This is a genomic window from Mycobacterium bulgaricum, from assembly GCF_041287165.2.
GTDB classification, from domain to species: Bacteria; Actinomycetota; Actinomycetes; order Mycobacteriales; family Mycobacteriaceae; genus Mycobacterium; species Mycobacterium bulgaricum.
On sequence record NZ_JBGGKV020000001.1, the window covers coordinates 226,870 to 281,889 of the forward strand.

Consider the following 55,020-nt stretch of genomic DNA (forward strand, 5'->3'; position numbering starts at 1 on the left):
AGCCACGATTGGGAGTCCGAACTCGCGTACGGGTTCGGGATGGTCGACGCGCAGTCCTCCGGAAGTCTGGCCGCCTGCCTGGTGGAACCGATCCTGTCCTCGGGTGGGATCATCGATCTTCCCGCCGGGTATCTACGACGGCTCAAGGAACTGTGTGTCGAGCGCGGCATGCTGCTGATCGTCGACGAGGCGCAGACCGGCATCGGACGCACCGGTCTGATGTACGCATTCGAGAGGGACGGCGTCGCGCCCGACCTGCTGACGCTGTCCAAGACGCTGGGCGCGGGCCTGCCGGTGGCGGCCGTGGTGACCAGCGAGGAGATCGAAACCACCTGTCACGACAGAGGTTTCCTGTTCTTCACCACCCACGTGTCCGATCCGCTCGGGGCGTCTGTGGCGTGCACGGTGCTCGCGGTCGTCGCAAGGGACGGCCTCGTCGCCAGGGCCGCGGCGCTGGGCGGGCAGTTGCGCGAGCGCCTCACCGACATGAAGGAGCGCTACGAGCAGGTGGGCGACGTGCGCGGCCGAGGCCTGCTTCAGGGACTTGAGCTTGTGTCCGACAAGACCACCAAGATGCCCGCCGATGCCCTCGGGGCGGAGGTGACCGCGACCTGCCTCGACCGCGGACTGCACATGAACATCGTCCAGCTCCCTGGGATGGGCGGCATCTTCCGCATCGCGCCGCCGCTGACGATCACCGAGACCGAACTGCATACCGGCCTCGACATCCTCGACGAGACCCTGAAGTCAGTTCTCGGCCGATGAGCCTCCTGGTCGCCGGCGATACCTGTTGGCGGGTCGAGCAGGCCGACAAGTTCGCTGTCATCGTCGACGGCGCGGATTATTTTCGCCACGTCAAGCAGGCGATGTTGCGCGCCAAGCGCCGAGTCATGCTGATTGGCTGGGATTTCGACATGAGGGTGACCTTCGAACGGGGTGGCAAGACCCTCGCGGGGCCCAATCAGTTGCGGGCATTTCTGTGGTTTCTCTTGCGGATGCGGCCAGACCTCGAGATCTATGTGCTGAAGTCGAACCTCAATCTGGTACCCGCGTTCCAGACCATCTGGAACGGCGTCACTCCCGTCGCCCTGCTGAACTTGCTCAGCAGCGACAGATTGTGGTTCGCCGTCGACGGAGCCCACCCGACAGGCGCCGTGCATCATCAAAAGATCATCGTCATCGACGACGTGTTGGGCTTCTGCGGTGGCATCGATCTGACGATCGACCGCTGGGACACACCGGAGCATTTGGATCGCAACAACATTCGCCGGACCCTGGGCCGCAGCTACGGGCCGCGTCACGAAGTGGCTGTCGTCGTCGACGGCGCCGCCGCACGGACGCTCGGGGAGCAGGCACGCACCCGCTGGCACACCGCGACGACGCAGTCGGTCGCGCCGATCGAGGACGGCGACCGTATCTGGCCCCACGGGCTGGAGCCCCACCTGCGGCAGATCGACGTGGGAATCGCCCGGACGGCACCGGCGCTGAAAGCGGGCAACGAGGTGCGCGAGGTCGAGGCGCTGAACCTGGCCGGAATCGCCGCGGCCAGGCGCACCATCTATCTGGAGAACCAGTACCTCGCATCGCGACGGCTGGCCACCGCGCTGGCCGAACGGCTTCAGGAACCCGACGGGCCGGAGATCGTCATCGTGCTGCCTCGCCGGTCGGAGAGCCGGCTGGAGCGCGAGTCGATGGACAGCGCCCGACACGATCTTCTCCAATTGTTGTGGAGCGCCGACGATCACAAGCGCTTCGGCGTCTACTGGCCGGTGACGGACGGGGGCACACCGGTGTATGTCCACTCGAAGGTCATGGTCATCGACGACTGCCTGCTACGCATCGGGTCATCGAACCTCAACAACCGCTCGATGGGCTTCGACAGCGAGTGTGACGTGGCGATCGAAGGTCACCCCGAGGTGATCACGGCTACCCGTAACGGTCTCGTGGGCGAGCATCTCGGTGTTACCGTCGAGGACTTCGGCGAAGCCGTGGATCGGCACGGCTCGTTCCTCGCCGCGGTGGAGGCCCTGCGCGGTGAGGGTCGAAGCCTCGTGGCGTTCACCGTCGAGGCGCTCGTGGACGAGGCCGGGCCGCTCGCCGAGAACGACCTGATGGACCCCGATCACGTCCCCCGTTCGTTCAGCAACACCGTGCAGCGACTTCTCGGCAGACTCACCGAATAAGAACACCACGGTTTCGCCCTGTGGCTTGACAGCGGCCGACCGGCGAAATCGTTTCTGGGCGTTGACGAATGGGCAAATTTGGTGCTGTGCAGCGACTGTAACAGGGGGCGTGCAAGCGTCGATACACTGGCGACCGCGCAACGTCGCTCAGCGAGCCTGGAATCTCCAGACCCCGAAGGATTGCATCTTGCCGCCCAACTCTCATGTCGGTCGCCGCTCTGCGCTCAAGTTGCCGGTGGTGGTCGCGGCAGGCATGGCGCTGACCAGCGTGCCCCGGGCGTCGGCCGAGCTGGGGCGGTGGTCGCCGGACCGCGCGCACCGCTGGCACCGGGCACAGGGTTGGCTCGTCGGCGCCAACTTCCTGCCCGCGAACGCCATCAATCAGCTGGAGATGTTCCAGCCGGGGACCTTCGATCTGCGCCGCATCGACACCGAACTGCGGATGGCAAAGTTCATCGGGCTCAACACCGTTCGCGTGTTCCTGCATGACCTGCTCTGGGTTCAGGACCGGCCGGGGTTTCAGCGCCGGCTGGCCAAGTTCGTCGATCTCGCGGCACACCACGGCATCAAGCCGCTGTTCGTCCTGTTCGACTCGTGCTGGGATCCGCATCCGCGGCTCGGCAAGCAGCGCGACCCGATCCCCGGCGTCCACAACTCGGGTTGGGTGCAGAGCCCGGGCGCCGATCATCTCGGTGATCCCGGCTACCGCCGCGTCATGAGGGACTACGTCACCGGGGTGCTCAGCCAATTCCGTCACGACAAGCGGGTGCTGGGATGGGATCTGTGGAACGAACCGGACAACCCCGCCGAGGTCTACAAGAACGTCGAGCGCAAGGACAAGATCGAGCGTGTGGGTGAACTGCTACCTCAGGTGTTCCAATGGGCCAGGTCGGTCGATCCGGTCCAGCCGCTGACCAGCGGTGTATGGGACGGGGTGTGGGGAGATCCGGCGCGCCGCAACGACATCAACCGCATGCAGCTGGATCTCTCCGACGTGATCAGTTTCCACAACTATGCCGATCCCAAGGGATTCAACGACCGGCTGGGGGAGCTGTTCCAGTTCGGCCGGCCGATGCTGTGCACCGAGTACATGGCCAGGACTCTGGGGAGCACGGTGGAGGCGATCCTGCCGATCATGAAGCGCCACAACATCGGCGCGTATACGTGGGGTTTCGTCGCGGGGAAGTCGCAGACCTATCTGCCGTGGGACTCCTGGAAGAAGCCGGTGACTGCACCGCAGCTGTGGTTCCACGACCTGCTGAACACCGACGGCAGCCCCTACCGACCGGGGGAGATCAACACGATCAAAGCCCTCACAGGTAAGGACCGGCCGAACTAGACGCGCGCGCCTACGAGTTTCGAGGGCCGGCACAACGCGGTGACGATCAAGCTCAGTGCGGCGGCGACGCCGAAGGCGGCATAGACGTTGACGAGGTCGGCGGTGCCACCGAGCACGGCAGCGGCGATCGGCCGGGAGCCGAGGAAGCCGACGAGCCACAGCGCCATGATGCGGCCCCGCAGTTCCGCAGGGGCACGTTCCTGCACGACTGTGGACAGGCCTGTCATCGCGATGCCGAAACCCAGGCCCGCCAACGCGAAACCGGTGAACGCCACCCACGATTGCATTCCGACGGCCAGCACGACGCTGCCTGATGTCAGTGCCGCCATGCCGATCGATGAGACGAACGCCGAGGCGATCCGTCCCCGCAGCAGCGCGAGCGCCCCCATGCCGACGGCCGCGCCCACACCGAACACCGCGGACAGTGTGCCGACCATGCTGGGGCCGCCGCCGAGTGCGTCGGCCATCGACGGAGCGAGCGTGATGGACGGGTCGGAGACGATGCCGACCGTCGTCACCGCGAGCAGCGCGAGGAGCAGCGGCCGGTCCTGCAGGACGTACCGGACGGCGACGCGCACACGGTAGTCGGTGCCGGGGAGCCGATCCGGCGGCGCGGGAAACCGGACTGCGACGAGGAAGAGCGCGAACACCAGGTGCAGCACGGCGCTGACCGCGAACGCTGTCGCCGGACCGATGTGCGCGGCCAGGTACGCACCCGTGGCGGGTCCGATGATCCGGCCGACCGTCATCGGGATGCTGTTGAGCGCCATCGCGGTGGCGAGCTCGCCGTCGCGGATCAGGTTCGGCACGATCGACTGCATCGCGGGCCCGCCGATGACGAAGCCGAAGCCGACGAGGGCGGTGCCGAGCAGGATGGGAATGGCCAACGACATGCCACCGGTGTCGAGCAGTCCGGGCCGGGCGAACATCCACACCGCGATCGAACCCGAACCGATCACGCAGAACACCCGGCCGAGAAGGATCTGTCTGGCGGGATTGCCCGCGTCGGCCCATTTGCCACTCGCCGGGCTCAGGATGAGCTGCGGCGCGAACTGCACCACACCGACCAGCCCCACCATGAGCGCGGAGCGGGTCGCGTCGTACATCACGATGGCGGCGACGATCCCGTGCGTCCACACCGCCACGACGGCGAACATCTTGCCCCAGAACAACGCACCGAAGACACGGTCGAACATCAACCCGAGCGCGTTGCGCGCCGCGAGTTGGGGGGCGGCGACTTCGGCGGTCATCGGGCCACCGTGCGTTCGAACCGTTCGGTCAGCCGATCCAGGAGCGCGACCAGGGTGTCGACGTCAGACTCCGGCCAGTCCGCCACTGTGTCGGCCACCAGGTCGCGGCGCCGATCGGTGACCGCGGCGAGTTCTTTGCGTCCTACGTCGGTCAGCACCAGGGCACACCGTCGCTGGTCGTCGTGCGCAAAGGACTTCGTCAGTAGACCGGCCGCGACGACTGCGGCGACGATGCGGCTCGCCGTCGAGTGCTCGACGGCCATGAACTCGGCGACGTCGCCGATCGAAGCTCCGCCGGTCTGCTGGCACTGCTCCACGGCGCGCAGCACGCGGAACGTCGACACGTTGGACACGGGACCGTCGGTGCCGAGTACGCGGTGCCGCCACTGGGGCCGCTGCCGCGCGACGTGAATACGGGTCAGCAGCTCATCGAGCTGGTCGTAACGGGACTGCGGCACCAAATATGCATAGCACATACATGTTTGTTGCCGAGAATCTGTCAGTCGCGGTCGTCGTCGGCGCGCGAGGACCCGTTGCCCTGCAACGTCCCACGCAGTCCCACCTCGACGTGGGCCATGGGTAGTCCAATCTCTTCGGTGACGGTTCAGCGGTGGGGGAGACGTGAGCGCGGTGGCGTCAGCGACGGCGACGGCTCCCGATCCTCTACCGGCGTTGCGCCCTTGAACAGTCGCATCGCGAACAGACCCGCCCCGATGAGCACGAGCGCAGGCAGCGCGAACACGGCGACCGTCAGGGCCATCGCGGTGGCCGATCCGCTCAGCGCGCCGGCGACGGCGAACAGCGCCAGCAGCCACGCGATGACGGAAACCGCCACAGTGAGGGTCAGTGCGATCGACAGGGCGCGAGCGACGCCGTAGAACGGGATGCCGGTGACGGCCAGAACGGCGAAGAGGGGAAGTGCGAAGAGCGCGATGCCCTGCACCAAGCCGTCGTCGGCGGAGAGCAGGCGGGCGGCCGGCATCACCAGCGCGACGGCCAGGGCCGCCGCGGCCAGCACGCCGCCCAGGGCGATTGCGCGTGCGTTGCGGTATTGCATGCTCATCGGGTGCCCGGCCCTCAGGACGCAAAACGTCCGCGGTTACATCACGTCGGCCTGGGTGCCGCGCCTCGCCAGCAGGGGCAGCGCAACCCACAGCATCATCCGGGTCTCACCGGAGGTCTCAGGTATGTGCCGGGGTGTTGGCGAACTGGTCGGTGATGGCCTGGCAGAACGCGTCCAGATCCTTCGGCGAGCGGCTGGTGATCAGGTTGCCGTCGATGCAGACCTGCTGGTCCACCACCGTCGCGCCGGCGTTCCGCAGATCGGTGCGCAGGCTCGGGTACGAGGTGAGTGTCCGGTCCCTGACGACGTCCGCCTCGACCAGTGCCCACGGGCCGTGACAGATCGCGGCCACCGGCTTGCCGGATTGCACGAACTGGCGCACGAAAGCCACCGCGCCCTCGTCGAGGCGGAGTTTGTCTCCGTTCACGGTGCCGCCGGGCAGCACGAGTGCGTCGTACTCTTCGACGCGCGCATCGCCGACGAGCCGGTCCACCGGAAACGTCCCGGCCGGCTCCAGATCGTGGTTGCGCGCGTCGATCTCGCCGTCCTTCACAGACAGCAGGTCGACCTGTCCGCCGGCCTCCTGCACCGCTGAGCGCGGCTGTTCGAGTTCGACTTTCTCGACGCCGTCGGCGGCGAGAAAGGCGATCCGTCGTCCGTTGAGTTCGTTGGGCATGTGCTGCTCCTCTCGTGTCGAAGCAGCATTACCCGCTGAAACCACGTCGAATCAGTCGGCCAGTGCCCTGCCGACGATCAGCGGGTCGGCCTTGCCGACCGCATCGTGGTCTTTGTCGTCATAGTCGAATTTGCCCAGCACGTAGCGCATCGCGTTGATCCTTGCCTGCTTCTTGTCGTTGCTCTTCACCACGATCCACGGGGCGATGTCGGTATCGGTGGCTGCGAACATGTCCTCCTTCGCCTGGGTGTAGGCGCACCACCGGTCGGCCGACTCCAGGTCCATCGGCGAGAACTTCCACTCGCGGACCGGGTCCACCAGCCGGATCGCAAAGCGTGTGCGTTGTTCCGCGGGTGACACCGAGCACCACAGCTTGGTGAGGTGAATGCCGTTCTCCACCAGCATCTGCTCGAAAAGCGGTGTGTGTCTCATGAATTCGGCGTACTCCGCGCGAGTGCAGAAGTTCATCACCCGCTCGACGCCCGCCCGGTTGTACCAGGACCGGTCGAACAGCACGATCTCGCCGGATGCGGGGAGGTGCCGCACGTAGCGTTGGAAGTACCACTGTGACTTCTCGCGGTCGGTGGGTTTGTCGAGCGCGACGACGCGGGCTTCGCGCGGGTTGAGGTGTTCCATGAAGCGGGCGATCGTGCCGCCCTTGCCTGCGGCGTCGCGGCCTTCGAACAGGATCAGATGCCGGGCGCCGGTGCGCTTGCTCCATTTCTGCAACTTCAGCAGCTCGATCTGGAGCCGACGTTTCTCCCGCTCGTACTCTGCGCGGCGCATCTTGGTGCCGTAGGGGTAGCCCTCCCGCCAGGTCTCCACGGGGGTGCCGTCTCTGTCGAGCAGCACCGGCTCGTCCTCGTCCCTGTCGTCGATCGTGAAGCCGTGTTCGTCGGTGGCCAGCTCCGCCAAACTGATCTCGCGCATGCCTGAGATTTCCCGCGTCCTCTAACGTCGAACCCATGACAGCTCAGTCCGACAACGACCGACTCGACAACGTTGCGCCCGGCGACCTCATTACGCTGGCTGTCCCCGGCCAAGGGGACGAGCCGCGGGAATATAAGGTGGTGCACACCGATTCCCGGGAGGACGAGACCGGTACGACGATGATCGTGACCCTCGAAGGGGACGGCGGCCAGACGTGCGATGTCGAGCTGCCGGGTGACACCGTGGTCGTTCGGACACTGGAATCCAAGTGGGAGTCGCCTCAGAGCCCGACCCCGCACGACGGTGGCTAGGGGCGATGGCCAGGTATGACGTCAACGAGTCCGCGGTCGAGTTCGTCCGCGGCCTCGTCGACTCGCGCCAGTACGTGCTCGACAGTGACTGGGGCGAGACGCAGCCCGACACGGCTGCGCAGAATGCCTATCTCGAATCGCACACCTGGCCCGAGTACGGACGCTGGTACCTCGGGTTGACCGAAGGGGCCGCCGACGAGACGAAGGGGCGGTACGCGTTCGTGTGCGGCGACTTTCGCCGAGTGCACCGCAGCGGGTTGATCGCCTGCGTGTACCGCGCGTCGCAATGGCGCCACAAGGCCGTCGAGCTGGCTGCGCACGACCTACTCCAGCGCCTGGACACGGCCGCCGGTATCGGCATCTGAACCAGCCGTCACATTTGCCGCCGTTTGACCAGCGAACTGCCGGGTACAGCAGGCCGATGAAGATCAGTCGAATCGTCGGTGCGGCCGGTGCCGCTGTCCTCGGAGCTTTCGCATCGGTCGTGGGCGTTGGCGCCCCGACGGCCTCCGCCCAGCAACCCTGCCCGGATGTCGAGGTCATCTTCGCGCGCGGCACGGGCGAGGCCCCCGGAGTCGGCGGCGTGGGACAGTCCTTCGTCGACGCGGTCCGTGCGCAAGCCGCGCCTCGCTCGGTCGGTGTGTACGCCGTGAACTACCCCGCGGGCAACAACTTCGATGATCGGGTCGTGTTCGCGCAGACGGTCATCGACGGCATCCGCGACGCGGGCAACCGCGTGCAGACGATGTCGGAGCTTTGCCCGAACACCCGCCTCGTCCTCGGCGGCTACTCGCAGGGCGCGGTGGTCTCGGGGTTCGTCACGTCGGACACGGTGCCGAGCTCCGTGCCTGCGGCGATCGCTCCGTCGCCCCTGGCCCCGGATGTGGCCGAACATGTTGCCGCTGTTGTTCTTTTCGGGGCACCTTCCGGGGCGTTCCTGTCGAGGTACGGCGCGCCGGCCATCACTATTGGTCCGCTGTACGCGGACAAGACAGAAGAACTGTGCGCGCCAGGCGACGGTATCTGCGACGGCAGCCCCGGTGGAGCCCCCGGCGTGGCGCACGCCCTCTACCCGGTGAACGGGATGACCAACGAGGGCGCGGCCTTCGCGGTGGGGCGGCTTTAGCCGCTCACCCGCCCGCCGGGACCGGGTAGCGGTCGTTGACGTCGGCGTTGGTGTCTTTGCGTGCACAGTGCGCGCAGCAGAACATGCCCTCGTCAGTCTCAATGCCGTGGCCGAGGATTCGGCATCCGCAGTGCCCGCACTCGGGTGCGAGCTGGACCGCCGCGCACTCGACGCTGTCGAAGGTCGCGGTTTTGCCGTCGTGCCACGTCACGGTGAAGGCTTTGTCGTAGTCGTTGCCACAGGTGTCACAGATGCTCATGCGGGCCGAATTCCCACACGTATCACAGGCAAACGTTTGGGGGGTCCTGAAGTGGGCATCAAGGATCCGTGACGAGCGCATATACCGACTTCGACGCCCCCGACATCGCGGTCGACGTCTATCCCCCGCAAGAGGATTCGCAACTGTTGATCGACGCCATGGTGCAGGCCGGCCTGGCGCCGGGTGCGCGGGTCGCCGACCTCTGTACCGGCAGCGGTGTCGTCGCCCTGGCTGCGGCGATGGCGGGGGCCAAGGAGGTCACCGCCTTCGACATCTGCCCGAAGGCGGTTCAACGAGCGCGGCAAGACGCCCTCGCCGTCGGCGCCCGGGTGGATGTCCATCGCGGGTCATGGGCTCGCGCAGTCGAATTCGGTCCGTTCGATGTGGTACTTGCCAACCCGCCCTATGTTCCCGTCGGTCCCGAAGACGACAGCGACGCCATCGCCGCGGAGGCAGGACCGTCGCAGGCCTGGAATGCCGGGCCTGACGGCCGGCTCGTTCTCGACCCGATGTGCGCGGCGGCGCCCCTTCTGCTGGAGGAAGGCGGCACGATGTTGATCGTGCATTCGGAGTGCTCGAATGTTCAGCACACGTTGAGCGCGCTGAGGGCGCAGGGCATGTCGGCGGAAGTCGTTGCCCAGCAGCTTATTCCATTCGGGCCCGTGATGACTGCGCGGGCGCCGTGGCTTATGCGGGCCGGCCTGCTGTCACCCGGCAGCCGCTGTGAGCGGATTATCGTCATCCGGGCGGACGCTCCGTGACAGACCAACCGCCCAGACTGGTCCGCGTCGTTCCCGGCGGACCGGTCATGGTGGAAGGTCCTGTGCGCGTAGAACTTCCGGATGGCAGCGCGGTCGAATCCGATCGCTTCATGGTCGCGGTCTGCGCCTGTCGGCGCTCGAAGACCTACCCGCTGTGCGACACGAGTCATCGCCGCAAAGAACGGGCCAACTGAGCGTTCTCGCTCAGTCCAGTGCTCGCCGCAGTGAGGGACGGCCGCTGCGCCAGCTCGCCATGAGGTGATCGGCCAGTCGGTTCTCGACCAGGTCGAACGCCCGGATCCCGAACACCACGTCGGCGTTGAGCTCCGGCTCACGGGCGACCAGGTCACCGACCACGTCCGTGCGCACCACCTGCTCGTGCACCGCGTCGGCCTCGACGTGCTCGTCGTAGAACGCCCGGCATTCCTCCGGCGCGCCGAAGCGTTCAAGGGCCTGCACCATTCGGCGTGATCCCGGAGGGGAGGTGACCTCGGTGGCGGCGAAATGGCCCACGGTCGCACCACGGTGGCGGCGGTGCAGCCCGAACAGCGACATCAGGTTGACGACCGCCAGCGATTCGGCCGGCACGTCGTTCAGATAGCCGAGGTAGGTGGTGTCCAGCTGCGCGGCCTCCATCAGGTCGGCGAACAGCTGCTGGTGCACACGGGCGCCTTTGCCCGCGCCGAACTCGTCGTATTCCACGGCGACGAACGAGGCCTTGGCCTGACCGGTGAGCCGCGGAATCGCCCATGCATGCGGGTCGCCCTCCTTGAGGTGGTAGAGCGAGCGGTGAGCGAAATACTCGCGCATCTGCTCCCACGTGCCCTCGTCGCGCAGGTAGTACGACGGGCCGTTGCCGTTGACGGGCTCCACGCACAGCTTTTCGAGCTCTTCGAGCGCGCTGACGTCGGCCTCGATGGGGCCGACAGCGGTCTGGATGTCATTGAGAAACAGCTCTTCGAGCTGCCCGCGCAAGTAGATCAGCCCGGCATTCCACTCCCAGGCGGAATCGACCCCGGCGAACCCGCGGTAGTGGAGTTCGTAGCAGACGTAGAGGGCCAGTTGCAGGTCGATGCCGGCCGGATCGGCGTCGGCGAGCGATGTCTCGACCTTCGCCAGATAGCGCAGCGGTGCGCGCTCGGCGAGCAGTTCGACGACGGACATCGAGATGGGACCACGAGGGTCGGGCAGAGTTGGTTGAACCAGCAACGGCATCACAGGGCCGTACGTACCCGCAGCCGGGTCGACCAAACCGAGTTGCGCTGTATGCGAAAGCTGGCCATTGGTACCCGTTGACGCGCGTCCCCTACACATATTGCCGCGTTTTTCACATCGGGCCGAGACCGCGATCGGGTCTGCCCGCAACGGGTAACCGACATGCAAGCGCGGAACGCGCTGACCGAAGAACGCCAAGTCTCCAACAAGGGGTGAAACGAGAAACATGGCTTCGAACACCACGATCGAAAACGCTGCGGTGACCGCCACGAAGGCGACGCTGATCGCCCAGCTGCGTACCGTACTGGACCTCACGCACACCGAGATCCAGGTCGCCGAGACCAGGGTCGCGCAGGCCCGAACCGAGGCGGTGCAGCGCGAGCTCACGCAGAATGCCGAGAACGCCCGGCTGCGCGCCGAGGCAATCGAGAAGGCCATTCGCGATCTGGGCGGCTTTCCCGACATCATCGGCCCGTTCCTGGGTCGCGCTGCGGCTGCGGTGAAGGCGCTGACCGAGCAGGCCGAACCGTTCGACGAGGCGCTCTTGGGCGACCTTGCCCTCGAAGGCCAGCTGCTGGACCGCTCGCGCTACGTCAAGGCTCTGGCCGTGTCGGCCAAGAAGGCCGAGGTCGAAGCGCTGGCGAGCCGCCTCATCACCGCGCACACCGCGACGGTCGAGTGGCTGACGACGGTCCTGGCCGAGGACGCCCTCGGTGGGCCCGCCGCGCTGAGGCGGACGCCGTTGCAGGCCGCCGCCGGACTGGCCGTCAAGTTCGCGAACCTGCCGTTCACATGGTCGACCCGTGGCGCGGAGCGCATCGCCGAGGCGCTGCGTTCGGTCCGTCCGAACATCGACGAGCTCGTCGAGCGCGGCTCGCGGACCGGTGAAGTGGCCTCCAAGGTGCTCACCGGTGCGCGCGACTCGGCGCTGCAGGCGGCCGAGCGCATCAGCCGCGAGCAGGGCGCCGAAGACGCCGCCGACGCGATCCACAAGGCTCGCGGCACCACCGGTGTCCTGGCGCCCGAGGAGCTGCCGATCGCCGATTACGACGATCTGAACGTCACTGACGCGGCCAACGCCGTCAAGGATCTCGAGGATCCCGCCGACATCCGCGTGATCGTGGCCTACGAGGAAGTGCACAAGAACCGCCAGCGCGTGGTCTCTGCGGCACAGACCCGACTCGCTGCCATTGCGCAGGAAGTCGTGGGCATCAACAACTAAGCAGTCACATCGACCGAGGCCGGCACGGAGAAATCCGTGTCGGCCTCGGCGTTTGCTTTCGGCCTCCGTGGGTACATCGCCGTCCGATGGGGCGGCACCCGCCGCCTGCCGCCGCAGGAGGCCACAATGTCGTCGCTTTTTGTGACACCGCTTTCCGTGAAACCGATTTCCGTGACACCGACGCACCAGTCACCGCTCAACCCGCTCGCGCGCGTAGCCGCCGTCCTGCGGGCGTGGGCCGCGCCGAAGACGCCCACTCCGCAGGAGTACTGGGGAAGTCCCGACACCTCGGTGGGCTGGTGGAAGGCCCTCTGATTCCTCGCTGACCGCCGTCCTACGCTCGAACGGTGACGATCAGCTACGACGACGAACTTCGCGATCGAATCCGCGAACGGCTGGGCGGGCATGACCGTCGTACGGTGACGGACCACACGAAGCGTCACGCCGCGGTTGCCGTGGTGCTCGTCGACTCACTTGTCGGGGAGGACCGCGTCGACCCGGCGCCGGTCGACGACTGGATCGCAGGCCGTCCCATGCCCGAGGACCTCGACGGGCGGATGGTGGATGTCTCCGGGGGAGCCGCATTCCTTCTGTGCCGCAGGGCATCTCGGTTGTCATCGCACGCGGCGCAGTGGGCGCTGCCGGGTGGGCGCCTCGATCCCGGCGAGACCGTCGTCGAGGCCGCACTGCGCGAACTCGACGAGGAAGTGGGGGTCCGGCTCCCCGAATCGTCTGTGCTCGGCCTGCTGGACGACTACCCGACCCGCAGCGGCTATGTCATCTCCCCCGTGGTGGTTTGGGGTGCGGGCCGCCTCGACCTGCGACCCGCTCCCGATGAGGTGGTCGCGGTCTACCGGGTGGGGCTACACCAACTGCTGCGGGAGGACTCGCCCCGGTTCATCGACATCCCCGAGAGCCCTCGGCCGGTGGTGCAGATCCCGCTCGGCAACGACCTGATCCATGCACCCACCGGTGCGGTGCTGTTGCAGTTGAGGTGGCTGGGCCTGGAGGGGCGCAGCGATCCGGTCGACGGCCTTGAGCAGCCGGTTTTCGCGTGGAAATGACACTCTCGACGGGATAGCCGTTTTCCGCCGCGCCGGTCTGGGTAGATGACACTCGTGACTGCGACCCAGCATTGCGGACGGCACCGGCAAACACGCCGGCGCGACCACCTCGGGCGTCGTCTCACCACGGTGTCGATGCTTGGTGCGGCGGGCGCGGCGGGCTGGTTCCTGACCGTACAGATCGTCGGACCCGCTCCGGCGCAGCCCGTGCCCTCGGCGCCGCAGGCGGTCGCCGGCGCGCCGGCCCATGAGCAGATCCACCGTGAGGGGCAGGTGACCGCGGCGACGGGAGATACGTTCACCACCACCACCCCCGACGGGCAGACCACCACCTTCCGCATCACACCTGACACTGCGCAGATCGCCGCACCCGCGGTGAAACGGCATGTGGTGGTGGTAGGTGTGATGCATGACGGTGTCGCGGTCGCCACGGCCATCGCCGATCCGAACGCTATCGGACCGAGCGGCCCGCCCATGGATTACGGCCTGCCCACATAGTTCGGTGGACCACGCCAACCTCAATGGCATGGCCGTCAGTGCCACGCTGCACTGCCTCACCGGTTGCGCAATCGGAGAGATTCTCGGCTTGATCACCGGCACCGCCCTGGGGCTGGGCAACATCGCCACCATCGCGCTCAGCGTCGGACTGGCCTTCTTCTTCGGCTACACCCTGTCCACGCTGCCGCTGTTGAAGGCGGGCCTCGCGCTGGGGTCGGCCTTGAGCCTCGTCCTGGCCGCCGACACATTGTCGATCGCGACGATGGAGATCGTCGACAACGCCGTCATGGCCGCCATCCCCGGCGCGATGAATGCCGGCCTGGTGAACCCGGTGTTCTGGATCGGCATGATGATCGCCCTGACTGCAGCCTTCTTCGCCGCATACCCCGTCAATCGCTTTCTGCTGCAACGCGGAAAGGGACACGCGCTCACCCACCATCACCACGGCGCTCATGAGGGGGTGACGGGCGCGCGCAGATATATTCCGTCGTTGAGCACACCCGCGCTGATCGCGGCGATCGCCGCTTTCATGGCGGGTGGCCTGGTGGTGTCGACAGCTGCTCAGCTGAATGACGGTGTGGCACGCCACTCGTCGAGTGCAGTCGCCAATCCCTGGGCCAGCAACGGCAATTGAGGAATCAACGTCAGGCAACCCACGAACTGGAGTCGTCTGGCGTAGTCCATCACCCGCAGTACCTCGCGGTCGACGGCGCGAAGGGCCAATTGGCTTGCGGTGCTTTCGTACTGGTCGATTGCGGCGGTGCCCAGCATCGCCAGATCCCACTCGATGGGACCGCGGCTGACGTCCTCGAAATCAGAGAATCGAATACCGGATTTGGTACGGATCACGTTGTGGGACGGACCATCTCCTTGAATCGGCTGTACCGAGGCGTCCGGGAACGTCCTGGCGAACGTCTCCGCATCCGCAAGGATCCGCCGCAGGGCTTCGTATTCGCCTCGTGCACGGTCGATGTCACCTGCGGTGAGCACCTCGACGCCGTCGAGTTCGGTGAGCATGTCGGGAAGGCCGTCGTTGAACGGAGCCAGGAACGGTAGCTCACCTGGGTATCGGGCCAGCGCGGCGTGCAACTGTGCGGCATACGACACGTCGACGCCGTGATAGGCCTGGTGGTCGTCGGCGACATCGGCCAACTCCCAGAACGTCATCGGAAATCCGTCCCGTCGCACGGGATATCGGGGAACCAACGGTGACGGTGGAACCACCGGCACACCCTGGGCGTCAAGCCAGGCGACCACGTCGAGTTCGCGTTGTTGCCGAGCGGCCTGTCGTTCCGGGAGCACACTCGCGGTCAGCACCACCGGGATGCGGGCCACCACCGGTTGCGGCTCCAGATGCACGACGACCGAGAAGACGTCGTGCAGTACTGTGCCGCGTTCGACCCTGAGGCCGAGCGCGCGGCCGGCCTCGACGGCGGCCGTGACCGCCCGGCGGGTTCTGCCCTGCGGCATCAGACCGACCCGAGGTGCACGGTATTCACGACGCCCACTTCCAGTGCCAAACGACAACTTTCCGCCGCCAGCATCCCCTGGGCCGGGGATTCGCTCAAGCGCTTTTCCTCAGTCGCCGTCGTAACGCACGCCGGCCAGTTCGCCGTCGAAGGCCCGCCCCCGGCGATCAGCTTCGACGCTCCCGCTGAACAGCCCCGAATCGGCCTGCGGCTTGCCGATGTGCGCCAGGTCGTTGCGCGGGGTGCGATCGACTTCGCTCTGATGCTCGAGCCGCCGGCGCGGCAGGGCACAGGGATGGGTCCGCTGAAGCCAGGACACCATGCCCTCCCTCACGTCGCAGCGCAGGTCGAACAGTTGACCGGCGTTGGACGCGCTCACCAGCATGCGCACCCGGACCAACCCGTCCACGGCATCGGTCACCTGAAGAACGCCGACTCGGCCGTCCCACAACGGGTTTGCGTGCAGCAGGCGGTCCAGCTCGGCACGCATCGCGTCGAAAGGAACCGTGAAATCCACGTCGAGTTCGGCGGTGCCGAGCAACTCGGTGGCGTTGCGCGTCCAGTTCTGGAACGGGGTGCTGGTGAAATACGTGCAGGGCAGCACGAGCCGGCGCTCATCCCACAGGTGGACGACGACGTAGGTCAGCGTGATCTCCTCGATGCGGCCCCACTCGTCTTCGAGCACGACGACGTCTCCCACGCGGATGGCGTCGGAGAAGGCGATCTGGATACCGGCGAACACGGATCCGAGCGACGTCTGCGCGGCGAGACCCGCGACGACGGTCAGCACGCCGGCCGAGGCGAACAGCGTTTTGCCGATGTCGCTGAACGACGGAAACGTCATCAACGCGGCGGCGCCGCCGAGCATGACGATGATCGCGACCGCGATGCGGCGCAGCGTCAGCACCTGGGTTTTGATTTTCCGGCGGTGCCTGTCGGCGTCGGTCAATCCCTCGTCGCCGCCGGCGAATTTCGAGATCACCTGGCGCTCGGCCACCCGGACCAGACTCGCGATCATCCACGTGATCGTCGCGATGAGTGCGATGACCAAGGTGTGGTCGACCCAGCTGCGCCAGCTGGAGCTTATGTCGACCGTCCGTCGGACCGCCGCCGAGGCGGCGATCACCACGAGGGTGGCGCGCAGAGGCCTCCGGGTGAGGTCGGCGACGTGGTGCAGCAGCGTGCTGCGACGCCCCAGCCGCTGGAGGATCCACGACAGTGCGAGTCCGATGGCGTAGGCGAGGGCGATGGCACCGGCGATCCATGCGGCGTCACCGGCAAGGTGGGTAGCGGAATGCAGTCCGATGGCGTCGTCCATGTAGCAGAGACTTGCCGCCCCGACGCCGGGGCAAAACCGTTCCGGGGTCGAATCGACCGATTGGGACTCAGCTCACAACCTAGGTGCGCTTGGCCACCAGTGCCTTGATCTTTTCGGGCAGGGCGTCGGCGACCGCGAGGGTGGGCAACAGATCGGAATCGCCCATCAACGCCGTGAAGACCGTGCCGACCGTCACGTTGTGGTCGGGTCGCGACAGCACGTCGATGCGGTCACCGCCCCGGATCGTCCCCGGGTGGATGACGCGGAAGTAAGCGCCGGGAACGCCAGCGGCCGTGAACGTCTTCATCCAGCCGCGGATGCCCAGCCATTGCACGAACGTCTGACACGGCGTGCGCGGGCTGGTGACCTCCAGCACCAGACCGTCCCCGCCCACTGACAGCCGCTCGCCGATGAGGAGGCCGGTCACGTCGAGTCCGGACGTCGTCAGGTTCTCACCGAACATGCCGTTGGTCAGCTCGCGGTCGAGGTCGCCCTCCCAGCGGTCCAGGTCCTCCCTGGCGTAGGCGTAGACAGCCTGGTCGTCGCCGCCGTGATGCTTGCTGTCGCAGATCGCATCGCCGACCACACCGCTGCCCAGCCCACCCTTTCGCGGGCCCGGTGCGCGCACCTCCAGCGGCTCGGTGCTCGGCCGCTTGTCGATCCCCGACCGGCGCCGCCCCAGATCGATGGGAGACGCCGCCTTGTTCACCGTCAGCACCGAAGCCATACCAAAAGCTACCTCGCCGTCAGCTTCCGAGAAGCTCCCAGCTGTCGTCCTCGCCGACCGGGGCGGCCGTGACCTGCAGGGTGCGTTCGGCACCCTGCTCGTCGGCCGCTGTGCAGTCGAAGGTCGTCCCGACCTCGACCGCCTTGAGCCCCTCACCGCAGTCCACCGTCACCGGGAAGCCGACCTGGTTGCTCACCTCTTCGGCGAGCGTGTCGGCGACCGTCGGGAGCTCGTAGAGCGTGTCCTTGGTTTCGTACTCCACGTTGAAGTCGTCGTCTTTCACCTTTACACCGATGCGTACCGTCTGCCCGCCGACCTCGGCGGTGCAGTCGAACGCGCTGCCCGCCTTGGGATCGGGCGACTGCTCGGGGCACTCGACGCCGGAGACCTTCTGGTCGATCGAGGAGTAGCTCTCGTTGAGCTTGTTGGTGATCTCCGACTCGAGCCTGTCGTAGTCCAGACCACCGAACGAGAACGAACAGGCGGACAGCGCCATCGCGGCACCGCCGGAGATCAGCAGGGTTTTCACCATGGATCAAGATCGTAAAGAGGTCGGGGACGTGCGTCTACAGTCCGGTGAGGTCGTCCGGAACGTCGACCGCGTAGCGGCGGAGCACGTCGAGAGGCACCGAGTCGAGCGTCCGCTCGTGGGTGGAGGCCAGCACCACCGGACAGGCCTTCCCGTCCTCGTGGGCCCGCAGCCAGTTCAGCGCTGTGACGCACCACCGGTCGCCGGGAACCAGCCCGGGGAACCGGTAGGCGGGCATCGGCGTCGACAGATCGTTGCCGATCGAGCGCTGGTGGGCGAGGAAGTCGGCGGTCACGACCGCGCAGATGGTGTGCCTGCCGAGATCCTCGTCGCCGGTGCTGCAGCAGCCGTCGCGGTAGAAACCCGTCAAAGGCTCGGTGCCGCAGGGGTCCAACGGTCCACCCAGAACATTCCGATCCGCCATCGGGCCAGTATCGCGTAGCCTCGCCCGGCATGAGATCGACGACGCGGTACGGGGGCGTCGTCCAATTGCGTGACGGAGCACGATGAACCGGATTGTCGGGACACCCGAGTACCGGCTGATGACGATCCGGAACTGGACCACGACGTCGACGATGCTTGCCGTCCTCGACGGCATGCGGTGACTCAGATGCTCAGCCGGCGATAGCGCTGTAGCCGCCGCACACCATGCGCGGGAGCGGCGCCGGGGACCGCGGTCAGGGCCCTCCGCATCCGGTCCCGCACCGCGTCCACGTCCACGTCCATGCCGATCGCGACCAGGCTGTTGGCTGGGGCCCGCGGCGGTGCGACAGCGACGTGCACCGACGGCCCGACGACGTTGACGGTGTACATCCGGGTGCTGGAGCGGTAGCGCACCGCGATGGTGCCCTTCATTCGGTAGACCCCCGCCGGCGGGTTCTCCAGGAGGTCGACGACCGCGGCGGGGTCGACGCAACCGTCGGCGAATACGGTGACCGAGTCCGCACGCGAGTGATCGTGATCGTGCGTGTGCACCTCGTCGTCGACCATCAACTCGCGGAACGTGAGCTGACCGGACTCCGGTGCGGTGGCGGCGATGTCGTACAGCAGGGCCGGGTCGATGCGGCCACCGGTGGCGCCGACGACGTAGGCATGCGGGTTGAGTTCGCGGACCCTGGACTCGATGCGCTGCAGTGTGTCGGCACGATCGTCGATCTGGTCGAGCTTGTTGACCACGACGAGGGTGGCTGCGCCGTAGCGGGCGGGCGGGGTGGCATCGCGGTCGACGGTGTCGAAGTGGGTGGCGGCGTCGATCACGTCGACGACACCGCCGGGTCTGACCCCGTCGACGCCGCTGAAGCGGATGATGCGCGAGACCGCGACCGGGTCGGCCAGTCCGCTCGCCTCCACGATGATGGCGTCGAGATGTAACTTCGGGTCCGCGAGCCGGGTCAGTGCGAGGTCGAGCCCGCCCTCGTCGGGCAGGCAGCAGATGCACCCGCCCGCGATCGACGCCGGCTCATCGACCTGACCGGTCACCAATCCCGCGTCGACGTTGAGTTCGCCGAAATCGTTGATCACGACGCCGATCCGGGCATTCGGGCTGCGCAGGACGTGGTTGAGCAGCGTGGTCTTTCCGGCGCCGAGGTAGCCGGTCAAGGCGATCACGGGTATCGGCTGCACAGCACCGCAGGTTACAGGGACTCGCGGTACCATTTTCGTTTGCGCCACATCGGTCGGCGCGAGGGGGCGATACGTGCTGGGAGTGGACGAAGGCGGATACGGCCTGGCCGAGCGCGACGCTGCCGACGAACTCCCCGTGCTCAAGGCTCTGCTCCAGATCTCCGAAGCGGTGTCACGGGCGAACTATTTCGATGAGGTGCTCGAGGTCGTCGCCGAGCAGGCACGGACCGCGCTGGGAGCGGCGTCGCTCACCATCTCCCGTTGGGAACGGGACCGCGCCGCGCTACGCACCCTCATCAACGTCGGCGACCTGGCACCGCACCAACAGAGGTGGCCGGTCGACGATCTCTACGAGGTCACGCCTGATTCACACGTCAACACGCAACTCAGCCACGGAATCGCCTATACGAACGCTCTCGACGACGAGGACTGTCCCGCGGAAACCGCCGTGGCGCTCAAAGGCCTCGGCCGGGAAGCCGAGCTCGCCGTCCCCGTCATGGTCGGCGACTCGATGTGGGGTCTCATCTGGGCGACCGCAGACAACGGCCGACGGTTCGATCATGGTGACAAGCAGCTGATCCAGGCCATCGCCGCCCATTGCGCCATGGCGATCGGCCGATCCGAACTGCTGACGACGGTGTGGCGCTACGCCTTTCAGGATCCGCTGACAGGCATAGCCAATCGACGGGCCATTGATCAGCACCTCGCCGAAATCGATTGGGACGTGGCCTACCCGGTGGCGCTGCTGTGTGACCTCGACGGCTTCAAGCGCATCAACGACCGCGACGGTCATCCTGCCGGTGACCGACTCCTGCGCGATGTCGCCGAGCAACTTCAGCGCATGTCGCTCTCAGTCGGCGGCTCGATCGCGGCACGGCTGGGCGGAGACGAGTTCTGCGTCATTCTGCGTGACGCGACCCTGGCCTCGGCGCAGATCTTCGCCATCGACGCGACCAAGGCGATCCGGGAGGCAGCGGTCACCGAGGTGAGTCTCTCCTGGGGAGCGGCGGTGGCGGGACCCGGAATCTGTAGCGGCAGCGATCTTTTGGCGGCTGCGGACGCGGCCCTGTTGGAGGCCAAACGGCAGGGGCCGGCCCGTTACAGCACCATCGTCGCGACGTCGGCGGTGCCCGGCGGGATCGACCGGCGCGACCGCGACGCAGGGGCGGTGATCGGGGTGGAACGGTTGGCCGCTGTCGTCGTCGGGATCCTCGACACGCGACCTGATCTGACGGTGCCCGAGGCGTTGGAGATTCTGGCCATGCAGGTGCAGCAGGTGTTCGGCACTGCGGCGTGGGTGATCTCGGGGTGCACGGACGACCACGAGACGCTCCAGAGAATTCGGGGTGTGGATTGTGTCCGCGAGGAGGATTCGGGCCTGTCGGTGATGACGGATCTCGGGCCGGAGTTCTATGACCTCAGCGAGTATCCGGCCACGGTGAAGGCCCTCAGGGAGGGCACATCCTTCGTCGCCGCGGTAGGGCTGGAGGATTCGGATCCCGCCGAGACCGCACTGCTGGCCAAACTGGGTTACCGCGCAGTGCTCGGCGTCGGTGTGCCGGCCGGGCAGCGGTGCTATCTGCTGGAGTTCTACTCTCACGACGGACATCGCAACTTCGCCGAGATCGCGCCGCTGGTCAAGGTTCTCGCGAACTACTGCGTCTCGTACCTCACCGAAACCCGGCAGCCCCACCGTCGAGCATGATCGTCTGCGCCGTGACGAAAGCTGCTTCGTCGCTGAGCAGGAATGCCACGGCCGGCCCGATGTCGGCGGTGACGTCGCCGAGCCTGCCCATCGGAACCCCGCGCACCGTGCGTTCGTAGGTCTTGGGGTCCCACTCGCGCCACGTCCGGATGCTCTCGGTCTCGGCGTAGGGACAGACCACGTTGACCCGGATGCCGAGCCGGCCCCATTCCAGCGCTGCGACTTTCGACGTTCCCCGGATCGCTTCCTTGGCTCCGGCGTAGGCGCCGAACTTCGGCAGGCCTATCGTGCCCGAGCCCGAGCCGAGATTGACGATGCTGCCGCCACCGTTGTCGACGAACACCGGGTACACGGCCTGCATCAATTCGAAGGTCGCGCGGGGACCGACGTCGAAGACGAGGTCGTAGTCGTCACGGGTGATGTCCTGGAACGGTTTCGGCTCGTTGGTCGCGATGGCGTTGTTGACCAGTCCGTGCACGGCGCCGAAGGTGTCGAGGCCCGTCCGGACGATCTGGCGGGCGCTGTCGGGGTGGCGAAGATCCGCCACGAGTGCGGCGACAGAACGGCCGGCCGCTCGCATCCCGTCAGCGGTCACCCTCAGCGTCTCTTCGTCACTGTCGACCAACAGAACCGACGCGCCGCGTTCTGCCAGGGCCAGGGCGATTCCCTTTCCGACACCTCGCGCCGCGCCGGTGACGATCACGACCCGCGCGTCCAGCAGCTTGGCGGGAACCCTGGTGTTCATGCCGGACACCGTAGCCCGACAGCACAGAGGCCGGACCCCGGTGGGGTCCGGCCTCTGTAATCAGTAGGGGTTGTGTGTCGCTCAGCCGACGGGGATGGTGGCGCAGCCGACGTTCGGGATACATCCCGAGACTCCGTCGGGTCCGGCGGTGCCGCCGACGCCACCGGGGTTGGTGCTGCCGCTCACGCCGCCCGGTCCGGCAGTGCCTGCCGGGCCGCCGGGGATGGAGCCGGTCGCACCGTCAGGTCCGGCCGCACCTGCCACACCACCGGGATTGGTGCTGCCGCTGGCGCCGCCGGGACCAGCGGTGCCGGCAGGGCCGCCCGGGATGCCGCCGGTGGCGCCGCCCGGTCCGGCGGTGCCGATGTCGGCGCACGGGGTGCCGTCAGCGTTGAAGCACGGCGGAGGGGCCGGCTGGGCGGAGGTCAGGGGCGCGGTAGCGATTGCAGTCGCCGCGGCGCCCGCGAAGAGCAAGGATCCCAAATTCAATGTCTTGTGTCGCATGACAGAACTGTTGCCGGGTGACGCGGAAACGAAACCATCTCGGTTATGAAGGTTTTCTAAAGGACTTCTGAGGCATGCTGGCGGTGTGGGACTCGTCATACGGCTTGCCGAGCTGTTGCTCATCCTGCTGCCCCTCCTCGGTGTGGGCTACGCAACGTTGCGGGCCATCGCCTCCGCGCGCCGCGGTGGCCAGGAGGCTCCCACGCTCGATTCGGGTGCGTCGCAACGCAACGCGATCTCGCGCGCCGTCGGCGAACATGACCGGACGGACACCCGCTGGCTCGACTACGAGATCGACGTCGCCAAGGTTCTCGACTACCCACTGATGACCGACATGCGTGATCCGCTCACGCAGCGTTTCCACCGCGCCAAGCTGCGGGCCGACTTCCTCCGCCCCTTGGATGTCGCCGATCTGGTCGACGACCGTGACGGGACGCGCGACTACCTCGACGCGGTGCAGGAATATGTCACGGCATTCGAGATCGCCGAGGCGGAGGCGATCCGCCGCGGACGCAACGGGTTCTCCGCAGCGGAACAGGAGCGGGTGGCCCGTGCCCAGCGTCTGCTGCGGGTGGCAACCAACGCCGGTGCGACGCAGCAGGAACGCGGACGCGCATACCAACTTGCGCGGCGCGAACTCGACGGGCTGCTCGTGCTGCCCGAGCGTGGTCGCGCCGCCCTGGAGCGGGGCATCAGCGGCGAGCTCGACTAGGCGTCGGCGATCGCGGCGTCGGCGACGTCGAGCGCACGGTCCAGAATCGCAAGGCCCTCGCGTGCCTGGTCGGCGGTGATGATGCACGGCGGCACCACGTGGATGCGGTTGTAGTTGGCGAACGGGAGCATGCCCAGCTTCTTGCACTCCGCGATCACGGAATTCATTGCGGCACTGGAGCTACCGTAGGGGGCGAGCGGTTCGCGGGTGGTCTGGTCGGCGACCAGCTCCACTGCCCAGAACACACCGGCGCCGCGGACCTCGCCGACGCAGCGGTGCTTGGCGGCGATCTCCTTGAGGCCGGGGCCGATCACCTCGGCGCCTACGCTCGCCGCGTTCTCGACGATGCCCTCGTCGGCCATCGCGTTGATCGTCGCGACGGCGGCGGCCGTCGCGAGCGGATGCCCGGAGTAGGTCAGGCCGCCGGGGTAGGCGCGGTGGGCGAATGTCTCGCTGATCGTGGGATTGATGGCGACGCCGCCGAGCGGGACGTAGCCGGAGTTGACGCCCTTGGCGAACGTGAGCAGGTCGGGAACGACGTCGAAGTGGTTGATGGAGAACCACTTTCCGCTGCGGCCGAAGCCGGCCATGACCTCGTCGGCGATGAAGATGATGCCGTACTCGTCACACAGCGCGCGCACGCCTTGGATGTAACCGGGAGGCGGCACCATGATTCCCGCGGTGCCGGGGATCGACTCCAGGATGATGGCCGCGATCGTGTTCGGACCCTCCATCCGGACGATGTCGTGCAGGTGCTTGAGCGCCCGCTCGGACTCTTCGGCCTCTGTGGTGGCATGAAACTGCGAGCGGTACAGGAACGGACCGAAGAAGTGGACGACACCGGCGTTGCCGTGGTCGTTCGGCCAGCGTCGGGGGTCGCCGGTGAGGTTGATCGCCGTCTCGGTGCCGCCGTGGTAGGAGCGGTACCGAGACAGCACCTTGTAGCGGCCGGTGTGGAGGCGCGCCATGCGGACCGCGTGCTCGACGGCGTCGGCGCCGCCGTTGGTGAAGAAGATCTTGTTCAGGTCGCCGGGGGTGCGCTCGGCGATCAGCCGGGCCGCCTCGGAGCGGGCGTCGTTGGCGTGCTGAGGGGCTACCGTGCACAGCTTGGCGGCCTGATCGGCAATGGCGGCAACGACTTTCGGGTGCTGATGGCCGATGTTGGTGTTCACGAGCATCGAGGAGAAGTCGAGCAGCTTGTTGCCGTCGCCGTCCCACACGTGGCAGCCGTCGGAAGCCACGATCGTCATCGGGGAGATATCGGCCTGCGCTGACCACGAATGGAACACGTGCGCGCGGTCCAGTTCGTAGGTTCTTGCAGCTTCTGCGCGCGCCGCGTCGACGGTGAGGCCGTTGGGGAGCAGCGTTTCTTCGAGCGTTTCGTTCAGCACGGGTAAACGGTAGTTCCCCGACGTCAGAACCGGAAACTGTCGGGGCGGAGTTTGTCAGTGGCCGTATCTAGACTCGAACACATGTTCGACACGTGGTCTGACGGGAGCGTCCTCTCACTGGTGGAGGGCTCGCATCGTCAAGTGGCGGTGGCGATGGCGCGCAGCCTGGCAGGGATCTTCGAACTGCTGGAACGGCGTACCGCCGAGGAATTGGAGATCGACGCCGATGTGCGCTCGATGATCACCGGTTTCCGGCGCACCGCGGTGGAGGTGGGCGCGGTGTTGAACATGTCGTCGGCCAAGGCGCGGGTGCTGGTGCGTCAGGCCGATGCTCTGCATACCCGGTTGCCCGCGGTCGGGGCGCTGCTGGCTGCCGGTGAGGTGGACTGGGCCACCACCGAGCTGGTGCTGAGTCGCACCGATGTGGTCGACGAAGAGTGGATGGCCCAGCTCGACGCCACGCTCGCCGAAAAGATCCGGGGCTGGGCCTGTTGGTCACGCAAGAGCGTCATCAAAGCGATCGATGTCGAGGTCAACGCTGTGGATTCCGAGGCGGTCAAGAAGCGCCGGGTACGTGCCTTCGACGAGCGGGCGGTCACTGTCGAGGTCGGCCTGGACGGGATCGCGGAGGTGCGGGCGACGATGACCGCCGAGGAAGGCGCGGCGTTGGACACCCGGCTCACCGCGTTGGCCAAGACGACGTGCGCCGAGGACCCGCGCAGCCTGCGAGCCCGGCGCGCCGATGCGTTCACCGCGATACAGAAGGGTCGGGTGTTCACCTGTGCCTGCGAGAGCGAGGACTGCCCGAGCCGCGCCGCGGCCGTGCCCGCCGCTGTTCCCCCTGCGCCCGCGCCGGCTTCGGAGCCGCGGGTGGTGCTCAACGTGATCGCCTCCGCGGAAACGGTCGCCGGGCACAGTGATGCCCCGGGCTACCTGGCCGGCTACGGGGTGATCGACGCCGCCCTGGTCCGCGAACTGGCCCGCGACGCCACGCGGCGCCTGGTCGAGTCGCCGGCATTCGACGAGCGTCAGGCGCTCACCTACCGGCCCTCGGCCGCGTTGGCCCGCTTCATCCGCGCCCGCGATCTGACGTGCCGCTTCCCTGGCTGCACCGTGCCCGCCGAACGCTGCGACATCGACCACACCAGACCGTTCAACCACGACGACCCGGCAGCCGGCGGCTGGACGGTGCCGTGGAACCTGGCCTGTTACTGCCGAGAACATCACCGCCACAAAACGTTCGACGAGGGTTGGCGAGACGAACAATTGTCCGACGGCACCATCATCTGGACCTCACCGTCGGGTAGGACGCTGCCCACCACACCGGGCGGGGTCGCGATGTTCCCGGGGCTGGCCAAACCGCGCAGCGCCGAGGAACGCAAGCGCGTCGCCGCGGCCCGTGAGCGTCTGCACCGTCACCGCGACGCCAGCAATTACCACCGGTACCGCAACCGGGCCGCCAAAGAGGAGGTTCGACAACGGTGCTGGCGCAATGAGTTCCGGCGCAAGCACGTCCTGTTCAAGGGTTACTGGTTCCATGACAAGCCGGACAACCGAAGTCCCTATGCGCGGTTCATCGCCGACCCGATCGAACCCGAACCACTCGAACCCGGCTGGCAACCACCACCACGGCAGCCCACCGACCGGGACGATCCCCCACCTTTCTAGAGCGAGCCGGCCTCGAGCTCGTCGAGGGCGTCACCGGTGTACACGGCGAGGCGCTGAAGGTGGGGCAGCCGGTCGCGGCAGCCGACGAAGCCGAGGTTCATCGTGTCGGCGTAGCTCTGCAGGGTGATGTTGAGCGCCATGCCGTGGATCGGGATCGATACCGGGTAGGTCGCTTCGAGCCGGGAACCGTTGAAGTACAACGGCTCTCGCGGCCCCGGCACATTCGACACGCACAGGTTGAACGTGTACGGCCACGGCGGCTGCACGCCGGTCAACGCCCCCGCGATCTGCCCGCCGGCCGGAGCCAGCACCGCCGCGCTGTAGGCGATGATCGCTGCGGGCGACATCGACTGCAGCTGCGCTTTCGCTGCACGGGTGGCCGCCGTGATCGACACGAGACGCTCGACCGCGTCCTCGATGTCGGTGCCCATCGGCGCCAGCATCGCGCCCACCGCATTGCCGCCGCCCTCGTCACCCTTGGGCCGCACATTCACCGGCAGGAACGCGATCAGCGACCGATCCGGCAGTTTGTCGAAGTCGCTCAGGAACTTTCGCAGTCCACCGCCGATGATCGCCAGCGCCACATCGTTGATCGTCGCCCCGTGCTGCGCACTGAGCTTCTTCAGCCGGTCGAACTCGTACTGCTGGGTGGCGAACCGGCGATTGCGGCTGATCCGCGCGTTGAGGATGCTGTGCGGCGCCGACGCCGAACCCGAGATGTGGACGTTGTCGCCGTCGCGACGAAGCTGCGTGTTGACCAGAGCCGACGTCAGATCCACCGCGGAACTGACACCACCGGTCACCGCCGAACTCACCCCGCCCAGCGCACGCAGCGTCGCCGTCAACGGGTTCGACGACTCGCCCTCGCCGGTCTCGCGCCGCGCCCGCTTCGGCGTCGGCACGTTGAAGAACATGCGGGTGTTTCGGTCCTGCGGGTCGGTGGACAAGCTGCGCCCCAGCATCCGCATCGCGCTGTAACCGTCGACGAGCGCGTGGTGGATCTTCATGTACATCGCGAAGCGGCCACCCTCGAGGCCCTCGATGACATGCAGTTCCCACGGCGGCCGCGTCAGGTCGAGGTGGTTGCTGTGTAACCGCGACACCAGCACGCCCAGCTCGCGTTCGTCGCCCGGGCTGGCCAGCGCCGACCGCCGCACGTGGTAGTCGAAATCGAAGTCCTTGTCGGTCACCCAGCTGTGCAGCGGGCTGAACTGCAGCCGCGGGTTGGCGAGCTTGCGGTTCCACGGCGCCACCACCTCCTGGCTGCGCGCCTCGTCGACCATCCGACGCAGATAGTCGCTCGGCGCGTCCGGCGGCGGCGTGAACGGCAGCAGCCCGGCGACGTGCATCTTCGAACTCGACGTCTCGCCGTAGATGAACAACAAGTCCTGCAGTCCGAGACGGACACTGTCGGCGCTCACGGATGCACGCTAGCCGTAGTGCTCACGTTCCACAGAAGGTTTTGAAGGAGGCGCTGAACTCCTGCGGGCCGGGTTCGGCGTACCGCTGCAGCCCCGGACGTTCGTCGAACGGCGACTGGATCGCGTCGAGCAGCCCGTTCAGCGGGGCCAGGTCGCCACCCGTCGCCGCGGTGAGCGCTTCCTCCACCAGGTGGTTGCGCGGAATGTAGACCGGGTTGACCCGGTCCATTCCGTCGGGATCCGGGCCGAGCGACCGCCAGCGTGTCAGCCAACCGTCGAACGCCGCGAGGTCGATGAACTCGCCACGCACCGGTTCGCTGTCGCCGCGGGCCGCCATCGCCAGGCGCCGGAAGAACGACGTGTAGTCGACCTGGCTCTGCTGCAGATGCGCCAGCAGATCCTGGACGAGGGGCCCCGCCTCCTCCGTGGACGCACCGGGCACACCCAGCTTCGCCTTCATCCCGTCGATCCACGTCGATTCGTACAGCGGGGCGAAACCACCCAGCGACTGCTCGGCCGCGGCGATCGCCTTCTCGCTGTCGTCGTCGATCAGCGGCAGCAGCGTCTCGGCGAAACGCGCCAGGTTCCACAGCGCGATCGACGGCTGATTGCCGTACGCGTAGCGGCCCCAGCTGTCGATCGAGCTGAACACCGTCGCCGGATCGAACGCCTCCATGAACGCGCACGGGCCGTAGTCGATCGTCTCGCCGGAGATCGTCATGTTGTCGGTGTTCATCACACCGTGGATGAAGCCGGCGAGCATCCACTGCGCGATGAGCCGGGCCTGCACGGCGCTGACCGCCTCGATCAGCGCCAGGTACGGGTTCTCGGCCTCGGCCGCCTGCGGATGGTGCCGCGCGATCGCGAAATCGGCAAGCCGCTGGAGCAGATCGGTGTTTCCCGACGCCTGCATCAGCAGCGGCGCGAACTGGAACGTCCCCACCCGCAGATGACTGGCGGCGACGCGGGCGAGCACCGCGCCCGGCAGCACGGTCTCGCGATAGACCTGCCGACCGGTGCTCACCACGGCCAGCGCCCGCGTCGTCGGTATCCCGAGCGCGTGCATCGCCTCGCTGATCACGTACTCGCGCAGCATCGGCCCCACCGCTGCCAGGCCGTCTCCGCCACGCGCGAACGGGGTGCGTCCCGAGCCCTTCAGGTGCAGGTCGCGCAGTGTTCCCCGGACATCCTCGACTTCACCGAGCAGCAACGCCCGGCCGTCCCCGAGACGGGGTTGGAACCCGCCGAACTGGTGCCCGGCGTAGGCCTGCGCCACCGGAACCACCTCGGACGGCACGGCGGTCCCGGTCAGCAGGCCAAGGCCTTCCGGGGTGCGTAGCCACTCCGCGTCGATGCCCAGCTCAGCAGCCAGGGGTTCGTTGAGTGCCAGTAGCTGCGGCTCGGGAGCCTCTTCGGCCTTCCACTGCACCGTCAGCTCGGGGAGCTCGCCGACGAATCGGCTCTGCAGGGCGATACTCACCCCACCCAGACTACGGAGACGGCGGGATCACGGCGATGGCGTCGACACCGCCCTTGATCGATATCCGGCGCGAACTCTCCTCGAACACCAGCGAGCCCGCCGGTTCGGTCGGTGCGTCACTGCGGGGCAGGATCAGTGCGCGCTGGCCCGGCGCCACGTCCGCGGTCTGCAGCGCCGAGGTCGGCGGTGTGGTCTGGGCGATGTGATCGCCGGACACCTGCCACACCACCGGCGGAGCGGTCTGCGGCTGGCCGCACACCCACGTCGTGAGGCTCAGCTTCGGCGGACCGGACGTCGGCCACCACAGCTTGGTCACCCGGAAGCCCGCGTTGACGTCTGCCGCCGCGACATCGAACGTCTGCTGGGTGCCGTCGGCGTCCGACGTCACCACCGCCGCCGTGCCGCATGCGTCGTCGGTGGCGCGGTAGAGCGCGTACGACAGCGACGCACCGTCGGGCGACAGGCGCGCCACCGACACCGGGCTGTTCGCATCCGCCTGCCCCAGCGATGTCGGCGCTCCCGGGCCGCGGACCGCGTACAGGGTGTCCGGTCCGCCGAACGGCGACGGTGGCGCCTCGACCCTCGCGATCACCGACGTGCCGCCGCGCGCGATCAGCAGACGTGGGTCGCCGGGCCGCACCCCGGCGACCGGGGGGAGGTCGACGGTCTGGGCCAGCTCGGGTTGCGCCTGCGGGTCGGCCAGATCGAGCCGCATCAGCCGGTTCGGCTGCTCCCACCACACGATGGCGCTCCCGCCGCCGGTGCCGACGGTGGGACCGACGGTGACCGGGCGGGTCGACCCTTCACCCGTCGTGACGTCGATCGTGGCCAGCTGATTGTCGGCGGTCCGCGCGAACACGAACTTGCCGTCCTCGGTGGTGATCAGGTCGTTGGACGGCGTGAACGACGCCTTCGCGGTCGCGACCACGGTGGTGCCTTCGACCAGACCGATCTCGTCGGCCGCGCGGTAGGCGAGCAGCGGGCCGCTGGTGTCGGGCGGCGTCGGCGTCGTCGTCGGCTCGAACGGGGAGCGCGAGGTCGAGGTCGCGGCCGGCGAGGAACCCGTCGTCGTCCCCGGGGAACCGGGTTCGGCGCCGGTGCAGGCGGCCGTTGACAGCGTGATGATCAGGGCAAGCGGGGCGAGTGTTTTAGACAGCAATTTCATAGGAGATCTCCCTCCATGAAAGCTCACTGAGGGGCCTCGCGTCGCCCCAGGTATGGTGATTTTTTCCGACCGGCGGGACGGTGAGGGGCCACGACGACGAGGTCGGCAGGCCGCCGGGGGACAAATCGCCTTGAGATGTGGAGCATTGCTGTGAGCTTGAACACCATCGCGTTGGAGCTCGTGCCGCCGAACGTGGAGCGGGGGCGTGAGCAGGCACTCGAGGACGCCGAAAAGGTGTTGCGGTGCTCGGCCGAGGCGGGGCTCGGCGGGCGGATCCGCCACGTCATGATCCCCGGCATGATCGAGGAGGACGGCGACCGTCCGATCGAGATGAAGCCCAAGCTCGACGTCCTCGACTTCTGGCAGATGATCAGGCCCGAACTGCCCGGCATCAAGGGTCTGTGCACCCAGGTGACCGCATTCATGGACGAGCCGACCCTGCACGGCAGGCTCACCGAGCTCGGCCACAGCGGATTCGAGGGCATCGCTTTCGTCGGCGTCCCGCGCACCCTCAGCGACGGCGAGGGTTCAGGGGTCGCCCCCACCGATGCGTTGTCGATCTTCGACCAGGTGGTCGCGAACCGCGGAGTCATCCTGATTCCGACCCGTGAGGGCGAACACGGCCGCTTCAACTTCAAGTGCGACCGTGGCGCCACCTACGGCATGACCCAGCTGCTGTACTCCGACGCGATCGTCGGCATGCTCACCGAATTCGCCGACAAGACCGATCACCGGCCCGAGATCCTGCTGTCGTTCGGCTTCGTGCCGAAGGTGGAAAGCCGTGTCGGACTGATCAACTGGCTCATTCAGGACCCCGGCAACGAGGCCGTCGCGCGTGAGCAGGACTTCGTCCGCACGCTCGCCGACACCGATCCCGCGGGCCGGCGCCAGCTGATGCTCGATCTCTACAAGCGGGTCATCGACGGGGTCGCCGATCTCGGCTTCCCCCTCAGCGTGCACTTCGAGGCGACGTACGGCGTGAACACCGCCGCGTTCGAGACCCTCGCCGAGATGCTCGCCTACTGGTCGCCCGACACACCCTGAAATTTTCGCGCCGGCGTTGTCTACTTGGGTATGAAAACCGGCATCGTCCGCGCGGTGGGAGCTCTGCTCGCCGTGAGTTCGGCTGTGCTGCACGCGTCTTCCCCCGACGTGTTGACCGTCGCGATGGCCGCGGCGTGCCTGTACTGCGCGTATGAGCTGTGGCGCTTCGACACCGTGCGGAGCTGGTTGATGGTGGCGGTGATGAACGTCGCGATGATCGCCGCGCACATCCCGATGACGGGCCATCGGCACGGGGGCGGGCCGGGGGCCGCGGCGACGATCGACGTCGGCGTGGCGATGCAACTGGCGACCGCGGTCGCGTTCACCGAGATCGTCTTCGCGGCCGGCGTGCTGTTCGCCCGCACCCGTGCGCCGCAGTAGCGGTTCTCCGCCTATCGTTGCCGGGTGTCCCTGCGCGCTCGTCTCGACGGTCTGACGATCAAGGACGCCGCGCAGCTGGGACGTCGTCTGCGTCAGCTTCGCAACCCCACCCCACAGCAGCTGGAGCGCCTCGAAGAGAAATTCGCGGCGGCCGAGGCGCTGGTGGCCACCAGGCTCGCCGCCGTCCCGCAGATCAGCTACCCCGACCTCCCGGTCAGTGAGCGGCGTGACGAGATCGCGGCGGCCATCGCCGCGAACCAGGTGGTGATCGTGGCCGGCGAGACCGGGTCGGGCAAGACCACCCAGCTTCCGAAGATCTGCCTGGAACTCGGCAGGGGCGTCCGCGGCACCATCGGCCACACCCAGCCCCGGAGGCTCGCGGCACGCACCGTGGCGTCCCGCATCGCCGACGAACTCGGGACCCCGCTCGGTGACGCGGTCGGCTACACCGTGCGCTTCACCGATCAGGCCAGCGACCGCACGCTCGTCAAGCTGATGACCGACGGCATCCTGCTCGCCGAGGTGCAACGGGACCGCAGGCTGCTGCGCTACGACACGCTCATCATCGACGAGGCCCACGAGCGCAGCCTCAACATCGATTTCCTGCTGGGATATCTGCGGAACCTGCTGCCCCGCAGGCCCGATCTGAAGGTGATCGTGACGTCCGCGACGATCGAGCCGGAGCGTTTCGCGCGGTTCTTCGGGGACGCCCCGATTGTCGAGGTGTCCGGGCGTACCTACCCCGTCGAGATCCGTTACCGTCCACTGGAAGTCACCGTGCCGGTGGACGGTGCCGAGGATCCGGACGATCCCGACCACGAGGTGGTCCGCACGGAGCTGCGAGACCCGACCGAGGCAATCATCGACGCGGTGGCCGAACTGGAGTCCGAGCCGCGCGGCGACGTCCTGGTCTTCCTGTCCGGAGAGCGCGAGATCCGCGACACCGCAGAAGCTCTGCGCGGCGTTCTCGATGTGAACACCGAGGTGCTGCCGCTCTACGCCCGCCTGCCGACCGCCGAGCAGCAGAAGGTGTTCCAGCCCGGCCGATCCGCACGACGGATCGTGTTGGCCACCAACGTCGCCGAGACCTCGTTGACGGTGCCGGGCATCAGGTACGTCGTCGACCCCGGGACCGCCCGCATCTCGCGGTACAGCCGCAGGACGAAAGTGCAGCGGCTGCCCATCGAGCCCATCTCCCAGGCGTCGGCGGCCCAGCGCGCCGGTAGGTCGGGCCGCACGGCACCCGGCGTGTGCATCCGGCTGTACTCGGAGGACGATTTCGAATCCCGGCCCCGTTACACCGATCCGGAGATCCTGCGGACCAATCTGGCCGCGGTGATCCTGCAGATGGCCGCACTCGGCTTCGGAGACATCGAGGAATTCGGCTTCCTCGATCCGCCGGATGCCCGCAGCATCCGCGACGGTGTGGCGCTGCTGCAGGAACTGGGGGCCTTCGACCGCGCCGGCGAACTCACCGATGTCGGACGGCGGCTCGCCCAGATCCCCGTCGATCCCCGCCTCGGACGCATGATCCTGCAGGCCCAGTCCGAGGGGTGTGTCCGTGAGGTCCTGGTGCTGGCCGCCGCGCTGTCGATTCCCGATCCGCGGGAGCGGCCCACCGACCGCGAGGATGCTGCCCGTCAGAAGCATGCCCGGTTCGCCGACGAGCATTCGGACTTCATCTCGTTCCTGAACCTGTGGCGCTATCTCGGAGAGCAGCGAAAAGAGCGTTCCGGCAGTTCGTTTCGGCGGATGTGCCGGGACGAGTTCCTGCACTATCTGAGGATCCGCGAGTGGCAGGACCTCGTCGGCCAGCTCCGCGGGATCTGTCGCGACCTCGGTATCAGGGAAGAAACACGAGAGCTGGACGAGCCCGTCGACACGGCCTCGATACACGCCGCGCTCACCGCGGGGCTGCTCTCCCACGTCGGGATGCGCGAAACCGACGGACGCACCTACGAGGGCGCCCGCAACGCCAAGTTCGTGCTGGCGCCCGGATCGGTGCTGACCCGCCGGCCGCCCCGGTGGGTGGTGGTCGCCGACCTGGTCGAGACGAGCCGGCTCTTCGGAAGGACCGCTGCGCGCATCGAACCCGCGGTCGTCGAACGCGTCGCCGGCCATCTGGTGCAGCGGACCTACAGCGAGCCGCACTGGGACGCCAACCGCGGTGCGGTGATGGCCTTCGAGCGCGTGACGCTCTACGGGCTGCCCCTGGTGGCGCGGCGACGGGTCGGCTACGCCGAGGTGGACCCCGAGGTGTCTCGCGACCTGTTCATCCGGCACGCCCTCGTGGAGGGGGACTGGCAGACGCGACACCATTTCTTCCGCGACAACGCCAGGCTGCGTGAGGAACTCGCAGGGCTCGAAGACCGGGCCAGACGTCGCGACCTTCTCGTCGGCGACGAGGAGATCTTCGCGTTCTACGACGCGCGCGTCCCGGCCGACGTGGTGTCGGCGCGGCATTTCGACGGGTGGTGGAAGAAACAGCGGCACAAGACCCCGGACCTGCTGACGTTCACACGAGATGACCTGTTGCGCAACGAGGCCGGGGCAGACCAGCCCGACCGTTGGCAGACCGGGGATCTGTCGCTGCCGCTGAGCTACCGGTTCGACCCGAGCGCCGCCGACGACGGCGTCACCGTCCACGTCCCTGTCGACGTCCTCGCCCGGCTCGGCGGTGACGACTTCGCCTGGCAGGTACCGGCGCTGCGCGAGGAATTGCTCACCGCGCTGATCCGGTCGCTGCCGAAAGACCTGCGCCGCAACTTCGTTCCCGCGCCCGACACGGCGAAGGTGCTCCTCGATGCCATCACCCCGGACAGCGGACCGCTGCTGGATGCCGTCCAGCGCGAACTGCGGCGTCGCACAGGCATTCTCGTCCCGATCGATGCGTTCGACCTGGAGAAGCTACCGCCGCATCTGCGGGTGACGTTCGCCGTCGAAGGGGCCGACGGATCGGTGGTGTCGCGCGGCAAGAACTTGGACGAACTGCAGCGCAAGCTGGCGGCGCCGACCCGCCAGGCTGTGGCGGAGACCGTCGCGGGCGGCATGGAACGTCAGGGATTGCGCGACTGGCCCGACGACATTGACGAGCTGCCCCGTGTGGTGGAACGGAAGGGCGCGTCCGGGCACACAGTGCGCGGCTACCCGGCATTGGTGCCGGGGCAGGCGGGCGTCGACCTCAAGGTGTTCGCGACGAAGGCCGAACAGGACGCCGTCATGGCTCGCGGCTGCAGGCGGCTGCTGCTGCTCTCCGCCCCGTCGGTGACCAAAAACGTTGAGCGCAGCCTCGATACGAGGACACGGCTGATCCTCGGCAACAACCCCGACGGATCGCTGGCCGCGCTGATCGAGGACTGCGCCGCCGCCGCCGCGCAGGTGCTGGTCCCTTCGCCGGTGTGGACGAAAGCCGACTTCGGGACCGCGCGGAAGCGGCTGGCCTCGAACCTGGCGCAGACGACCACCGACCTGGTCCGCCGCGTCGAGAAGGTGCTGGCCGCACTGCACGAGGTCGAGCTTGCGCTGCCCCAGAAACCGTCCGCGGCACAGGCCGACGCGATCGCCGACATCCGTGCGCAGCTGGCGAGGCTGGTCGCGCCGGGTTTCGTCGCGGCGACCGGTGCCGCGCATCTCGGTGACCTCGCGCGGTACCTGACGGCGATCAGCCGTCGGCTCGAGCGGCTGCCCCACGCTCTCGGCGCCGATCGCGAGCGCAGGGAGCGGGTTGGCGCGGTGCAGGACGCGTACGACGAACTGCGCGCCGCACTGTCGCCTGCGCGCGCCGCGGCGCCCGACGTGGCCGACATCGCATGGATGATCGAAGAACTGCGGGTCAGCCTGTGGGCCCAGCAGCTCGGTACCGCCCGGCCGGTCAGTGAGCAGAGGATCTACCGCGCGATCGACGCCGCTAGTACAGCGCCGCAATCTTCGACACGGTGAGCGCGGCGGTCAGCTGGAGCAGATCCGCCGGTCGGGTCAGGTCCAGTTCCGTGAGCTCCTCGAGACGGCGAACCCGTTGCGCGACGGTGTTCGGGTGTAGGTGCAGGGCGACCGCTGCTGCACGCCTGTCCATGTTGTGATCGACGAGAACACCTGCGGTGTGCAACAACTCGGTAGAGCGGGCACGGTCGTAGTCCGCCGCGCGCCCCAGGACGGCCGCGGCGAACGCACGCAGCTGTCGCGGGTCGTCGAGTTGCAACAGCAGGTGGGCGACGGTGATCTCGTTGAGGTCGATGACCGCGGATTCGGGTCGATCACCGGCGAGATCGAGTGCCCCCCGGACGGTAGGAAACGACGCGGGCAGTTCGGCTGCCGCGACAACCGGCGAGACCGCCGCCACTGCATGCTCGACAACACCTGTCGCAGTAATTGTTTCGATCAACCGTCCGGCCAGGTCGACGGGTGATCCGGCCTGTGCGGGCCAGACAAGCACCAGATCGCCGCGGTGCAGTGCGGCGAGCGGGCGGGGAGCCACCCCGGTGAGGAACCGGTCGGCCGCACCGAGCATGCGTTCGGTGGCCGGACGCACCGCGATGAGGCAGTGGCCACCGGCCAGATCCCAGCCCAGACGACGGGCCCTGTCGAGGAATGCGTTCGTGTCGGCGCCGTCGGAGGCGAGCAGATCGGAGACCAGCGAGCCGCGGATCCGCTGTTCGACCTCGGCAGCCGTCCTGGCGCGCAGCAGTTCGAGGGCCGTCACCACGGTGGCGTGTTCCACGGCACGCACGTCCAGGCCGGACAGCCCCGGATCGTCGGAATCCCTGGTGGCGACGTGGATGCGGGCGACGTCGGTCCCGTCGAGTGTCACGTCGGCGACAAGATGATCCCGCGTATCCGGTCCGGCCCAGCCTGCCTCGGCGAGCGCCTCGTCGTAGACGTCCTCGATCAGGACCCCACGGCCAAGCAGAGCAGACAGCGACTCGGCGACCCCTGCCACGCCTTCGCCGCGCAGCGCGGTAGCCATCAGGAGGGTGTGCACCTCCTCGGCGCGACGCAGCTCGCGAATCGTCGCCTGCTCCTGCGCACGCAGTTGCGCGGTGCCGAGTGCGATGGCGACCTGCGTCGCGAGCGTCGTCACGAGCGTGATCTCCGCGCGGTCGAAGCGGTGGGGCGCGGTGCGGTAACCGTTGAGCGCCCCGACGACGGTCCCCGCCCGTCGCAGCGGTGCCGAGATGAGCGCGCGGTAACCCTGCTCCCGCGCGACACCGCCCCAGGTGAAGTCAGGCACCGACTGGATGTCCTCCAGCGTGACGACGTCGCCGCTGCGGAACGCGAGGCTGGTCGGCGCCTCCTGGTCGCCGCGCACGTCGAGCAGGATCGGTCGATTCGCGTTGACCTGCGCGATGTAGTCGGCCGACAACCCGTAGGAACCCTGGATGGTCAGCGCCCGCCCACCGCTGTCGGGGAGGAACACCGCACAGAAGTCGTACCCGAGCAGCGTGCAGGCCGTCCTGGCCACCCGGTCCAGAAGGTCGAGAACGGGCTCGTCGCCGCCGACGGCTTCGCCGATCTCGGCGAGAGCGTCGAGCCACAACTCCAGAAGTGTGCCGTCAGACATAGAAGCGAGCATAAGTGTGTCCGCGCAGACATTGCTGCCGCTTGCTCTGACCGCGCATCGTGGACCTCGTGATCACCGTCACAGAACGGGATCGTCAAAGAACAGGATCGTCAAAGAACAGGGAGGTCGCCCGTGAGTGGGTTTCTTCGCACGTGCGTGGCTCTGACCGTCGCGGCGTTGCTTGCGTTCCTGACCGGATGCTCGGCCGGGCTCGGCGGGCCCGCGTCGTCGCGGTCGGCCCGGGACGGCGTCATCCGTTTCACCTTCGCGCCGGATCCGATCTGGGACTACATGAACGAGACCGGGATCGTCGACGAATGGCAGCGCGACACCGGCTACACCATCGAGACCAGCGCGACCTGGGATGAGTTCGGACTGTTCGCCGGCGGACACGCCGACATCATCTCGTCGGCGTCCTTCGAAGTGCCGGGACTGGAAGAGCAGACCCAGCGCGAGACCGTGATCATCGGCAAGTACAACGCCGAGCGCAGCCGCATCCTGGTGCGCGCCGGGGATCCCGCGCAATCGCTCGCCGACTTACGGGGAAGACGGCTCGGCGTGTTCACCACCGTGTCCGGCACCCTGGTCTGGAGCGCGCTGGTGGCGCGGATGCACGATCTGAAACTGGTCGACGGTGACTTCGACATCGTGGTCGCCGACATCCAGAACCTGTCGAACCTGTTGGCGCGCGGCGAGATCGACGCCTGCATCTGCTATCCGGACCTGTCGGCACGCGAGTTGCGCGACGGCTCGGTGCGTCCCCTCTACGACGGCAAGTCCTCGGCCGACCTGTTCGCCGAGCTCGTCGCACCCGGCCACGACGGACCGATGGGCAACGTCTTCGTCGCCCGCAAGGACTGGGTGGACGGCCACCCGGGCGAGGTGTCGGCATTCCTCGACCTGTGGGACCGCGGACTCGCCGAGTGGCAGGCGCACCGCGACGAGATGATCGAGCGCTACCCCCAGCACTTCGCCGTCGCGACGCCCGAGGACATCGAGTTCATGAAAGCGTATGTCGCCGAACATGACTGGGTGACCGACGAGGTGCGCTTCGACCCGCAGTGGGCCGACGACGAAAGCTCGATCTTCGACCTGATGCGCGCCACCGGCGTCATCGGCGAGGAGATCACCGACCCACAGTTCCTGCCGACCAAAGGAGTCCAGCCGTGACCCAGACTGTCGCCCCGCCCGACCTGCGGCCCGAACCCGCGCAACCCGCGCGGCGGCCACCGCGCACCCCGCTGCGGCACCGCCGGTGGCTCGTGTCCGGGATGGCCCTGCTGCTCGCGCTCGGCGCCTGGGCCGCGACCGCGGCCTGGATCGACGACCCGATCCTGCCCAAGCCCGACGATGTCGCCGAGCAGCTCGTCGCGATCGTGGCCTCCGGCGAGGCGTTCACGAACTTCGCCGCGAGCATCGGCAAGATCGCGGCCGGCTTCGCCATCGCGATGGTCGGCGGCCTGGTCGTCGGGTTCGCCATGGGCCGTTCGCGTTTCATGACCGCATACTTCTCGCTCCCGCTGTTCGTGCTCGGCAACATGCCCGGGCTCACGTACGCGGTGTTCGGACTGCTGATCTTCGGCGTCGGCGCGGGCGGACCCATCGTGGTCTCCGCCCTCGTCGCGCTGCCGTTCATCGCGATGAACGTCGCCGAAGGCGTGCGTTCGGTGGACGGGAAGCTGCTGGCGATGTGCCAGGCGTTCGAACGCAGTCGCGTGGACGTGCTGCGTCACCTCTACCTGCCCGCCCTCGCCACGTTCGTCTTCGCCGGTGTGCGATACGGCTTCGCGATGGCGTGGAAGGTGGAGGCGCTCACCGAGGTGTTCGGCGCCAGCTCCGGGGTCGGGTTCATGATCCGCAAGGCCTACCAGGAGTTCCAGGTCGCCGACATGCTCGCCTGGACGGCACTTTTCATCGTCGCGATGGTCCTGATCGAGCGGGGCCTCGCGCATCTGGAGAACCGATTCTTCGCGTGGCGGAAGGAAATCGCATGAGCACGCAGACGTTGCAGCGCCGACTGCGCGGCCAGACCACCGCGGCGACCGCCGTCGTCGCGTCGCTTCTGAGCATCCTGGCCGCGTGGCAGGTCGCCGTCGTGGTCGGCAACCGGGTGCCGTCGGTGACGGTCACCGTGCAGCGCCTCGGATCCGAGGCCGCGGCCGGGGAGTTGTGGCACAACCTGGCGATCAGCATGAACCGCTTCGTGCTCGGGCTTGCCGCGGCCCTGGTCGTCGGGGCCGCCTTGGGCGTGCTGATGGGGTTGTCCCGAGTGGCGGACCTCGCGTTCTCCGACCTGACGGCCGCGGCGCTGGCCATTCCCGCGGTGATCTGGGCGCTGCTGACCACGATGTGGTTCGGCTTCGGCTGGCTCACCCCGGTGGTGACGGTGTTCCTCTCCGGTCTGCCGTTCGTGGTGGTGAACATCGCCAAGGCGACGAGGGCGGTCCCTGCCGACCTGGTGCTGATGGCCCGATCCTTCGGCGTGCCACAGGGCAGGGTGCTGCGCGATATCGTGGCGCCCGCCGTGGCCGGATCCACCGTCGCCGCAGTCCGATTCGCGATCATGAGCGCCTGGAACGGCCTCCTGCTGGCCGAGTGGTTCGGCGCCACGTCGGGCGTCGGCTGGCGGGCCCGCTACTGGTACGACGCCAACCAGCTCGACGGGTTCCTGGCGTGGGTGCTGGTCTTCATCCTCCTGCTGGTCGTCGCCGACCTGCTGATCCTCGGTCCCATCGAGCGCTTCGCCACCCGCTGGCGCTCTGCATAGAAAGCGAAAAGTCATGGCTTTTATCGAGATCCAGAACCTGGTCAAGGAATTCACCGATCGCCGGGGCGCGGTCACCCGCGTCATCGACGGTGTGGACCTGACCATCTCGGGTGAGACGTTCGTCTCCGTGGTCGGACCGTCCGGCAGCGGCAAGACCACGCTGCTCAACATCGTTTCCGGCATCGAGACCCACACATCGGGTAGTGTCCGGCTCCGGGCGGGGTCGCGCGATGCACGCGTGGGCTACGTGTTCCAGGACCCGCGCCTCCTCCCGTGGCGCACGGTCACCGCCAATCTCGGCTTCGTCCAGCACGAGCGCGCCGGCTGGGAGGAGCGGGCCCGCCACTACCTCGATCTCGTCGGGCTCAGCCACTGTGCCGACCGGTACCCGGCGCAACTGTCAGGCGGCCAACAGCAGCGCATCGGCATCGCGAGGGCTTTCGCCGTCGAGCCCGACGTGTTGCTGATGGACGAGCCGTTCAGCCACCTCGACGCGATGACGTCGCGCACGCTGCGCGAGCACCTCGAACGCATCTGGCTGGAATCGCGGCGCACCGTCATGTTCGTCACCCACGACGTCACCGAGGCCGTCCAGCTGTCCGACCGCATCGTCGTCCTGGAGCCGGGAGGAAGGATCCACGAGATCATCGACGTCGACCTGCCCCGGCCGCGCCGGGCCTCCGATCCGGCGGTCGCGGTCCTGCAGGCGCAGATCCTGGCCCGGTTCGAAGCACTCGAGGCGCGGGGGAGCGCCGCGTGACCACGCGTCCGGGCCCCATCGACGTCCACGCACACTGGTTGCCGCAGCACTTCTTCGGCCTGGCGCCCGGTTCGCCGCTACCCCCGCTGCAGGACAGAAGCGGTCAGCTGCATCTCGGGGACCTACCGCTGTCCATCGCGACCGAGGCGATGAGCGACATCGACCGGGTGCTCGCCGACACCGACACCGCGGGCCTCGGATCGCGAGTGCTGTCCGCCCCGCCGTTCGCATTTCCGGTCGTCGACGACAGGGGCGTCGACGACTTCGTGGGCACGTTCAACGACGACCTGGAGAAGGCGTGCCGGGACAGCGCGGGGCGGCTCCTCGGGCTCGGCCTGGTGTCCCTGCACCGCCCCGAATCGGCACGCAAGCAGATCGCGCACCTGGCATCGTCGGACGTGCTGCGGGGCATCGCCGTCCCGCCGCTGCTGGGAAGCACGTCGTTCGACGTGTCGCCGATGCGCGAAATCCTCGGTGCTGCCGCCGAACACGACGTGGCCGTGCTCGTCCATCCGATGCAGCTACCGCGGCCAGAATGGGCGTCGCACTACCTGGCCAACCTGATCGGCAATCCCGTCGAATCGGCCACTGCCGCCGCGGCCCTCACCCTCGGCGGGGTGCTCGACGAGCTGGACGGACTGCGTGTCTGTCTGGTGCACGGCGGAGGCTGCGCGCCGGCTCTGGTCGGCCGGTGGCAGCACGGCTGGACCCACCGCTCCGACGTCCGCGCCGCAGGATCGCGTGCGCCGCAGGAGGCATTCGCCGACCTGTGGTTCGACACGCTCACCCACGATGTCGATGCTCTCGAACTGCTTGCGGCCAAGGCTGATCCGACGCATCTGATGGCCGGAAGCGACTATCCGTTCGACATGGGCACCCATGACCCTCTGCAACTACCCCACGCGGCGGGCATCGACGACGCCGCCCTGGAGACCAACGCCCGGGCGTTCCTCGGGCTCGACACACAGGAGTAGGACATGAGCAACACCGACTGGAGTGGCCACCGGGCACTGGTCATCGGAGGTTCGATCGGCGGGCTGACCACGGCGCTGCTCCTGCGCAGGCTCGGTTTCGACACCGAGGTCTTCGAGCGGACGCCCACCGACCTCGACGGTCGCGGAGGCGGCATCGTCCTGCAACCCGACACCCTGCGATGGTTCGTCGAATGCAGCAGCCAGCACCCCGAGACCGTCAGCACCTCAACGCATTACGTGCAGTACCTGGGACCAGGCAACGCCGTGGTGCACCGCGAGGAGGCGCCGTGGAGCTACACCTCGTGGGGCACGTTCTACCGCGCGCTGCTGACCGACTTCGGGACCGAGCACTACCACCTCGGCGAGTACGCCGCCGGCTTCGACCAGGATGCCGACGGCGTGGAGGTGCGCTTCACCACCGGGCGCCGCGAACGGGCCGATCTCGTGGTGTTCGCCGACGGCATCACCTCGCCCAGCAGGCGACGCATAGCGCCCGGGTCACGACTGGAGTACTCCGGTTATGTCGGTTGGCGCGGAACGGTTCCGGAGCGCGACGTCACGACCGAAACCTTCGAACTGCTGCGAGATTCGATCAGCTACAGCTTCGGCCCGCACACGCACATCAATGTGTATCCGATCCCGTCCCAGGACGGCGGGCTGGAACCGGGCAGCCGTCTCTTGAATTACGTGTGGTACCGCAACGTGGCCGAGGGCCATGCGCTCGACGAGCTGATGACCGACAAGCGCGGCTTCATCGCCGGAGTGTCACTGCATCCCGGTCAGGTGCAGGACCGATTCGTCGACGAGATGCGGTCTGCCGCCGAGCAGACGCTGGCCCCGGCCGCCGCGGAGGTGGTGCACCGGACCGAGCAGCCCTACCTGCAGGCGGTGTACGACGTCGGTGCGCACCAGATGGCCATGGGCCGCGTCGCGCTCGTCGGCGATGCGGCCAGCGCCGCACGCCCGCACGCCGCGGCGGGCACCGCGAAGGCCGCGGCGAACGCCTGGGCGCTTCACGACGCCCTCTCGGAGAGCTCCGATGTCGCCGAGGCACTTGCCAAATGGGAGCCCGGGCAGTTGGAGCTCGCGCAGCGACTCCTGCGCCGCGTCAAGGAGATGGGAACGCGTTCGCAGGTCACCGGCACGTGGATTCCCGGCCACCCCGACAACAGGTTCGGCCTCTACGGCCCGGGCCGATAACCGAAAGGCACATGATGACAAGCACTTCCGAATTCCTGACCGATGCTCCACTGGCCGGCGCGCTGGTCGCCACCGGTTTCGACGGCTGGACCGACGAGCTCAAGGCCGAGTTCGAGTCCCACTCCCACGACGGCCACGTCGGCTCGCGGCTGCTCAGCCAGGATGCGCGCGTGCGGGTCTGGGAGATCCGGCTCGCGCCCGGGCAGCGTTGGCACGCCCACCGGCACGTCCTCGACTACTTCTGGACGGCGGTCAACGCCGGCACCAGCAGGCAGCACACGTCGGACGGCACCACCCGCGACGTGTCCTACAGCGCAGGCGAGACACGGCATTTCACCTTTGCGGCCGGCGAGTACCTGCTGCACGACATCGAGAACGTCGGCGACGGCGAGCTGGTGTTCACGACCGTCGAGCATCTCGACTCGGCCAACGCCCCGCTGCAGATCTAGGGCGTGACCGCCGCACTGGCCGGGTCGATGAGGATCTTCGCATGCGTTTCGGGGTCACCGAGCGCCTCGAACGCTGCGGCGACCCCGTCGAGTCCGACCGTTCCGGTGACCAGCGCCGACGCGTCGAGCTTGCCGTCGGCGAGCATGTGCAGTGTGTCGCGGAACTCCAGCGGGGTGTAACCGAACACGAAGCGCAGGTCGATCTCCTTGCCGATCGCCATTGCGGGCCGCAGCTTGTCGTCGCCCATGCACACGCCGACGACGATCACGCGGGATGCCAGCGGGGCCGCTCCGATGATCCCGTCGATCATGCCCGGGACCCCGACGCACTCGAATACCACCGGCCGCTTCGGTGCGGTGCCGCCGAGACGGTCGGCCACGCGGTACACATGTGACCAGCCGGGGATCTTGCGCAGCTTCTCCATCGAGCCGACCCCGAGCTCGTACAGCGCGGGCAGTTCGGTCATGCCGCGCTGTTTGGCGGGCACCGCCTCGTACGGATCGCCGACGGCGGGGTCGACGACGATATCGGCGCCGCACCGGGTCGCCAGCGCCCGCCGGCCCGGGGAGAAGTCGCTCGCCACGATGGTGCGGACTCCCAGCGCCTTCAGGTGGCAGATGACGGCGAGCCCGACCGGCCCGCAGCCGAGCACGATCGCGACGTCCTTGGTGCTGATCTCGCTGCGGCGGATCGCGTGGTAGGCGACGGCCATCGGTTCGGTCAGCGCGGCCGTGGCCGGATCGAGGCCGTTGGGCACCGCGAACGTCAACGCCGCCTCGGCGAGCACCTGCTCGGCGTAGCCGCCCGGTGCCTTGGGCGACAGACCGGTCAGATGCACGCCGCCCTGGGCGCGCACCAGCGGGAACGACACCACCGTCGTCCCCGGCGTGAACTCTTTGCCGACTTTGCGGCCGCGTTCGGCGACCACCCCGCAGAACTCGTGCCCCATCACCACCGGGGTGTCACTGCGCACGAAGTCGTGATAGCCGCCCTCGGCCATCACCTCGGTCAGCTCGTCGGCATGATCCTTGGCGTGCAGATCCGATCCGCAGATCCCGCAGCGCAGTACGTCGAGCACCAACTGCCCCTCGTCGGGCCTCGGCGAGGGCAGGTCGACGACCTCGAAAGTGCTGTGCACACAACTGACCGCTTTCATTCAGCCATCGTTGCACGGTAGAACGACGATATGACTCCCTCTTCTCGAAGGGCATTTCGAAGGGCCATGCCGCGGATGTGCGGGGCGCTGGCACTGGCGGTGGTGGCGGGCTGCTCGGCCTCCCCGCCGGTCGCGCAGGCCGGGCCTGCCCCCGTCATCGAGCCGATGGTCCTCGAGGAGATCCCGCACGACCCGGCCGCCTTCACCCAGGGGTTCGAGATCGACGGTTCCGTCCTCTACGAGGGCACCGGGCTGGCCGGCGAGTCGCAGATGCGGCAACTCGACCCCGGCGCAGGCACGGTCGCCCGGGCAGTCGACATGCCTGGTGACTACTTCGGCGAGGGCATCACCGTGGTCGGGGACACGATCTGGCAGTTGACCTACCAGGACGGCGTGGCCGTCGAATGGGACAAGACCACGATGGCGCCGGTGCGCGAGGTGCCGCTGTCCGGCGAAGGCTGGGGCCTCTGCTACGACGGCCGGCGCCTCATCCGCAGCGACGGGACAAGCCGTCTCACATTTCACGATCCCGTGAGCTTCTCCGAGATCGGCGGTGTCGACGTCAGCGATGACGGCGCGCAACTCAAGGGGCTCAACGAGCTCGAGTGCGTCGACGGGCAGGTGTGGGCCAACGTGTGGCCGACCAACAACATCGCGCGGATCGACCCGTCCAGCGGCGCGGTCACCCTTCTCGTCAACGCCGCCCCGCTTCGTGACCGCGGCATCCCGCCGACCGCCCAGGTCCTCAACGGCATCGCCCACGTGCAGGGCGACGAGTTCCTGGTGACCGGCAAGTACTGGCCCACGACGTTCCGGGTGCGTCTCGGTGGGTAAGACGAAATCGCTTGCCATCGTCACGGTGGCCTATGTCCTCGCGGTGGCCGCGGCGGCGGGCTGGCTGGTGTGGGGACCGTCCACCGGAAAGCTGTGGCTCGACACCCTCATCGCCGACGTGGTGGCGACGCTGGTCGTGTTCGGGTTCAGCCGCGCGTATCGCAACTCCAGCTTCTATGACGCCTATTGGAGCGTGATCCCGCCGCTGCTGCTGTTCTACTGGTGGTACGAAAGCGGCGTCACGACGCTGAGCACCTGGCTGCTCGTCGTCCTCGTGGTCGCCTGGGCGGTGCGCCTGACGGGCAACTGGGTGTACGCGTTTCCCGGTCTGCACCATGAGGATTGGCGCTATCCGATGTTCCGGGAACGCGCAGGCAGGTTCGAGTTCGTCGCCGATCTGGCCGCTATCCACCTGATCCCCACCATGCAGGTCTTCCTGGGCATGCTGCCGGTCTACGTCGCGGTCACCACGCCCGACGTCCGGCTGCCGTGGCTGGCGGTGGTCGGTTTCGTGGTCGGAATGGCCGCCGTCGCAATGGAATTCGCCGCCGACGCGCAGATGCACAGGTTCGTGGCGAGCAAGAAGCCCGGCGAGGTGATGGACCGCGGCCTGTGGAGCTGGTCGCGGCACCCGAACTACTTCGGCGAGTTCGGATTCTGGTTCGCGCTGGCGCTGTTTGGCATCGCCGCGGCACCGACCGCGCTGTGGCTGTTCGTCGGCGCGGCAGCGATGCTGGCGATGTTCCTCGGCGCGAGCATCCCGATGATGGAGGCCCGCAGCCTGGAACGCAGGCCCGGCTATCAGGCGGTCATCGACAGGGTGTCGCGGTTCGTGCCCCGCCCGCCGTCGAAGGTCAGCGCGTGACGGGCAGGCGCGTCGTCATCGCGGGCATGGGCGACGTCGGGGTGCTGACCGCGATCAAACTGGCCAAGCACGCCGACGTCGTCGGGATCTCGGCGAAGCCGGGGCTGGTCAGCGGGCAGGAACTCGGGTGGCGCCTTGCCAGACCCGATGACTGGGCGCGGCACAACTGGATCCCGTTCGGGCGCTTCCGCGGACTCGACAGGGTCCGCACGGTGCACGGCACGATCACCGGCCTCGACACCGACGCCCGCACGGTGGCCGTCGCACACCCCGACGGGACGCAGGCCGACGTCCCCTACGACACGCTCGTCATCGCGACCGGCGTCACCAACGGGTTCTGGCGGCAGCCGACGTTCCAGACCGCGGCGCAGGTCGGCGACGGCCTGCGCGACCCGCACGAAAAGCTTTCCGCCGCAAGGTCGGTCATCGTGGTCGGCGGCGGAGCCGCAGCGGTGAGCAGCGCCGCACAGATCGCCGCTGTGTGGCCGGACAAGCGGGTCGAGCTGTACTTCCCCGGCGACCGGGCGCTGGTCGGCCATCACCCCCGGACCTGGGAGAAGATCAGCCGCAGACTCGCCGACGCCGGAGTGGTCCTGCGCCCCAACCACCGCGCGGAACTGGAGCCGGGATTCACCGGTGACACACTGACCGCCGACCCGGTGCGGTGGAGCACGGGGCAGGATCCCGCGACGGCGGATGCTGTGCTGTGGGCCATCGGCCGGGTGCGCCCGAACACCGACTGGCTACCCGCCGACATGCTCGACGACGGCGGCTTCGTCAGGGTCACCCCCGAGCTGCGGGTGCCCGGTCATCCGGAGATCTTCGCGGTCGGAGACGTGGCGGCGACGGATCCGCTGCGCAGCTCCGCGCGCAACCGCGCCGACGGGCTCGTCGCCCGCAACGTGCGCGCCGCATTCGACGGCAAGCCGCTGAAGAAATACCGGGCTCCGACGCGACGCTGGGGATCGGTATTAGGGATCCAGCCGGACGGACTCGAAGTGTTCACACCCAACGGTGGCGCGTTCCGGTTCCCCGTGTGGACGTTCGAACGGGTGCTGATGCCGTGGATCGTGCGCTGGGGCATCTACCGGGGTGTGCGACCCGAGCGCTGAAATAACTAATGACGGCAGCCCGCCGTCTCCGCACGTCGACGTCGGCCAGTCACAAGTTGCCCATGGCAGTGACGACATCAGCGGTGTCGACGACTCCATGAGCCAGGTACGCGTAGTTGACGAGCGCGGCCTGATAGCCGTCGCCCCACTGCGGGTGGCGCGGGCCGGCGATGGCGTCGCGGACGACGTACACCTCGAAGCCCTGCTCGAGCAGGTCGCGAAGGTGCGATTCCACGCACATGTTCGCCAGCATCCCACCGAGGAGGACCTTGCCGATCCCTCGCTTACGCAGCTGAAGGACAAGGTCGTTGGTCTGTGGACCGAAGACTTTGTGCGGACTGACCACGATCGTGGTCGGATCGTTGATGTACGGCTTGAACTCCGCGAGCCAGTCCGCGCCCGACCCGTGCAGTCCGTCGAGATCCAGCGGGCCGCGGCGGGCGAAGGTTCCGGTACGTAGTTCGTCGGCCTCGAGGGCGCCGTTGAACAGCCAGCCGTGATCGGTGGGATAGAAGTAGTGCGGCGAGATGAACATTCCGAACGACGCCGCTTTGGCCGCTTCGAAGATGTCCAGCATGTGCTCGACGGTTCGATTCTCGGTGACGCTGTCTCCGGTTGCGGCCCAGTTGATTCCGGTCGGACTGAGTACGTCGTTCTGCGGGTCGATGAAGACGACGGCGGTGTCGTCGCGATTCCAGGTCATGCTTCGATGGTCGCGCGTCAGAGCGCCCGTGTCGTCACTGCCTGCCACCAATGGCACTACCTGCTGGCCGGAAGAAGAGCCGAGCCCCGCTCAGATCCGGGGGATCTCGGCGTTGATGCGGTCGAGCAGCTGGGGATAGCGCTTGGCCTCGCGGTGGCTACCGGGCTTTCCGCTGCTCACCACCGCGACCGACAGGGCACGCTCCGGGTCCGCCCACACCGCGATGTCGGTGAGCCCGGTGTGGCCGAATGCGCCGGCGGCATCGCGGCCGAAGGGCCCGAACCTTTTGGAGCCCAACATGTATCCGGTTCCCCATCGCATCGGGGCGAGCCCCGTCGCGAGGTCGGGCCGCAATCTGCGCGCCTCCTTGGTCGCGGCCTTCAGCGTCTCCGCCGACAGCACCCGTACGCCGTCGAGTTCCCCGCCGCGACAGAGGATCTCGGCGAACCGCGACAACTCGTTGGCGTTGGACACCGTGTTGGACGACGGGATGACGCCGGTCAGGAAGTGCGGGGTGTTGGAGAACGGGATGATCTGCTGGGGCGTGCCGCCGACCGCGGTCTTGAATGCCTTGGCGATCGGGGCGGGCAGCGGCTTACCCGTGACGTGGCTGGGGGCGACGAGCGGAACATCCTGTGCCGCAACACCGTAATTGGTCCAGCGGAAACCGAGAGGGGTCAGGATCTCGTCGGCGAGGATGTCGCGGATGTTGCGTCCCGTCGCGGCGTTGATGATCTCGCGCATCAGCGGGCCCCACGTGACGCCGTGATAGATGTGCACCAGGCCAGGGGGGTACACCGGCTTCATCCGACCCAGCATCTCGCGGGTGTACTCGCTGTCGTCCATCCGCTTGAGGTCCGGCCTCGGGCCGGTGGCGAACGGGATCCCCGCGCTGTGGGTGATCACGTGCCGGATCGTCGTGCGGTCCTTGCCGTGGCTGGTGTAGGTCGGCAGGTAGTCGCACACCCGGTCGTCAAGCGAGAAGGCGCCGCGTTCGACCAGCATGTGCGCCACGGTCGTGGTGATGGCCTTGGCCGCGGAGTACACGCAGAAAGGTGTCTCGGTGGACACCGGGACCCGCCGTTGCGGATCGTCATCCCAGGCGTGGCCGATCGCGCGGTCCAGGATCACCTTGCCGTCGCGGCGCAGGCAGACCTGAATGGCGGGCTGCATCCCCGCCGCGTGCCAATGCCGGGCGGCCTGCCAGATCCGCTCGATGGAGGCCGGGTCGACGCCCGAATGGTCCTCGGTTGCGACGGCCTCGGGAACCGTCAGGGTCGCGGCCCTCCGTTGAACATGCCGCTACCGATCGCCTGCGTCAGGTCGCCCAGCAGTGAACCGGGGCCCGGCTCGGGCGGCATCGGCGCGTTGGTGAGCTGCCAGGCCTGGCAGTCACTGGTCGTGAACGACGTGTCGGTCGGCATGATCTGCACGAACGAGGGCTTCTTGGTGAGTCGGTTGTCGACCAGTTGGTCGCCTGCGCTGCGCTTCCAGTAGCAGGCGCCGCCCTCGACCGGCCCGGCCGACTGGTAGACGCCGGGGGCGATGTCGGTGCCGATCGTGTACGTGCCGTCGGCATCGATCGTGGTCTTGAGTCCCTCGGCGGGCGCCGCGGGCGCGGGGGCCGGAGGGGCGGGTGCGGGCGTCGGTGCGGGGGCAGGTTGAGCCGAAGCGATCGGAACGAGCGCACACCAGCCCGCGACCATCGCCGCGCCGACCGCAGCAGATTTCGGGAGCCTCATAGGAAGCGAGTCTAAATGCTTGCCCGCAGGGTGCATAAAAATGCGGCGGCGGGATTGACCCGCCGCCGCATCGTGTGCCCTCAGACGTCAGCCCGCCATGAAGGTGTTGTAGGCCGACTGCAGCTCCGGCGGCAGCACGGTCACGTTGCAGTTGCGCTGCGTGTCGCCGATCGGCGCCAGGATGCCGCGCAGGTCGTAGTACTCCCCGGGGTTGGCGGTGAAGTAGCCACGCAGATTGGCTTCGGCCTCGGGCCTCGGCTGGTTCATCGCCGCGGTGACGGCCTGGTTGGCGCCCGGGTGCGCGTCGAGGTACTGCCGTGCCTCGTTGGTCACCGAGCTGACGGTGCCGCTCAGCGAGCTGGCGGTGCACTGACCTGGCTGCGCGGATGCGACGGGCGCTGCCACGGTAGCTGCGGCCAGGCCGCCGAACAGACAAGCCGCCCCGATGCCTGCCACCGAACGGCGCATGGCGATAGCACTGAAATTCATGATGATTGGGTCCTTCTCATTGGTGAATCTGGTGAATCGGGTTACTGCTTCCCCGCCCGAAAACCAAGGTAGCCGAGATCCGAAGTGCTCAAACGTGACTGAATTCAGCCACATACGACGGCCTGGAAGTGTTACGCCGCAGCGGGGTGACGTTGACCTCATTTACGGTGAAACTGTTCGCCGTCGACGAAATTCGACCCCCGAATCTATGAGGGCTCTCAGAGTTTGCCGGATTCGCTTAGATGATCGTGATCTGGGTTGTTGCCCAATCGTTATCCGCCAGGGCGTCCGATAGCTTCTGTGCTGTGTCTGAAGACAAGCCCGGCGTCACGCCCGCTGCCACCAGCGACGTCTGGGAGACGATGTCGACCGCCCGCACCATCCGGCGGTTCACCGACGAACCGGTCGACGACGAGACGTTGCGACGATGTTTGGAAGCCGCGACATGGGCGCCGTCGGGAGCCAACGCACAGGCGTGGCGGTTCATCGTGTTGCGCTCCGCGACGCAACGCGCCGTCGTCGCTCAGGCCGCCGCGCACGCTCTGGCCGTCATCGAACCGGTCTACGGCATGAGTCGTCCGGCACCGGACGACGACAGCCTGCGGGCGCGCAACAACAGGGCGACCTATGAGCTGCACGACCGGGCCGGTGAGTTCACGTCGGTGCTGTTCACGCAGAAGCGGTTCCCGACAGCCTCGGAGCTGCTGCTGGGCGGTTCGATCTTCCCGGCGATGCAGAACTTTCTGCTCGCCGCCCGGGCGCAGGGCCTGGGCGCATGCCTGACCAGCTGGGCTTCCTACGACGGCGAACAGGTATTGCGCGACGCCGTCGGAGTGCCCGAGGAGTGGATGCTGGCAGGCCACATAGTGGTGGGCTGGCCCAAGGGCAGGCACGGCCCCTTGCGGCGCAAGCCGGTGGAACAGATGGTTAACGCCGATGTGTGGGACCGCCCGATAAATTGGTGACCGTGAAACTTGACCTGCTGTCACCTGGCATCGAAGTCGGGCTCGTCACCACCGACCTGGCCCCGATGATCGCGTTCTACGAAGGCTTCCTGGAGCTCGAACCGCAGGGCGAGATCGAATTCGACGGCGGTTCGCAGCGACGCTATTCACTCGGCGGAAGCGTGCTCAAGCTCGTCACCTACACGACGCCACCACCGGCGCCGACCGCGCCCGGCGGTGGCAGGGCGCAGGCCGGGTTGCGGTACTTCACCATCGGCGTGACGGGACTGCGCGCCGTCGGCGAGGCCTTCGAGGCCTCCGAGTACGAGGTCGTCGAGCCGGTCACCGAGTTCGCGCCCGTCCCCGGCATGGGCTGGATGTTCGTGGCCGATCCCGACGGCAACCACATCGAACTCTTCGGGACGCTCTGACGTGAGCCACCAGTACCCGCCGCAGCAGCAGGTCCCGACCTGCTACCGGCATCCCGACCGCCAGACCTACGTCCGCTGTACTCGGTGCAACCGGTTCATCTGCCCGGAGTGCATGCGCAATGCCGCGGTGGGTCACCAGTGCGCCGACTGCGTCGGTGAGGGTGCCCGTTCGGTGCGTCCCGCGACGAACGTGTTCGGCGCGCAGCGGCCCGCGTCGTTGACACCGGTCGTCACCTACGTCCTGATCGGTATTAACCTGCTCGTGTTCGCGCTGCAGATGGCCTCACCCGAGCTGGAACGGGCGCTGGCGGTGTGGCCGCCCGCGGTCGCCGACGGCGAGGTCTATCGGCTGCTGACGTCGGCGTTCATGCACTTCGGACTCACCCACATCGCGTTCAACATGCTCGCCCTGTTCTTCGTGGGCCCGCCGCTGGAGATCGCGCTGGGCCGGGTGCGATTCATCGCGCTCTACCTGCTCAGCGCGCTCGGCGGCTCGGTGCTGGTCTACCTGCTGACGTTCAACGCGCTCACCGCCGGCGCGTCCGGCGCGGTCTTCGGCCTCTTCGGTGCGATGTTCGTGGTCGGCAAGCGGCTCAACATGGACACCCGCTCCGTGCTGATGATCATCGGGCTGAACCTGGTCTTCACGTTCGTCTATCCACTGATCACGTCGCAGAACATCAGCTGGCAGGGCCACATCGGAGGCCTGGTCACCGGCGCGCTGGTCGCTGCCGCATTCGCCTATGCGCCCCGGCAGCAGCGCAACCTGATTCAGGGCGCGGCCGCGGCGGGACTGCTGGTGGTGTTCGTGGGGCTGGTGGTGTGGCGCACCGCGGACCTACGCGCGCTGATGGGCCTCTAGCGCAGCCCGGCCCGGTCGGCGATCGCTTCCAGCACGGCCAGGTGCTCGTCGACGGTGCGCAGCCCGGCGCCCATCGTGTTGACGGACAGATGCGTGGCCCCGGCCGCCGCCCACGCATCGATGTCGGCGGTCACGCGGTCGTGGTCCCCTCGCCAGTTGACGCGCCCCTCCATGCCGATCGACGCGGGATCGCGGCCGGCCTGGCGTGCCGCCTGGTCGACCACCGCTCTGGCCGCGTCGAGGCGGGGACCCGGCGGATGCATCGGGAACCAGCCGTCGGCGAGCCGGCCCGCCCTGGCATAACCGCGCGGAACCGCAGCGCCGATCCACAGCGGGATCGGGCGCTGCACCGGCAGCGGTGCGAGGCCGGCACCGGTCACGCGGTGGTGGCGGCCCTCGAAGGTCACCGAACGCCGGGTCCAGAACTCCCGCAGCAGCGCGATCTGCTCCTCGGACCTGCGACCGCGATCGTCGAACCGCTCACCGAGCGCCTCGTACTCGACCGCGTTCCAGCCGAGCCCGACTCCGAACCGCAGCCGCCCGTCACTGAGCAGGTCGACCTCCGCGGCCTGCTTGGCGACCAGCGCGGTCTGGCGCTGCGGCAGCACGATCACGCCGGTGACCAGCTCCAGCGTGGTCGTCACCGCGGCGAGGAATCCGAACATCACCAGCGGTTCGTGAAAAGTCGTGTCGATGTCGTAGGGACCACTCCACCCCGCGTGCACAGCCGGGTCGGCGCCCAGCACGTGGTCGTACGCGAGCAGGTGCGCATAGCCCAGCTCTTCGACCCGTCGGCCGTAGGCGCGCACCGCACCGGGGTCGCCGCCGAGCTCCGTCTGGGGGAACACCACACCGGTCCGCATGAAACACAGGCTATTGAGAGGAAAAGGGGTATGGGTGGGGGCATGCCAGGACACCTCGGACTCCCCGATGGAATACGCGCATGCCTGTTCGACCTCGACGGCGTGCTCACCGACACCGCCAGCGTGCACCGGCGCGCCTGGAAGGCGATGTTCGACGAGTATCTCCACACGCTCGACGGTGTCCCGTTCCGTCCGTTCGATCCGGGCGAGGACTACGAGAAGTACGTCGACGGCAAGCCGCGCGCGGACGGGATCCGCTCGTTTCTCGGCAGCCGCGACATCTCGGCCGACGAGGCGACCGTGACCCGGCTGGGTGATCGGAAGAACCACATGTTCCGCCAGACCCTGGAACGCGACGGCGTGGAGGTGTTCGAAGGATCGCGGCGGTATCTCAAGGCCGCAGCGGAGGCGGGACTGCGCCGCGCCGTGGTGTCGTCGAGCGCCAACACCCGCGAGGTTCTCGAGCTGACCGGGCTGGACGAATTCGTCGAGCAGAGGGTCGACGGTGTCACGTTGCGCGAGGAAGGCCTGCGGGGTAAGCCCGCACCGGACACCTTCCTGCGCGGGGCCGAGCTTCTCGACGTCTCACCGGAAGAGGCCGCCGTGTTCGAGGACGCACTCGCCGGCGTGGCCGCGGGCCGGGCCGGGAAGTTCGGGCTCGTGGTCGGCGTCGACCGCAGCGACCAGTCAGATGCATTGCGGGACAACGGTGCCGACATCGTCGTCACAGACCTCGGGGAGCTGCTCTCGTCATGATGATCACCGACGAAGCCTTCCCCGTGGAACCGTGGCAGGTCCGCGAGACACAGCTGCGGGTGGAGCTGCTGCCGCAGACCGAGTCGCTGTTCGCGCTGTCCAATGGCCACATCGGGCTGCGTGGCAACCTCGACGAGGGCGAACCCTACGGGCTGCCCGGCACCTACCTCAACGGGTTCTTCGAGAACCGGCCGCTGCCCTACGCCGAGGCCGGTTTCGGCTACCCGGAAGAGGGACAGTCGATCGTCGACGTCACCAACGGCAAGTTGATCCGCCTGCTGGTCGACGACGAACCCTTCGACGTGCGATACGGCGAATTATGCTCGCACGAAAGGGTTCTGGACCTTCGTGCGGGCACGCTGACCCGGTGCGTCGAATGGACCGCGCCGTCGGGCAAGTCGGTGAAGGTGAACTCGACCCGGCTCGTCTCGCTCGCGCAGCGGGGACTCGCCGCGATCGAGTACGTCGTCGAGGCCGTCGACGACGTCCTGCTGACGGTGCAGTCCGAGTTGATCGCGAACGAGGATCAGCCTTCTCAGTCCGACGATCCGCGGGTCGCTGCGGTGCTGAAGAAGCCACTCGAAGCCGTGCAGCACGAGGTCAGCGAGCGTGGTGCGATGCTGATCCACCGGACCCGCGCCAGCGAACTGACGATGGCCGCGGCGATGGACCACCTGGTGGAGGTCGACGGCCGGGTGGACATCAGCGGCGATGCCGGCGAGGACTGGGCGCGCACCACCGTCGTGTGCGCGCTGAAATCCGGTGAGCGCCTTCGC

General features: G+C 67.8%; 60 protein-coding genes (2 of these 60 cut by a window edge). 34 read left to right on the forward strand and 26 right to left on the reverse strand.

Annotated elements, in window-relative coordinates:
• From ACAG24_RS01115 to ACAG24_RS01125, 3 genes are all read left to right on the forward strand, one after another.
• Positions 1 to 765, forward strand: partial view of an aspartate aminotransferase family protein gene (locus ACAG24_RS01115; protein WP_370470859.1) — the 3' portion only. 537 nt of this gene lie to the left of the window's left edge; only the last 765 of its 1,302 coding nucleotides appear in the window; its start codon lies beyond the left edge, outside the window; the stop codon is at positions 763 to 765.
• Positions 762 to 2,183, forward strand: coding sequence for a phospholipase D-like domain-containing protein (locus ACAG24_RS01120; protein WP_370470860.1), 1,422 nt, complete (start codon positions 762 to 764; stop codon positions 2,181 to 2,183). Before ACAG24_RS01115 ends, ACAG24_RS01120 begins: the two co-directional genes overlap by 4 nt.
• A 253-nt stretch (positions 2,184 to 2,436) precedes the next feature.
• The gene (locus ACAG24_RS01125; protein WP_370471745.1) at positions 2,437 to 3,522 is read left to right on the forward strand and encodes a glycoside hydrolase 5 family protein; all 1,086 of its coding nucleotides are present in this window, start codon (positions 2,437 to 2,439) and stop codon (positions 3,520 to 3,522) included.
• On the opposite strand, the gene ACAG24_RS01130 is transcribed toward ACAG24_RS01125, so the two are convergent.
• From ACAG24_RS01130 to ppk2, 5 genes are all read right to left on the reverse strand, one after another.
• Positions 3,519 to 4,772 (reverse strand): MFS transporter, encoded by a 1,254-nt coding sequence (locus tag ACAG24_RS01130; RefSeq protein ID WP_370470861.1) that lies wholly within the window; start codon positions 4,770 to 4,772, stop codon positions 3,519 to 3,521. The two genes, ACAG24_RS01125 and ACAG24_RS01130, sit on opposite strands and share 4 nt — an antisense overlap.
• Complete coding sequence (locus ACAG24_RS01135; RefSeq protein ID WP_370470862.1) at positions 4,769 to 5,248, reverse strand: MarR family winged helix-turn-helix transcriptional regulator; 480 nt, start codon at positions 5,246 to 5,248, stop codon at positions 4,769 to 4,771. Before ACAG24_RS01135 ends, ACAG24_RS01130 begins: the two co-directional genes overlap by 4 nt.
• Positions 5,249 to 5,376: 128 nt before the next feature.
• On the reverse strand, positions 5,377 to 5,835 hold the full coding sequence (locus ACAG24_RS01140) for a hypothetical protein (RefSeq protein ID WP_370470863.1): 459 nt from the start codon (positions 5,833 to 5,835) through the stop codon (positions 5,377 to 5,379).
• A 118-nt stretch (positions 5,836 to 5,953) separates the two neighbouring features.
• On the reverse strand, positions 5,954 to 6,511 hold the full coding sequence (locus tag ACAG24_RS01145; RefSeq protein ID WP_370470864.1) for a type 1 glutamine amidotransferase domain-containing protein: 558 nt from the start codon (positions 6,509 to 6,511) through the stop codon (positions 5,954 to 5,956).
• A gap of 51 nt (positions 6,512 to 6,562) precedes the next feature.
• Complete coding sequence (ppk2, locus tag ACAG24_RS01150; RefSeq protein ID WP_370470865.1) at positions 6,563 to 7,441, reverse strand: polyphosphate kinase 2; 879 nt, start codon at positions 7,439 to 7,441, stop codon at positions 6,563 to 6,565.
• A gap of 35 nt (positions 7,442 to 7,476) precedes the next feature.
• Here ppk2 and ACAG24_RS01155 point away from each other — a divergent pair, with 35 nt between their 5' ends.
• From ACAG24_RS01155 to ACAG24_RS01165, 3 genes are read left to right on the forward strand one after another with little or no spacing between them, the layout of a single operon-like run.
• A complete protein-coding gene (locus tag ACAG24_RS01155; protein ID WP_370470866.1) occupies positions 7,477 to 7,752 on the forward strand; it encodes a hypothetical protein in 276 nt (91 codons plus the stop codon).
• A 5-nt stretch (positions 7,753 to 7,757) separates the two neighbouring features.
• On the forward strand, positions 7,758 to 8,117 hold the full coding sequence (locus ACAG24_RS01160; protein ID WP_370470867.1) for a hypothetical protein: 360 nt from the start codon (positions 7,758 to 7,760) through the stop codon (positions 8,115 to 8,117).
• 56 nt (positions 8,118 to 8,173) lie between these two features.
• Positions 8,174 to 8,878: a cutinase family protein gene (locus ACAG24_RS01165; RefSeq protein WP_370470868.1), complete on the forward strand. Its 705-nt coding sequence runs from the start codon at positions 8,174 to 8,176 to the stop codon at positions 8,876 to 8,878.
• Between the two features lie 4 nt (positions 8,879 to 8,882).
• Here the strand turns inward: ACAG24_RS01165 and ACAG24_RS01170 are convergent, their stop codons facing one another.
• Entirely contained in the window at positions 8,883 to 9,137 is a 255-nt protein-coding gene (locus ACAG24_RS01170; RefSeq protein ID WP_370470869.1) for a metallothionein, read from the reverse strand.
• 68 nt (positions 9,138 to 9,205) lie between these two features.
• On the opposite strand from ACAG24_RS01170, the gene ACAG24_RS01175 reads away from it, so the two are divergent.
• Positions 9,206 to 9,898, forward strand: coding sequence for a HemK2/MTQ2 family protein methyltransferase (locus ACAG24_RS01175; RefSeq protein ID WP_370470870.1), 693 nt, complete (start codon positions 9,206 to 9,208; stop codon positions 9,896 to 9,898).
• Positions 9,895 to 10,092 carry a CDGSH iron-sulfur domain-containing protein gene (locus ACAG24_RS01180; protein WP_370470871.1) on the forward strand — a complete coding sequence of 66 codons (198 nt, stop codon included), beginning with the start codon at positions 9,895 to 9,897 and terminating at the stop codon, positions 10,090 to 10,092. Before ACAG24_RS01175 ends, ACAG24_RS01180 begins: the two co-directional genes overlap by 4 nt.
• Before the next feature lie 10 nt (positions 10,093 to 10,102).
• Here the strand turns inward: ACAG24_RS01180 and ACAG24_RS01185 are convergent, their stop codons facing one another.
• Positions 10,103 to 11,113: an iron-containing redox enzyme family protein gene (locus tag ACAG24_RS01185; protein ID WP_370470872.1), complete on the reverse strand. Its 1,011-nt coding sequence runs from the start codon at positions 11,111 to 11,113 to the stop codon at positions 10,103 to 10,105.
• Positions 11,114 to 11,339: 226 nt separating this feature from the next.
• Between ACAG24_RS01185 and ACAG24_RS01190 the strand changes: the two genes are divergently transcribed.
• From ACAG24_RS01190 to ACAG24_RS01210, 5 genes are all read left to right on the forward strand, one after another.
• Positions 11,340 to 12,335, forward strand: a complete 996-nt coding sequence (locus tag ACAG24_RS01190) for a ferritin-like domain-containing protein (protein ID WP_370470873.1) — start codon at positions 11,340 to 11,342, stop codon at positions 12,333 to 12,335.
• 156 nt (positions 12,336 to 12,491) lie between these two features.
• Positions 12,492 to 12,650, forward strand: coding sequence for a hypothetical protein (locus ACAG24_RS01195; protein WP_370470874.1), 159 nt, complete (start codon positions 12,492 to 12,494; stop codon positions 12,648 to 12,650).
• A gap of 32 nt (positions 12,651 to 12,682) precedes the next feature.
• Positions 12,683 to 13,399, forward strand: coding sequence for an NUDIX hydrolase (locus ACAG24_RS01200; RefSeq protein ID WP_370470875.1), 717 nt, complete (start codon positions 12,683 to 12,685; stop codon positions 13,397 to 13,399).
• Positions 13,400 to 13,444: 45 nt separating this feature from the next.
• Positions 13,445 to 13,897, forward strand: coding sequence for a hypothetical protein (locus ACAG24_RS01205; RefSeq protein ID WP_370470876.1), 453 nt, complete (start codon positions 13,445 to 13,447; stop codon positions 13,895 to 13,897).
• A gap of 28 nt (positions 13,898 to 13,925) precedes the next feature.
• On the forward strand, positions 13,926 to 14,531 hold the full coding sequence (locus ACAG24_RS01210) for a DUF4396 domain-containing protein (RefSeq protein ID WP_370470877.1): 606 nt from the start codon (positions 13,926 to 13,928) through the stop codon (positions 14,529 to 14,531).
• On the opposite strand, the gene ACAG24_RS01215 is transcribed toward ACAG24_RS01210, so the two are convergent.
• The 6 genes from ACAG24_RS01215 to ACAG24_RS01240 form a co-directional block, all read right to left on the reverse strand.
• Entirely contained in the window at positions 14,459 to 15,367 is a 909-nt protein-coding gene (locus ACAG24_RS01215; protein WP_370470878.1) for a phosphotransferase family protein, read from the reverse strand. The two genes, ACAG24_RS01210 and ACAG24_RS01215, sit on opposite strands and share 73 nt — an antisense overlap.
• Positions 15,368 to 15,475: 108 nt before the next feature.
• Positions 15,476 to 16,684, reverse strand: a complete 1,209-nt coding sequence (locus ACAG24_RS01220; RefSeq protein WP_370470879.1) for a mechanosensitive ion channel family protein — start codon at positions 16,682 to 16,684, stop codon at positions 15,476 to 15,478.
• A gap of 79 nt (positions 16,685 to 16,763) precedes the next feature.
• A complete protein-coding gene (locus ACAG24_RS01225; RefSeq protein ID WP_370470880.1) occupies positions 16,764 to 17,411 on the reverse strand; it encodes an MOSC domain-containing protein in 648 nt (215 codons plus the stop codon).
• 19 nt (positions 17,412 to 17,430) lie between these two features.
• Entirely contained in the window at positions 17,431 to 17,943 is a 513-nt protein-coding gene (locus ACAG24_RS01230; RefSeq protein ID WP_370470881.1) for a DUF4333 domain-containing protein, read from the reverse strand.
• A 34-nt stretch (positions 17,944 to 17,977) separates the two neighbouring features.
• Positions 17,978 to 18,364 carry a DUF2237 family protein gene (locus ACAG24_RS01235; protein WP_370470882.1) on the reverse strand — a complete coding sequence of 129 codons (387 nt, stop codon included), beginning with the start codon at positions 18,362 to 18,364 and terminating at the stop codon, positions 17,978 to 17,980.
• Positions 18,365 to 18,546: 182 nt separating this feature from the next.
• Entirely contained in the window at positions 18,547 to 19,563 is a 1,017-nt protein-coding gene (locus ACAG24_RS01240; RefSeq protein ID WP_370470883.1) for a CobW family GTP-binding protein, read from the reverse strand.
• A 73-nt stretch (positions 19,564 to 19,636) separates the two neighbouring features.
• Here ACAG24_RS01240 and ACAG24_RS01245 point away from each other — a divergent pair, with 73 nt between their 5' ends.
• The gene (locus tag ACAG24_RS01245) at positions 19,637 to 21,268 is read left to right on the forward strand and encodes a diguanylate cyclase domain-containing protein (protein ID WP_370470884.1); all 1,632 of its coding nucleotides are present in this window, start codon (positions 19,637 to 19,639) and stop codon (positions 21,266 to 21,268) included.
• Here the strand turns inward: ACAG24_RS01245 and ACAG24_RS01250 are convergent.
• The gene (locus ACAG24_RS01250; protein ID WP_370470885.1) at positions 21,234 to 22,013 is read right to left on the reverse strand and encodes an SDR family NAD(P)-dependent oxidoreductase; all 780 of its coding nucleotides are present in this window, start codon (positions 22,011 to 22,013) and stop codon (positions 21,234 to 21,236) included. The two genes, ACAG24_RS01245 and ACAG24_RS01250, sit on opposite strands and share 35 nt — an antisense overlap.
• A gap of 81 nt (positions 22,014 to 22,094) precedes the next feature.
• Entirely contained in the window at positions 22,095 to 22,517 is a 423-nt protein-coding gene (locus ACAG24_RS01255; protein ID WP_370470886.1) for a hypothetical protein, read from the reverse strand.
• A gap of 85 nt (positions 22,518 to 22,602) precedes the next feature.
• Here ACAG24_RS01255 and ACAG24_RS01260 point away from each other — a divergent pair, with 85 nt between their 5' ends.
• Entirely contained in the window at positions 22,603 to 23,229 is a 627-nt protein-coding gene (locus tag ACAG24_RS01260; protein ID WP_370470887.1) for a hypothetical protein, read from the forward strand.
• Here the strand turns inward: ACAG24_RS01260 and ACAG24_RS01265 are convergent.
• Positions 23,226 to 24,620 (reverse strand): aspartate aminotransferase family protein, encoded by a 1,395-nt coding sequence (locus ACAG24_RS01265; RefSeq protein ID WP_370470888.1) that lies wholly within the window; start codon positions 24,618 to 24,620, stop codon positions 23,226 to 23,228. The two genes, ACAG24_RS01260 and ACAG24_RS01265, sit on opposite strands and share 4 nt — an antisense overlap.
• 81 nt (positions 24,621 to 24,701) lie before the next feature.
• Between ACAG24_RS01265 and ACAG24_RS01270 the strand changes: the two genes are divergently transcribed.
• Positions 24,702 to 26,288: an HNH endonuclease signature motif containing protein gene (locus ACAG24_RS01270; protein ID WP_370470889.1), complete on the forward strand. Its 1,587-nt coding sequence runs from the start codon at positions 24,702 to 24,704 to the stop codon at positions 26,286 to 26,288.
• Here ACAG24_RS01270 and ACAG24_RS01275 read toward each other — a convergent pair.
• The 3 genes from ACAG24_RS01275 to ACAG24_RS01285 are packed head-to-tail and all read right to left on the reverse strand — an operon-like array spanning position 26,285 to position 30,354.
• Complete coding sequence (locus ACAG24_RS01275; RefSeq protein ID WP_370470890.1) at positions 26,285 to 27,709, reverse strand: WS/DGAT/MGAT family O-acyltransferase; 1,425 nt, start codon at positions 27,707 to 27,709, stop codon at positions 26,285 to 26,287. The genes ACAG24_RS01270 and ACAG24_RS01275 overlap by 4 nt on opposite strands.
• A gap of 22 nt (positions 27,710 to 27,731) precedes the next feature.
• Complete coding sequence (locus tag ACAG24_RS01280; protein WP_370470891.1) at positions 27,732 to 29,189, reverse strand: protein adenylyltransferase SelO; 1,458 nt, start codon at positions 29,187 to 29,189, stop codon at positions 27,732 to 27,734.
• 10 nt (positions 29,190 to 29,199) lie between these two features.
• A complete protein-coding gene (locus tag ACAG24_RS01285) occupies positions 29,200 to 30,354 on the reverse strand; it encodes a hypothetical protein (RefSeq protein ID WP_370470892.1) in 1,155 nt (384 codons plus the stop codon).
• A 150-nt stretch (positions 30,355 to 30,504) separates the two neighbouring features.
• Here ACAG24_RS01285 and ACAG24_RS01290 point away from each other — a divergent pair, with 150 nt between their 5' ends.
• The 3 genes from ACAG24_RS01290 to hrpA are packed head-to-tail and all read left to right on the forward strand — an operon-like array spanning position 30,505 to position 35,718.
• A complete protein-coding gene (locus tag ACAG24_RS01290; protein ID WP_370470893.1) occupies positions 30,505 to 31,398 on the forward strand; it encodes a mycobacterial-type methylenetetrahydrofolate reductase in 894 nt (297 codons plus the stop codon).
• A gap of 30 nt (positions 31,399 to 31,428) precedes the next feature.
• On the forward strand, positions 31,429 to 31,779 hold the full coding sequence (locus tag ACAG24_RS01295; RefSeq protein WP_370470894.1) for a hypothetical protein: 351 nt from the start codon (positions 31,429 to 31,431) through the stop codon (positions 31,777 to 31,779).
• 24 nt (positions 31,780 to 31,803) lie between these two features.
• Positions 31,804 to 35,718 carry an ATP-dependent RNA helicase HrpA gene (gene hrpA / locus ACAG24_RS01300; protein WP_370470895.1) on the forward strand — a complete coding sequence of 1,305 codons (3,915 nt, stop codon included), beginning with the start codon at positions 31,804 to 31,806 and terminating at the stop codon, positions 35,716 to 35,718.
• Here the strand turns inward: hrpA and ACAG24_RS01305 are convergent.
• Positions 35,687 to 37,336: a helix-turn-helix domain-containing protein gene (locus ACAG24_RS01305; protein WP_370470896.1), complete on the reverse strand. Its 1,650-nt coding sequence runs from the start codon at positions 37,334 to 37,336 to the stop codon at positions 35,687 to 35,689. The two genes, hrpA and ACAG24_RS01305, sit on opposite strands and share 32 nt — an antisense overlap.
• A gap of 132 nt (positions 37,337 to 37,468) precedes the next feature.
• Here ACAG24_RS01305 and ACAG24_RS01310 point away from each other — a divergent pair, with 132 nt between their 5' ends.
• From ACAG24_RS01310 to ACAG24_RS01340, 7 genes are read left to right on the forward strand one after another with little or no spacing between them, the layout of a single operon-like run.
• Positions 37,469 to 38,506, forward strand: coding sequence for an ABC transporter substrate-binding protein (locus ACAG24_RS01310; RefSeq protein ID WP_370470897.1), 1,038 nt, complete (start codon positions 37,469 to 37,471; stop codon positions 38,504 to 38,506).
• Positions 38,503 to 39,330, forward strand: a complete 828-nt coding sequence (locus tag ACAG24_RS01315; RefSeq protein WP_370470898.1) for an ABC transporter permease — start codon at positions 38,503 to 38,505, stop codon at positions 39,328 to 39,330. The genes ACAG24_RS01310 and ACAG24_RS01315 overlap by 4 nt, the downstream gene beginning before the upstream one ends.
• Entirely contained in the window at positions 39,327 to 40,103 is a 777-nt protein-coding gene (locus ACAG24_RS01320; RefSeq protein WP_370470899.1) for an ABC transporter permease, read from the forward strand. Before ACAG24_RS01315 ends, ACAG24_RS01320 begins: the two co-directional genes overlap by 4 nt.
• A gap of 13 nt (positions 40,104 to 40,116) precedes the next feature.
• Positions 40,117 to 40,863 carry an ABC transporter ATP-binding protein gene (locus ACAG24_RS01325; RefSeq protein WP_370470900.1) on the forward strand — a complete coding sequence of 249 codons (747 nt, stop codon included), beginning with the start codon at positions 40,117 to 40,119 and terminating at the stop codon, positions 40,861 to 40,863.
• Positions 40,860 to 41,837, forward strand: coding sequence for an amidohydrolase family protein (locus ACAG24_RS01330; RefSeq protein ID WP_370470901.1), 978 nt, complete (start codon positions 40,860 to 40,862; stop codon positions 41,835 to 41,837). Before ACAG24_RS01325 ends, ACAG24_RS01330 begins: the two co-directional genes overlap by 4 nt.
• A gap of 3 nt (positions 41,838 to 41,840) precedes the next feature.
• Positions 41,841 to 43,037 (forward strand): FAD binding domain-containing protein, encoded by a 1,197-nt coding sequence (locus ACAG24_RS01335; RefSeq protein ID WP_370470902.1) that lies wholly within the window; start codon positions 41,841 to 41,843, stop codon positions 43,035 to 43,037.
• A gap of 14 nt (positions 43,038 to 43,051) precedes the next feature.
• A complete protein-coding gene (locus ACAG24_RS01340; protein ID WP_370470903.1) occupies positions 43,052 to 43,486 on the forward strand; it encodes a cupin domain-containing protein in 435 nt (144 codons plus the stop codon).
• Here the strand turns inward: ACAG24_RS01340 and ACAG24_RS01345 are convergent.
• Positions 43,483 to 44,643: a zinc-binding dehydrogenase gene (locus ACAG24_RS01345; protein ID WP_370470904.1), complete on the reverse strand. Its 1,161-nt coding sequence runs from the start codon at positions 44,641 to 44,643 to the stop codon at positions 43,483 to 43,485. The genes ACAG24_RS01340 and ACAG24_RS01345 overlap by 4 nt on opposite strands.
• 30 nt (positions 44,644 to 44,673) lie before the next feature.
• Between ACAG24_RS01345 and ACAG24_RS01350 the strand changes: the two genes are divergently transcribed.
• From ACAG24_RS01350 to ACAG24_RS01360, 3 genes are read left to right on the forward strand one after another with little or no spacing between them, the layout of a single operon-like run.
• Entirely contained in the window at positions 44,674 to 45,477 is an 804-nt protein-coding gene (locus tag ACAG24_RS01350) for a glutaminyl-peptide cyclotransferase (protein ID WP_370470905.1), read from the forward strand.
• Positions 45,470 to 46,342, forward strand: a complete 873-nt coding sequence (locus ACAG24_RS01355) for a DUF1295 domain-containing protein (RefSeq protein WP_370470906.1) — start codon at positions 45,470 to 45,472, stop codon at positions 46,340 to 46,342. Before ACAG24_RS01350 ends, ACAG24_RS01355 begins: the two co-directional genes overlap by 8 nt.
• The gene (locus ACAG24_RS01360) at positions 46,339 to 47,454 is read left to right on the forward strand and encodes an FAD-dependent oxidoreductase (protein WP_370470907.1); all 1,116 of its coding nucleotides are present in this window, start codon (positions 46,339 to 46,341) and stop codon (positions 47,452 to 47,454) included. Before ACAG24_RS01355 ends, ACAG24_RS01360 begins: the two co-directional genes overlap by 4 nt.
• A 49-nt stretch (positions 47,455 to 47,503) precedes the next feature.
• On the opposite strand, the gene ACAG24_RS01365 is transcribed toward ACAG24_RS01360, so the two are convergent.
• The 4 genes from ACAG24_RS01365 to ACAG24_RS01380 all read right to left on the reverse strand — a co-directional run bounded on the left by ACAG24_RS01365 (position 47,504) and on the right by ACAG24_RS01380 (position 50,388).
• The gene (locus ACAG24_RS01365; protein WP_370470908.1) at positions 47,504 to 48,157 is read right to left on the reverse strand and encodes an isochorismatase family protein; all 654 of its coding nucleotides are present in this window, start codon (positions 48,155 to 48,157) and stop codon (positions 47,504 to 47,506) included.
• 90 nt (positions 48,158 to 48,247) lie between these two features.
• Positions 48,248 to 49,432, reverse strand: coding sequence for a lipase LipE (gene lipE / locus ACAG24_RS01370; protein ID WP_370471746.1), 1,185 nt, complete (start codon positions 49,430 to 49,432; stop codon positions 48,248 to 48,250).
• Positions 49,429 to 49,899 carry an Rv1352/Rv1906c domain-containing protein gene (locus ACAG24_RS01375; RefSeq protein ID WP_370470909.1) on the reverse strand — a complete coding sequence of 157 codons (471 nt, stop codon included), beginning with the start codon at positions 49,897 to 49,899 and terminating at the stop codon, positions 49,429 to 49,431. Before ACAG24_RS01375 ends, lipE begins: the two co-directional genes overlap by 4 nt.
• An 87-nt stretch (positions 49,900 to 49,986) precedes the next feature.
• On the reverse strand, positions 49,987 to 50,388 hold the full coding sequence (locus ACAG24_RS01380) for a heme-binding protein (protein WP_370470910.1): 402 nt from the start codon (positions 50,386 to 50,388) through the stop codon (positions 49,987 to 49,989).
• 362 nt (positions 50,389 to 50,750) lie between these two features.
• On the opposite strand from ACAG24_RS01380, the gene ACAG24_RS01385 reads away from it, so the two are divergent.
• The 3 genes from ACAG24_RS01385 to ACAG24_RS01395 are packed head-to-tail and all read left to right on the forward strand — an operon-like array spanning position 50,751 to position 52,625.
• Positions 50,751 to 51,353 carry a nitroreductase family protein gene (locus ACAG24_RS01385; RefSeq protein WP_370471747.1) on the forward strand — a complete coding sequence of 201 codons (603 nt, stop codon included), beginning with the start codon at positions 50,751 to 50,753 and terminating at the stop codon, positions 51,351 to 51,353.
• A complete protein-coding gene (locus tag ACAG24_RS01390; RefSeq protein WP_370470911.1) occupies positions 51,350 to 51,763 on the forward strand; it encodes a VOC family protein in 414 nt (137 codons plus the stop codon). The genes ACAG24_RS01385 and ACAG24_RS01390 overlap by 4 nt, the downstream gene beginning before the upstream one ends.
• A 1-nt stretch (position 51,764) precedes the next feature.
• Complete coding sequence (locus tag ACAG24_RS01395; protein ID WP_370470912.1) at positions 51,765 to 52,625, forward strand: rhomboid family intramembrane serine protease; 861 nt, start codon at positions 51,765 to 51,767, stop codon at positions 52,623 to 52,625.
• Here the strand turns inward: ACAG24_RS01395 and ACAG24_RS01400 are convergent.
• The gene (locus ACAG24_RS01400; protein WP_370470913.1) at positions 52,622 to 53,488 is read right to left on the reverse strand and encodes an LLM class F420-dependent oxidoreductase; all 867 of its coding nucleotides are present in this window, start codon (positions 53,486 to 53,488) and stop codon (positions 52,622 to 52,624) included. The genes ACAG24_RS01395 and ACAG24_RS01400 overlap by 4 nt on opposite strands.
• Positions 53,489 to 53,530: 42 nt before the next feature.
• Between ACAG24_RS01400 and ACAG24_RS01405 the strand changes: the two genes are divergently transcribed.
• Both ACAG24_RS01405 and ACAG24_RS01410 read left to right on the forward strand, forming a co-directional pair.
• Positions 53,531 to 54,244, forward strand: coding sequence for a beta-phosphoglucomutase family hydrolase (locus tag ACAG24_RS01405; RefSeq protein WP_370470914.1), 714 nt, complete (start codon positions 53,531 to 53,533; stop codon positions 54,242 to 54,244).
• Positions 54,244 to 55,020: the 5' portion of a glycoside hydrolase family 65 protein gene (locus ACAG24_RS01410; protein WP_370471748.1), read on the forward strand. It continues 1,590 nt past the right edge of the window; 777 of the gene's 2,367 nt are visible here — the first part of the coding sequence; its start codon is at positions 54,244 to 54,246; the stop codon falls past the right edge of the window. Before ACAG24_RS01405 ends, ACAG24_RS01410 begins: the two co-directional genes overlap by 1 nt.

Excerpts from the sequence above, each read along its gene's own strand:
- ACAG24_RS01255 (WP_370470886.1), bottom strand. The coding sequence starts at position 22,517 with ATGCGACACAAGACATTGAATTTGGGATCCTTGCTCTTCGCGGGCGCC.
- ACAG24_RS01305 (WP_370470896.1), bottom strand. The coding sequence starts at position 37,336 with ATGTCTGACGGCACACTTCTGGAGTTGTGGCTCGACGCTCTCGCCGAG.
- ACAG24_RS01250 (WP_370470885.1), bottom strand. The coding sequence starts at position 22,013 with ATGAACACCAGGGTTCCCGCCAAGCTGCTGGACGCGCGGGTCGTGATC.
- ACAG24_RS01135 (WP_370470862.1), bottom strand. The coding sequence starts at position 5,248 with ATGTGCTATGCATATTTGGTGCCGCAGTCCCGTTACGACCAGCTCGAT.
- ACAG24_RS01225 (WP_370470880.1), bottom strand. The coding sequence starts at position 17,411 with ATGGCTTCGGTGCTGACGGTGAACAAGGCGGCGTCTCCCATCGATCTG.
- ACAG24_RS01165 (WP_370470868.1), top strand. The coding sequence starts at position 8,174 with ATGAAGATCAGTCGAATCGTCGGTGCGGCCGGTGCCGCTGTCCTCGGA.
- ACAG24_RS01345 (WP_370470904.1), bottom strand. The coding sequence starts at position 44,643 with ATGAAAGCGGTCAGTTGTGTGCACAGCACTTTCGAGGTCGTCGACCTG.
- ppk2 (WP_370470865.1), bottom strand. The coding sequence starts at position 7,441 with ATGCGCGAGATCAGTTTGGCGGAGCTGGCCACCGACGAACACGGCTTC.
- ACAG24_RS01220 (WP_370470879.1), bottom strand. The coding sequence starts at position 16,684 with ATGGACGACGCCATCGGACTGCATTCCGCTACCCACCTTGCCGGTGAC.
- ACAG24_RS01120 (WP_370470860.1), top strand. The coding sequence starts at position 762 with ATGAGCCTCCTGGTCGCCGGCGATACCTGTTGGCGGGTCGAGCAGGCC.
- ACAG24_RS01405 (WP_370470914.1), top strand. The coding sequence starts at position 53,531 with ATGCCAGGACACCTCGGACTCCCCGATGGAATACGCGCATGCCTGTTC.
- ACAG24_RS01320 (WP_370470899.1), top strand. The coding sequence starts at position 39,327 with ATGAGCACGCAGACGTTGCAGCGCCGACTGCGCGGCCAGACCACCGCG.
- ACAG24_RS01145 (WP_370470864.1), bottom strand. The coding sequence starts at position 6,511 with ATGCCCAACGAACTCAACGGACGACGGATCGCCTTTCTCGCCGCCGAC.
- ACAG24_RS01385 (WP_370471747.1), top strand. The coding sequence starts at position 50,751 with ATGTCGACCGCCCGCACCATCCGGCGGTTCACCGACGAACCGGTCGAC.
- ACAG24_RS01365 (WP_370470908.1), bottom strand. The coding sequence starts at position 48,157 with ATGACCTGGAATCGCGACGACACCGCCGTCGTCTTCATCGACCCGCAG.
- ACAG24_RS01170 (WP_370470869.1), bottom strand. The coding sequence starts at position 9,137 with ATGAGCATCTGTGACACCTGTGGCAACGACTACGACAAAGCCTTCACC.
- ACAG24_RS01140 (WP_370470863.1), bottom strand. The coding sequence starts at position 5,835 with ATGAGCATGCAATACCGCAACGCACGCGCAATCGCCCTGGGCGGCGTG.
- ACAG24_RS01380 (WP_370470910.1), bottom strand. The coding sequence starts at position 50,388 with ATGAATTTCAGTGCTATCGCCATGCGCCGTTCGGTGGCAGGCATCGGG.
- ACAG24_RS01340 (WP_370470903.1), top strand. The coding sequence starts at position 43,052 with ATGACAAGCACTTCCGAATTCCTGACCGATGCTCCACTGGCCGGCGCG.
- ACAG24_RS01335 (WP_370470902.1), top strand. The coding sequence starts at position 41,841 with ATGAGCAACACCGACTGGAGTGGCCACCGGGCACTGGTCATCGGAGGT.
- ACAG24_RS01285 (WP_370470892.1), bottom strand. The coding sequence starts at position 30,354 with ATGAAATTGCTGTCTAAAACACTCGCCCCGCTTGCCCTGATCATCACG.
- ACAG24_RS01190 (WP_370470873.1), top strand. The coding sequence starts at position 11,340 with ATGGCTTCGAACACCACGATCGAAAACGCTGCGGTGACCGCCACGAAG.
- ACAG24_RS01235 (WP_370470882.1), bottom strand. The coding sequence starts at position 18,364 with ATGGCGGATCGGAATGTTCTGGGTGGACCGTTGGACCCCTGCGGCACC.
- ACAG24_RS01400 (WP_370470913.1), bottom strand. The coding sequence starts at position 53,488 with ATGCGGACCGGTGTGGTGTTCCCCCAGACGGAGCTCGGCGGCGACCCC.
- ACAG24_RS01205 (WP_370470876.1), top strand. The coding sequence starts at position 13,445 with ATGACACTCGTGACTGCGACCCAGCATTGCGGACGGCACCGGCAAACA.
- ACAG24_RS01160 (WP_370470867.1), top strand. The coding sequence starts at position 7,758 with ATGGCCAGGTATGACGTCAACGAGTCCGCGGTCGAGTTCGTCCGCGGC.
- ACAG24_RS01230 (WP_370470881.1), bottom strand. The coding sequence starts at position 17,943 with ATGGTGAAAACCCTGCTGATCTCCGGCGGTGCCGCGATGGCGCTGTCC.
- ACAG24_RS01215 (WP_370470878.1), bottom strand. The coding sequence starts at position 15,367 with ATGCCGCAGGGCAGAACCCGCCGGGCGGTCACGGCCGCCGTCGAGGCC.
- ACAG24_RS01155 (WP_370470866.1), top strand. The coding sequence starts at position 7,477 with ATGACAGCTCAGTCCGACAACGACCGACTCGACAACGTTGCGCCCGGC.
- ACAG24_RS01350 (WP_370470905.1), top strand. The coding sequence starts at position 44,674 with ATGACTCCCTCTTCTCGAAGGGCATTTCGAAGGGCCATGCCGCGGATG.
- ACAG24_RS01375 (WP_370470909.1), bottom strand. The coding sequence starts at position 49,899 with ATGAGGCTCCCGAAATCTGCTGCGGTCGGCGCGGCGATGGTCGCGGGC.
- ACAG24_RS01325 (WP_370470900.1), top strand. The coding sequence starts at position 40,117 with ATGGCTTTTATCGAGATCCAGAACCTGGTCAAGGAATTCACCGATCGC.
- ACAG24_RS01210 (WP_370470877.1), top strand. The coding sequence starts at position 13,926 with ATGGCCGTCAGTGCCACGCTGCACTGCCTCACCGGTTGCGCAATCGGA.
- ACAG24_RS01130 (WP_370470861.1), bottom strand. The coding sequence starts at position 4,772 with ATGACCGCCGAAGTCGCCGCCCCCCAACTCGCGGCGCGCAACGCGCTC.
- ACAG24_RS01295 (WP_370470894.1), top strand. The coding sequence starts at position 31,429 with ATGAAAACCGGCATCGTCCGCGCGGTGGGAGCTCTGCTCGCCGTGAGT.
- ACAG24_RS01125 (WP_370471745.1), top strand. The coding sequence starts at position 2,437 with ATGGCGCTGACCAGCGTGCCCCGGGCGTCGGCCGAGCTGGGGCGGTGG.
- ACAG24_RS01185 (WP_370470872.1), bottom strand. The coding sequence starts at position 11,113 with ATGCCGTTGCTGGTTCAACCAACTCTGCCCGACCCTCGTGGTCCCATC.
- ACAG24_RS01270 (WP_370470889.1), top strand. The coding sequence starts at position 24,702 with ATGTTCGACACGTGGTCTGACGGGAGCGTCCTCTCACTGGTGGAGGGC.